The following is a 45,234-nucleotide window of genomic DNA, read 5'->3' on the forward strand; positions in this document are numbered from 1 at the left end:
GAGGTGCGGGCCGATGACCGACCGGTCGCCGGTGAGCTTGAGGTCGCGCTGCAGATCCTCGAAACGGTATCGCTGGTGCCGGAGCGCCCCGTGCAACCTGGCCGAGGCGTCGGCGACCGCCTCGGCCAGGGTGCGGTGTGGTGCGGCGGCGAGCCGCAGCGGAGCGATCGCCGACATCATGCCGGGGGTGACCCGGGCGGCCCGGCCCCGGCGTGCGGTCAGCGGCAACCCGAGGACCACGTCGCTGGTGCCGCTCAGCCCGTGGAAGAACGCCGCCGTCGCGGCCGCCACCACCGCGGGCACGCTGGCGCCCAGCTCCCGGGCGGTGGCCCGCAGCCGACCGACGGTCTCCGGGTGCAACCGGGCGCCGCGGCGGATCAGACGGTCCGGTGTGGACGGCTGCCGGTCGGTGAGACCGGCCGGGGCGGGCCGGTCGGCGAAGAGACGCAACCAGTAGTCGCGGTCGGCGGCGAATTTCTCGCCCGCGCGATACTGCGACTCGTCCGCGGCCAGCTCCCGCAGCGGGCCGAACTCGGTCGCGGGCACCGGCTCGCCGGCGCTCAGGGCGGTGTAGACGGCCGCGACCCGGCCCGCCACCAGGACGATGCCGTAGCCGTCCAGCGCCAGGTGGTGGTACTGCTGGTACCACCAGGTGCGGTCGTCGGCGACCCGCAGCAGCGCCCAGCGGAACAGCGGCCCGGTGCCGAGGTCGGCGGCCCGGCCCGCGTCGGCGCGCATCCAGTCCCGGCCGGCCTCGGCCGGGTCCGCCTCAGCCCGCAGGTCCAGCACGGTCAGCGCCGGATCCGCCTGGGGCAGCACCGTGACTGCCGGCTCGTCGGCCGTCTCGTCCACCCGGATCCGCAGCGCCTCGGTATCGGCGAGGGTGCGCCGCAGCGCCGCCTCGAACAGCCCGGCGTCGATCGGCCCGCCGATCTCGATGTACTCGGCGAGGTTGTAGATGGGGTTGGCCGGGTCGAGCCGCTGGGCCAGCCAGACACCGTGCTGGGCCGGGGTGAGTGGATGGATTGCCACGACGCGTCCTCCAGGTAGTTGTTTCCGGATGCGATTACTTGGCGCGGTACGCGCGGGTGGCCAGCACGGCGGCGATGGCCAGCAGGGCCAGGGTCAGGCCCACCGCGGCCGGTACGGGGTGCTGCATCGGCCACGAGTCGCCGGCCGAACCGGGGTTGCCGAACAGTTGCCGGCACGCCGCCACGACCACCGACAGCGGGTTCCACTCACAGACGGTGCGCAGCCAGGCGGGCAGCCCGGTCAGCGGGATGAAGGCGTTGGACAGGAAGGTGGCCGGCATGACCACGAGGAAGGACACGGCACTCACCGACTCGGCATTGCGCAGCTTCAGCCCGACCAGCACCCCCACCCAGGCCGATGCGAAGCCCAGCAGCAGCAGCAGGCCGAAGCCGGCGAGCGCCGAGGTCAGCCCGTTGTGGACCCGCCAGCCCATCGCGTAACCCACCACGGCCATCGCCACGCAGGCGCAGACCACCCGGGTCAGGTCGGCCACGGTCCGGGCCAGCGGAACGGCGAAGCCGGCCACCGGCAGCGACCGGAACCGGTCGTCGATGCCGTTGCGTAGATCGTCCACCACGCCGAGCGCGGTGTGCTGCAGGTTGGTCAGCATCATCTGGGCGAAGATGCCGGCCATCAGGAACTCCCGGTAACCACCGCCCTCGACCTCGATCACGCTGCCGAAGAGGTAGCCGAAGATCACGACGTAGGCGATCGGCATGACGGTCACGCCGAGCAGCCGCATCGGCATCCGGGTCAGATGCCGCAGGTGCCGGTTGGTCAGGGCGGTGGTCTGCACTGCCAGGGCGATCATGCCGGCACCTCTTCCGGGATGGGGCCGGGGGTCCGGCCGACCAGCGACAGGAACACGTCGTCGAGGGTGGGTGCGCTGCTGGTGAAGACGTCGATCTCGATGCCGGCGTCGCGCAGCGCGGTGGCCGCGGCGGCGATGCCGGTGACCCCGCCGGCCACGGCCAGCCGGATACTCACCCCGTCGGCGTCGAGCATCGGCTCGGCGCCGGTCGAGGAACGGGCCAGAACCTGGACCGCGGTGACGGCCTGCGTAGCCGAGCGCACCCGCAGGTGCAGCTGCTCGCCGCCGACCTTGCGCTTGAGTTCCTCCGCGGTCCCGTCGGCGAGGACCCGGCCGTCGTCGAGCACCGCGACCCGGTCGGCGAGCTGGTCCGCCTCCTCGAGGTACTGGGTGGTGAGCAGCACCGTTGTACCCAGGCCGACCTGCTCCCGCACGGTCGCCCACAGGGTGCGGCGGTTGGTGATGTCCAGGCCGGTGGTGGGTTCGTCGAGGAACAGCACCGGCGGGTCGGCGACCAGGCTCGCGGCCAGATCCAGCCGCCGGCGCATCCCACCGGAATAGGTCTTAGCCAACCGGCCGCCGGCCTCGGTGAGACCGAACCGCTCCAACAGCTCGTCGGCGCGCCGGCGGGTGGCCCGACGGCCCAGCCGGTAGAGGGTGCCGATCAGCACCAGGTTCTCCCGGCCGGTGAGCATCTCGTCGACCGCGGCGTACTGCCCGGTCAGGCCGATCCGGCGGCGTACCTCGCCCGGGTCGGCGGCCACGTCGTGCCCGCAGACCCGGGCGGTGCCGCCGTCCGCGGCCAGCAGGGTGGACAGGATCCGGACCACGGTGGTCTTGCCGGCCCCGTTCGGGCCAAGCAGGCCGAGTACCGTGCCGGCCGGCACGCTCAGGTCCACCCCGTCCAGCGCGACCTGCGAGCCGTACGTCTTGCGCAGGCCGGTGATCTCGATGGCGAGGGTCATGACGTCACTCCTGAGGACGGGAAGAAGCCCGGGATCGACCGGCCGCCACCGGCCGCGACGACCTGTTCGAAGGCCCAGGCGCCGACCGCGAGGTCGAGTACGCCCAGCCCGAACGGCGCGAAGATGGCGGCCCGCTCGGGGTCGCGCCGCAGCCGCCCGGTGAGCAGGTCGGCCAGGGTGCCGTCGACGAAGTCCCGGTTCCCGGTCTGCTGCACGGTCAGGTGCAGCGAGGTCCGCTCGCGTACCGCGTGGTCGATGTCGTCGGTCACGTTCTGGGCGGCGAGGACCAGCTCCGGGCCCAGGTCCCGCAGCGAGAGGTGCAGCACGACCGGGCGGTGGGCCAGCAGGGCGGGGTCGTGCAGGTGTGGTTCGCCCGCCACGGTGGCCAGGACGACCAGGTCGGCCGCCATCGCGTCGGCGATGTCGGTGCACACGGTGATGTCCTCCGCGCCGTCGTCCTTCAGCGCCGTGCCGAAGGTCGCCGCGGCGGCCGGGTCGAGGTCGTAGAGCCGGTAGGCGTCGACGTCCCACTTGAGGTCGCGCAGGAACCGGCGCACGTGGTCGGCGATCAGGCCGGTGCCGATGAAGGCCACGGTGGGCGCGCGCCGGCCGCCGATCAGCTGCTCGGCGCCGAGCACGGCCGAGGCCGCCGTCCGGCTGGCCGAGATCACCGAGGCCTCCAGCAGGGCGTACGGATACCCGGTGCCGACGTCGTTGAGCACCAGCACGGCGGAGGCGCGCGGAATGCCCTGCGCGGTGTTGCCGGGGAAGCTGGCGATCCACTTGATGCCGGCCACGTCGGCCCCGCCACCCAGATAGCCGGGCAGGGCGATGGCACGGTCGCGGTGGCGGTGCGGGAAACGCAGGAAGCTGCTGTGCGGCAGGGCGCTGTCGCCCTCGTCGTGCCACAGGTAGCTGAGCCGGACGGCTTCGACGCAGGCCTCGCGGTCGGCTTCGATCACCCCGGAGATGTCGGCGGCGGTCAGGACGGTCAGGTCGGGGACGGTCAAGGTCATGTCGGTCCTCTCAGACCAGGGCCACGGCGCAGGTGTGATCCGCCCGCAGGCGCTCCACCCAGGCCGGGTCGTAGACGGTGTCGGCGTAGCCGGTGCCGCGGTCAGCGCAGAGGAACGCCACCGTCGGACGGGGGCCGCGGTAGCCGGCGAAGTAGGTCTCGATCGCGTGGTAGACGCTGCCGGTGGAGCCACCGGCGTAGAGCCCGTGGCGCTCGAAGAGGTCGTGGCAGCCCTGGATCGCATCCAGTTCGGGCACCAGCATCGCCTCGTCGATCTGCGCCCGCTTCACCAGCTGCGGCACCATGCTGGAGCCGAGGCCGGGCAGCCGCCGCGGGCCGGGCCGCCCGCCGAAGATGACCGAGCCGACGGCGTCGACGGCGATTACTTTGGCGCAGGGCCGGACCCGCTTGAGGTGGCGGGACAGGCCGCTGATGGTGCCGCCAGTGCTGACCCCGACGAAGAGATAGTCGATGTCGGGCAGGTCGTCCAGCAGCTCCCCGCCGGTGAACCGGTCGTGCGCGTCGAGGGCATCGGTGTTGGCGTACTGGTCCGGCCAGTACACGGATCCGGACGCGGTGCGCAGCTCCTGCACCCGGCGCAACCGGGTCGTGAGGTAGCCGCCGGTGCCGTCCGGCTCGGTGACCTTCTCCACCCGGTCGCACAGGCGGCGCAGGAAGGTCTCGGTGCTGGAGTTGATGTTGGGGTCGATCACTGGCACGAAGTCGAGGCCCAGCCAGCGGCAGAACGACGCCAGGGAGATGGCGAAGTTGCCGGACGAGGACTCGACGATGGTGGTCTTCTCGGTGACGTCACCGCGTTCGACCGCGCATCGCAGGATCCAGTACGCGGACCGGTCCTTCGCGCTGCCGTTCGGGTTGACGTACTCCAGCTTCGCGAACAGGTCGAGGTGGTCGTGGCGAAGTTTCACCAGTGGTGTGTGCGGCATCGCCCGTCCCACCATGTCCAGGCTGGCCAGCAGGGCCTTCAGGCTCATGGGCGGTCACAACTGGGCTCGATCATGTCGGACTCCCGAGGGTTGGGGCGTGGTAGTTCACCCTCGGCGACCCCGCTCGCGATGCCCTCGGGCCCGGCTCGAACCCCGCCGGGCTCGAGCCGGCGTCGACCGGATGTCGAGGCGTGCCGGGCACAGTGATGGATGTACGGCACCGGTGAACGCCACAAGCGGGGAACCGGCGACCGGCTCCATCAGGGCCAGGGGCAGCCGGACACAGCAATACGGACGCGGCGCCTCTCCTGTCCAGGAGGGGCGCCGCCGCTGTTCCGGCCCCGGCAACGCAGACCACGCCAACACAAAGGAGCCGCCTCGAAGGGACGGCTCCTTTGGCCGGACGGCGCTCACGGGCAGCGGATCACCTGACCCGCGTACGTCAGCCCGCCGCCGAACCCGAACAGCAGGACCGGTTGACCCTGCTCGACCTCACCCCGCTCGACCAGCTTGGCCAGCGCGATGGGGGTGCTGGCGGCGGAGGTGTTGCCGGAGGTGACGATGTCCCGGGCGATCACCGCGCCGGTCGCGCCCAGGGCCCGGGCCAGCCCTTCGATGATGCGCAGGTTGGCCTGGTGCGGGACGAAGGCCGCCAGCTCGGACGGACGTACCCCGGCCTGCTCGCAGGCCCGTAGGGCGAGCGGGGCGAGGGCGGTCTGGGTCCAGTGGAAGACGCTCTGCCCGTCCTGCTGGATGCGGGGATCCCGGCCCTCGATGCGCACGGCGTCGCCGAGTTCGGGCACCCCGCCCCAGACCACCGGGCCGATCCCGTCCGGCGTGCCGTCGGGTGCCCGGGTCAGGACTGCCGCGCCGGCTCCGTCGCCGAACAGGATGCAGGTGCTGCGGTCCTGCCAGTCGATGAAGTCGGACAGCTTCTCGGCCCCGATCACCAGGGCGTTGCGGGCCGCGCCGGCCCGGATCGCGTGGTCGGCGGTGGCGAGCCCGTAGGAGAAGCCCGAGCAGGCGGTGCTGAGGTCGAAGACGGCCGGCCCGTTCATCCCGAGCCCGCGGGCGACCCGGCTGGCCACGTTGGGCACCCGGTCGACCGAGGTGCAGGTGGCCACGACGACCAGGTCGATCTCGTCCGCGGTCAGGGCGGAGGCGCTGACCGCCTTGGCCGCCGCCGCCGTGGCCATGTCGGCCACCGTCTCGTCGCCGGCGAGGTGACGCTGCTGGATGCCGACCCGGCTGCGGATCCACCGGTCGTCGGTGTCGACGATGGTGGACAATTCGTCGTTGGTGAGGATGCGGGGTGGCTGGTAGTAACCGAGTGCGGTGATCCGTGTCGTCATCGAGCTGTCCTCTCTCGGCGGCTCGCTAGCCGCATCCACCAGGGCTGTCGGCGTCCATCGACCCGATCGTGGCCAGCACGGCGACTGGTGTCGTCGTCTCCGCGGTGTCCGGGGACGAGCCGGTCCGCCGGTCCTCGACCGCGTCGATCACCTCTTCGATCCGGTCGACCCCCCAGAACCGCCGGCGGCCCACCTGGAACAGCGGAATGCCGAACACGGCGTCGCGGTGGGCGCTGACCAGCGCCTGCACCCCGAGTTCGCGGATGTGCGGGTCGTCGACCGCGGCCATCAGAGCCGCGCCCTCAAGGCCGGCGGCGTCCAGAGCGGGGCGCAGCACGACCGGGTCGCTGATGTCGGCGCCGCGGTTCCAGCGCACCTCGGTGACCACGTCGTAGAAGGCCCGTTCGCAGCCCGACTCGCGGGCCTTCAGCCAGCCCAGCGCGGAGGGCTCCCACCAGGGGTTCACGTCGACCGGCCAGGTCAGGTCGTGCCCGAAGCCGGAGGCGAGCCGTTTGGTGTCGTGCAGGATGTAGAGGTGCTTGGCCTTGCTCATCCGGGTGTAGTGAATTTTCGCCCCGTACTGCTCCACACCGGCCCGGGTGCGGTCGTCGGGGTCCCAAAACGGGATGTATTCGAATTCGGTGGCGAACCCGGGGACCCGGGCCTCCAGCTCGCGCAACGCCATCCAGCTGAACGGCGACTGGAACGAGAAGTACAACCGGTGGGTCATCGCCCGGCCCACAGCAGCGCGGAGCGCGTCTCCGGGTCGATGACGGCCACCTGACCGGCGTCCGGCCCCTGGCTGACCCCGTACCCGTGGGTAATCGCGGCGGTGGCGGTGTGTACCAGCGTGCCGGAGCGTTCGACGTAGGCATCCATCCGGCCGGCGAACATCACGTCCTTGATCACGTCGTCGACGGTGAACACGGTGAGCAGTTCCTCCTCCATGTGGGCGTCGGCGAGGATCCGGACCTGCGAGCGGGTGACGGCCGGGATCCAGTTGCGTTCGGTCAGCATCCGGCGGATCGAGATGCCCTGGTCGGCCAGGTAGCGGTGGACCACCTCCTCCAGATTCCGGACGTAGCCGGAGTGCTGGATCCGGTCGGAGAAGTGGCAGTGCGGGTAGGGGATCGACTGGCTCCAGGTGAACCCTTCCCGCGGGCCGGCGGGAGCACTGGCCGGCGGCCGCAGATCGGCGAGCCCGGCCACCACCCGGCCGGTCAGCCACTCCGGAGTGGGGCCGGCCCCACCGGCGTGCTCGGTGACGAAGGCGACCCGCAGCCGCCCTTTGAGGACCGGCACCCGTTCGCCGTCGCGGTAGACGGCCAGTATCACCGTGAAGGTGTCCTCGAACGTGCCGCTGGAGGTCAGGGTGGCCTGGGCGTGCACCAGGTCGTCGACGTAGATCGGCCCGGGCAGGCGTACCGAGTGCTCCACGAAGGACAGTCCGATGCCGTGGGAGTGGAAGAGCGACGCGGGCGACTGCCCGCGGTCGCGGTAGTACTGCAGGACGGCGTCCTCGGCCAGATAGACGAACTGCTTGAAACCGACCCAGGTGCCGATGTTGGCGCCCTCGTACCGGGGGCGGCCGGTGTAATAGGTGGTCGGAGCGGATTCGAGTACTGATGTCATGCGGCGACTCCCCTGGTGAGACGGTTTCGGAAGGCCACCCAGTCGGCCGCAACATCGGCGGCCTGGGTGAGATGGCAGAAGTGGTCGTATCGGTCGCGGATCCGGACCTGGGCGTGCGGCAGCACCGCCAGCGATCCCGGCCGGGCGCCGGCCATTCGCTGATCGGACCGCCCGGACAGCACCAGGGCCGGCACGGTCACGCCGGCCAGGGCCGGTCGTGGGGTGTCGAGGATCCGGTCGAGCACCGCCTCGACGGCGTCGCCGGGCATGCCGTCGAGCACCGCGGCGGTCATGCCGGCGAAGACGTCGGCGTCCATCGCCTCGCCTCGGGCGCCGAGCCGGGCCCGCAGCCCGTCGGCGACGACGGTCCGCAACGCCGCCCGGGTCCGGGCGATCAGCACCGGCCGCGGCGGGTTGCCGGGCGGGCGGATCAGCGGGGCTATCAGCAGTGCGGCCCGCACGTCCGGCGCGGCCCCGGTGGCCAGGTGGTCCAGCACCGCGTTCGCGCCGAACGAGTGCCCGGCCAGGATCTCAATCGGCTCCGGTGCCTGGCGCAGCGCCTTGCCGACGCAGTCACCCGGTGACGTGGGCACGGCTCCGCTGCCGCGCCACGGTGCCGCGAACGCGTACCAGCGGTGGTCACGGCCCAGTTCGCCGGCCAGGGTGCGCCATGTGGTCCAGTGGTCGGCCATGCCGTGCACCGCCCCCACCACGGTCGCCGCCGGGTCGCTCGAACCGCCCACGGCGTGCCAGGTCACGGCCGGGCTCCGGCGACTTCGAGGTGCACGCCGGCATAGCCGTCGGCGGCCGAGCCGCAGGTCACCAGTGCGTGCCGGGCATCGGGCCGGTCGAGCAGCCGACGGGCGGCCCGAGCGGTCCGCAGCACGCCGGTCGCGCCGGAGTCGTCCGATTCGTCGCCGCCGAACCGGAGCCACCCCGGCTCGGCGGTCTCGCGCCGGTCGTCGCGGCGAACCGGATGCATTTCGACGTACGGCCCGGGTCCCGGCCCGGCGGCCTCGAGCACCACACACGCGGCGGCGGGCGTGCCACCGGATAGGGCGGCGGCGACCGCGTCGTCGGGTTCGGTACCGACCACCACCGCCCGGGTGGCCCGGCCGCCGCGGATCAGCAGGGCGGCGGCCCGCAGCGCGTCCAGCCCGCCGGTGGCCCCGGAGCAGATCATGAGGTTGGGGCCGGTGAAGCCGTACCGGATGGCGATACTGCTGGCCACGATGTTGCTCGACGCGTTCGGGGCCTGCATCGGGCTGACTCCGCGCAGGTCGTCCGCGCGGACCTGGTCGACGATGTTGCAAACCGTCTGGACGTTGCCGAAGTTGGAGCTGGCCACCACCGCGGTGCCGGCCGCGCCGTCAATCGGCGCCACGGTCCGGCCCGGCGGCAGGCCCAGTGCCCGGTGCACCGCGCAGAGGGCGAGGCGCACCGCGGGTTCCTGGAAGAGCAGGCCCTTGCGGCCGAGCAGCAGATGGGCCTGGTCGGCCGGGGGATCACCCGCGGTGCCGGGGGCGTAGACGGCGCTCGCCGTGATCCTTACGCCGGTCATGACGTCACCTCCAGCAAGCAGACGGCGTTCACGCCGCCGAAGCCGAACGCGTTCACCTGGGCCAGCGTCGCGCCGGTGGGCGCGGGCCGGTCGATCACCAGGTCGAGGGGTTCCGCCTCCGGGATGGGTTTGCGCAGCCCGACGATCGGCGGCACCCGGCCGTGCCGCAGCGCCTCGCCCGCCACCAACAGGCTCATCAGGCCCGCGCTGCCCGAGGTGTGGCCGATGGCGCCTTTGATGCCGGTGACCCGCGGGCCGGCCGGCCGGTCGCCGAACAGGCCGGTCAGCACGGCTGCCTCGGTGGGGTCGTTCAGGGCGGTGCCGGTGCCGTGCGCGACGACCAGGCCGGCGTCGGCCGGGATCAGGCCGGCCCGCTGGTAGGCGTCGCGCATGGCGGCCAGCAGACCGGGCGGGTGCGGCGCGGTGACGTGGTGGGCGTCGCAGGACAGGCCCACCCCGCGAACCCGCAGTTCGGACCGGGTGCTGCTCCCGGCCCGTTGCACCACCACGGCGACGGCGCCGTCACCGAGGAGCACGCCCTGACGGTCGGCGTCGAAGGGCCGGACCGCCTCGCTGTAGCCGTCGCCGACCCGGCCGATCATCGCCAGCATGCTCTCCGCCATCGCGTCGGCGCCGCAGGCGACCACCGCGTCGGCGTCACCGAGGTCGATGAGGTCACAGGCCAGAGCGAGAGCGTGCGAGGATGCCGAGCAGGCGTTGCTGACGGTGATGACCTCGTCGATGCCCGGCAGGGCCGCCCGGACGGCCGCACCGAAGTGCAGGGTGGCCGGCACGGTGGTGCGTTTCTCGGCGTGCCAGCGTTCGACGCCGCGCATCTCGCGCAGGCCGGTGCCGACGATGGCGACCACGCGTTGCCGGGAGCAGTCGAGACCCGCCTGAACGGCGGCCTCGGCCACGCAGGCGGTGAGCCAGTCACTGGCTCGCCGCTCGCCCTCCTCGTCCACCGGGCCGATGTGATAGCCGTACCGGACGTTGACCTGCCCCTGGTCGACGAAGGCCAGCGGGCGGATGCCCGAGCGCCCGGCCAGGAGAGCGGCGTAGGTGTCGGCGGTGCCGCCCAAGGCGGTCCGCATGGCGCTTCCGGTGATCGCGATGTCCATGACTCAGACCGTCACGACCGCGGCGCCGACGGCGCCGTCCGGAGTGCAGGCGGTGATCAGCGCGGTCCGGCTGTGGCCGGAAGCGCCGGCCAGCAACACGGCGAGTTGGAGGGCGCCGGCGGCGGCGGGCGCGTCACCCGCCACCGGGGTGACGGCGATCCGCTCGGCGGCCCGGCCGACGGCCCGGTCGAGCGCCGGTGCCTCACCGGCCGCGTCGCAGGTGATCACGGTGTCCACGGTCAGCTCGGGGCCAGCCGTGTCCAGCACCCGGCGGATGACCGCGGCCAGCGCGTCGGCGGTGTCCGTACCCTCGGTGGTGTGGGCCAGTTCGACGGCCCGGATCTCGGCCCGGGGCCGGCGCCCGGCCGCCCGCATCGCTGCGGCGTTCTCGATCATGAACATGGCGCAGCCCTCGCCGGCCGGCACGCCGTCCGCGGTGCCGAGCGCCGCACTGGTCCACGCCTGGTGCGGGGTCAGCTCCTCCACCGCGCCGACCAGCAGCGCCTCGGCCCGGCCACGGCGCATCATCACGTACGCCCAGCGCAGCGCGGACAGCATGGCGGTCGCGCCACCGGCCACGGTGGTGTTCGGCCCCCGCAGCCCGTACCGGATGGCGACCTGCCCGGCCGCGCAGTTGAGCACGGTGTTGGGGAAGAGGATCGGGTTGACCAGGTAGGGCTTGTCCGCCTCGAAGGTCTCCCGGGTGTAGTCGGACGTCGACTGCAGACTGCCGGCGGAGGTGCCGAGCACCACACCGACCCGTTCCCGGTTGTCGTCGTCGACGACCAGCTCGCTGTCGTCCAGTGCCTGCGCGCCGGCGATCAGCGCCAGGGCGGTGCGGCGGTCCAGGAAACTGGTGCCCTTGCGCCCGAGATGGTCGCGGGCGGTGAAGCCGGGCAGCCCGAACACCCGCTCCTGCGGCATCGGCGCCGCGGTCACCTCGCCCGCGTCGACGGCCGGTTCCCGGCCGGAGCGCAGACCCGCGCCGAAGTCGTCGGCACCGGTGCCCATCGGGGCGAGGACACCCCACCCGGACACCCCCAGCGTGAACGTGCTCATCGGGCGGCTCCCAGGATCGAGATGGCGTTGTTGCCACCGAAGGCGAATCCGTTGACCTGGACTACCCGCGGCTGCGCCGGGCGGGCCCGATTGGGGACCACGTCCAGACCCGGCATGCCGGGGTCGGTGACGTGGTGGTTGATGGTCGGCGAGAGGAATCCGGAGTGGATCGCCAGGGCGCCCGCGACCGCGCTGAACCCGCTGGCCGCGCCCATGGTGTGGCCGAGCATCGACTTGATCGAACTCATCGGCGGTGGGGCCGTCCCGAAGACGTCGCGGACTGCGGTGTACTCGGCGGCGTCGTTGGCCGGCGTGGCCGTGCCGTGCGCACAGATGAAGTCGACCTCCTCGGCCTTGATTCCGGCGTCGTCGTGGGCCAGGCGCATGCAGCGCGCCACGCTTGCCGCATCCGGGGCGGTGGGATGCTGCGCGTCGCATGTCAAGCCGTAACCGAGCACCTCGCAGTAGATCCGCGCGTCCCGGGCACGGGCGGAGTCGAGGCTCTCCAGGTAGAGGCCCACGCCGCCCTCGGCGGTCAGGACCCCGGTCCGGTCCCGGTCGAACGGCGCACAGTGGTCCTCGGCCAGCGCGCCGAGCCGGTAGAAGCCCGCGTGGGCGAACCGGCACACCGAGTCGGCCCCACCGACGACCATGAAGTCGACGTCACCGGCGCCGATCGCGTCGAACGCGTAGCCCAGCGCGTAGTTGCTGGCCGAGCAGGCCGTGGACACCGTGACGGCCGGCCCGGCCGCGCCCAGCTCCAGCGCGGCGGCCTCGGCCACCCGCCCGGCCGGCACTTGGCGCGCCAGGCCGGTCGGGGTGGCCGGGTAGCCGCCGGCCAGCCAGCGTGCGGTCAGCTCCTCCATCACCTGCGACTCGCCGCTGGTGGTGCCCATGCAGACGCCGAGCCGGGCCGGGTCGGTCACCGCCCGGTCCGCGCCGGCGTCGGTGAAGGCGAGGCGGGCGGCGGCGGCGGCGAACTGGCTGCTGCGCCCCCACCCGGCGGGGTCCAGCCGGTGCAGGTGGTCCGAGGCGTCGAAGTCGTGCACCTCGCCGGCCCGGTGCGTACGGAAGCCGGTCGTGTCGAAGCTGCGTACCTGCGAGATGCCACTCGTACCGGCACGTAGCGCACCGGCGAACGCCTCGACACCGATGCCGGTGCTCGCCACCGGACCGAGTCCGGTTATCACCACTCGTCGGGTCATCACCAGTGAGTCCTCCTTGCCCGGTGCCGCTGGGTGCGGCTGTTCCTCGGTCACTGTCGGGATCGTGGCTCGTGCCCCCCTTGACGGCGGCTCGAGGGAGGGCTTCGAGGCGGCCACGAGGACCATCGGTCAAGATCCGTGATCGGCCGCATACGATGGGTGCCGGGCGGCGTAGTCCAAGGAGGAATCGGGTGACCCAAGTTTGCGAGGTTCGAACCGAGCCTGACCGGGGCATGTGGACCGGATACGCGGCCGCGGTCTGGGCGCTGGCCTTCACCGCGCTCAGCGTCTACTGGGCCTGCGGTGGCACGGTGGGCGAGGGCACGATCGGTGCGGCGATCGAGGGTTCCGCGGTGGCGCGCGAGCCCGACTTCGTCCTGTTGCTGTGGGTCACCGCGGTGCTGAAGTTCATGGCGGTCCTGCTGGCCCTCACGCTGATCGGGCGGCTCTTCCGCTGGGTGCCCCGGTGGATGCGGCTGACGGCCGGCTGGGTCGCGGCGGTGCTGCTGCTCGGATACGGACTGGCCAATCTGGTGCAGCATCTGCTCATGTGGACCGGCGCGGTCGCCGTTCCGGACGGCCTCGGATCGGCCGCCTTGCCTTGGCATCTGCTGCTCTGGGACCCGATCTGGATTGTCGGCGGAATCCTGTTCACCGCGACGGCGATTTACGCTTCAAGTAAACCGCGCCGTCCGTTCGGCAGTGACGGGTAGCTCCGTCACGGTGGTCCACGGCGCGTCGGACATCGCCCGCGCAACCCGTCAGGCAAACCGCTTCAATTACTTGATAACGCAATGGCCTCTGCGCTGTTCCTGCGAGCTTACTGAGTCGGCGCATTGCCCTTGCTGCCGTGGCCGATTCCATAGATAGTGGCATTTGGCTTTGTCAGGAGCATGAACTCTGCGGGGGAGTTTCTGCGCGTGCATGAGAAAGACCCACGGGTCGCCTCGGAGATAGCGGACAGACTGGATTCGAAGCGCTCCTCGATTGTGGAGGAGTACGGCAGGCGACTGCTCGACATCGGCAGCGTGATCGCTCCGACAAGCGTTTTCTTGCGTCCGCCATGATCAACCTCGGGCAGGTCGTCGACGATGTGATCGCCAGCGTGCGGGCCGGAGAGGTCCGGCTCAACAAGACCGCCGCCAAACTGGCCGACCAGATCGGCGGCAGCCGCGCCCGCAGCCGGGTCCACCCGATCGAGTCGCTGCGGGCGTCGTCGGTGCTGTTCGACATCGTGCTCGACACCCTGGCCGACGACGCCGGGATCGACGGGCACCGCACGGTCATGGTCGCCACCCGCAGCCTGCACAGCAGCATCATGCGGCGGATCCAGTGGGCCGCCGGCTCCTACGTCAGCTTCCTGCTGGAGCAGGTCCACGAGGCGCAGCTCGAGGAGCGCCGACGGCTGGCCCGCGACCTGCACGACCGCGTCGGCAGCCCGGCCAGCGTGGTGAGCCGCAACCTGGAGCTCGCCCAGGCCTATCAGGCCGGCGACCCGATGCGGTCCCAAGCCAAGGTCGCAGCCGCCTACGAGGCCAGCGTCCAGACCCTGCAGGAGATCCGCGATGTCGCCGCCGACATGCGGCTGGAAGACGAGATCACCAACCTGGAAAAGTCCTTGCGGGTGTTCCTCGAGCAGATGGCCGACAGCGACGTGGTGGTCCACCTGACCGTCAGCGGCGGCGAGGACTGGGTGCCGGCCAACGTCCTCGACGAGGTGTTCTCCGTCGTGCGCGAGGCGCTGCGCAATGCGTTCGAGCACGCCGCCCCGACGACCGTCGTCTCCGAGATCGACATCGCGCCGCACGAGATCCGGGCCCGGATCAGCGACGACGGCCGTGGGTTCGACACCGGCGACGGGCGCAAACCGAGAGAGGGGCTTTCCTCGATGCGGGAGCGGGCCGGCCTTCTCGGCGGGTGGCTCTCCGTCTCGAGCGTGCCCGGCGAGGGCACCCATGTGGAGGTTATGGTGTCCCTGCAGAGAACACTGCGATGACGGACGGTTCACCAACCAGGATCCTGCTGGTCGACGATCACGACCTGTTCCGCGAGGGGCTGCGGGAACTGCTGTCGATCGAGGACGACCTGGACGTGTTCGCCGGGGCCAACAACGGTGCCGCCGCAGTGACCCTGGCCTCCGCCCAGCGGCCCGACATGGTGATCCTCGACGTCAACATCCCCGGTGACAACGCCGCCACCACGGTCCGGCACATTCTCGAGGTGTCCCCGGACACCCGGGTCGTGATCCTGAGCTTGTTCGACGACCCGGCGGTGGTCCGCGAGTTGCTGGCCGCCGGCGCGCACGCCTACCTGCTCAAGAGCGTCACCCGCGAGGACCTGGTCTCGACCTTGCGCAGCGTCGCCGGGGACAGCGGCCGGATGATGTTGTCGATCTCCCGGCGCAGTTTCGAGCAGATCAGCCGGAGCAACCTGCGGGTGCTGTCGGACCGCGAGGTGGAGATCGTCGCGCTGGTGGCCAAAGCGCTGAGCAATTCGCAGATCGCCCGGCGCCTCACCATCACCGAGGGAACGGTCAAGCGGCACCTGCGCAACATCTTCGCCAAGCTCGGCGCGGTGTCGCGGATCGACGCCGTCAACAAGGCGATCGCGGCTAACGAACTGTCATCCCGGTCCGACTGAGGCCGGCGCGGTGCACGGCGCTCGCCACCGCCTGCCGCTCGGCCAGGTGCGGCTCGGCGCCGATCCCGGCACCCCAGCGGGCCCGGCCGCCGACCGCACATTCCACATACGCGACGTACTCGGCGCGGCCGTCGTGCGACCGGCTCTGCTTGTGGGTCTGCAACACCTGCACCCGCCGTCCGTCCGGCTCGCCGGCGGTCGCCGTCGCCGGCAGGTCGAGGCAGGTGGACTCGAAGGCGGTCCACAGGTCGCTGGGCTGCACTTCCCCGACGGCCGCGTCGGTGAGCGCCTGGATCACCCGGGAGAACTCGATCTGCAGGCCGCGCGGCAGATCCAACCCGAAGTTCGACTTCATCAGGTACGCCACCGCGCCCTTGCCCGACTGGCTGTTCAACCGGATCACGGCGTCGTAGGTGCGGCCCAGATCCCGGGGGTCCACCGGCAGGTACGGCATGGTTCACGCGTACTCGGCGGCCGGTATGCCGGCCGCGGCCGCGTCCCGCTCCAGCACCGCGAAGCCCTTGTTGATGGCGTCCTGATGCGAGCCCGAGAAGGCGGAGTGCACGAGTTCCCCGCCGTAGGGGTGCCGCGGGTGCACCGGCAGCGCGGTGCAGTACTCCACCGTGGATCGGATGCGGTCGATGTCGGAGAAGTCGATGCCCGGGTCGACGCCCTGGGAGAGCAGATTCAGCCCCAGGGTCACCAGGCAGACGTTCCCGGCCCGTTCGCCGCTGCCGAACAGGCAACCCTCGATACGCTGCGCACCGGCCAGCACCGCTAGTTCAGCCGAGGCCACCCCGGTGCCGCGGTCGTTGTGCGGGTGCACCGACAAGCAGGTGTACTCCCGGAAGGGCAGATGCCGGCTCATCCACTCGATCTGGTCGGCGAAGACGTTCGGGGTCGACCGTTCCACCGTCGACGGCAGGTTGATGATGATCTCCCGGCCGGGACCGGGCTCCCATTCCTCGGCGACCGCGGCGCAGACGTCCAGCGCGAAGTCGAGTTCGGTGTCGACGAACACCTCGGGCGAGTATTCGAAGCCAAGCCGGTCGTCGAGGCCGTACTTGTCGGCGTACTTGCGCACCAGCTGGGTGCCGCGCTCGGCGATGGCCTGACAGGCGTCGCGGTCCACCCCGAACACCACCTCGCGGAAGATCGGCGCAGTCGCGTTGTAGAGGTGCAGCGTCGCCGCGCGGGCACCGGCCAGGCTCGCCACGGTCCGCTCGATCAGCTCGTCGCGGGCCGGGGTGAGTACCGAGATGGTCACCCCGTCAGGTACCAGATCACGTTCGACGAGAAGCCGGACGAAGTCGAAGTCGGCCTGGCTGGCGGCCGGGAAGCCCACCTCGATCTCGCGGTAGCCCAAATCGGTGAGCAAGGTGAACATGGCCAGCTTGCGATCCAGGCACATCGGGTCGATGAGAGCCTGGTTGCCGTCGCGCAGATCGGTCGAGAGCCAGCGCGGCGCGGCCGTGAGGACCCGGTCGGGCCAGGTCCGGTCGGGCAGGGCGAAAGGGGGAAACGGGCGGTATCGCGAGGCGGCCCGTGCTGATCGCGTCCCACCGGTCTGCGCTGTCATCGCGACTCCCTTCTTGGTATTCGACACCCCGAGCCTTTCCGGGCCGGCTCGAGGCTCGCTCGAGACCCGACGACATCCGGGTGATGCCACTTAATTAAGAGGCACGTCCGCTGCGCTCATTCGGGGAATCGAGATTCATCACTGGCGTGCCTACGGTTTGATGATGGCCGCTAATGCGCACGCCCCGGTCGCCCAGCCCATCCTCCGAAACGCCACACGCGTTCTCGTCGACTGCGCCAAGGAGACGCGGCCAGGGCCTCTGCAAGGTAGAGGTTTGACGGTTTCACGCGATTCCGAGGAGTTGTAGCGGTCGGTGCGGGTTACGGCTGTTACGGCGTAGGGCTCTGGCGATGTTGGCGACGCCAGTCAGCCGCAGCAGGCTGATGACGAGGTTGCGGATCGCGGCGAGGGCGTGGGGTGCGTTACCGGTGCGGACCTGGCTGGCGTCTTCTCCGAAGGTCACGTCGCGGATGTAGTGCAGGGATTCGATCAGCCAGTGTCCGCGAAGCCATCCGGCCAGGTCGGCGGGCCGGGCTTGGCCGGCGGTGAGGTTGGTGATCGCGCAGACGGTGACGGTCGATGCCCGCCCGGTGTTCGGGTGGTAGCGGCGCCGTCGGATCCGGATCGCCTGGATGGCGTGCGGGAAGTCCAGGCCGAGCGGACCGAGGCAGGTGACCGCTTGCAGCCGGCGGATCTCACGGCGGCCGTGACCGGTGTCGCGGGTGGCGTCCAGGACCGGAACCTTCGTCCAGGGCAGGGCTTTGAGCTGCCGGAACAGTCGCGGCTGGTTGCGCTTGACGGTGAACAGGTAGCCCGCGTTCTTCTCCTCGACCAGCCAGCGGCGTGTTCCCGCTGGGTGTGCATCGCGTCCGCGGTGACGAGCACATCGGTCAGGTCCAGACCGGACAGCAGCGGCTGGAACCGGGTAATCTCGTTCGTCTTCCCCGCGACATCGGTTTGGGCGAGCACGATGCCGGTGTCCTGGTCCAACGCCGCCAGCAGATGAGTCTGGGTGCCGGGGCGGCCGCTGCCGCGCAGCATTTTGCCATCGATCGTGACAGCCCGCCGGCCTGGCACTTCATGAATGCCGGTCCTGGTCAGCAGCCAGCCCGCGAGAGCGATCTCCACAGCATCCGCATCGACGCGGGCCAGGATCCGGCCGATCGTGGACGCGTCAGGCACCAGGAAGCCTCCGGTGAAAGGGTCCCGGCTCACCTCGAGCTCGGCCAGGACACCGATCGGCAGGTCAGCGGCCCATTCACCGATCGCCGACACCGATCTCTGCCCGGCCGCGACCGCACTGATGGTGACCGCGAGCAGGCTGGACAGCGTATGCACCCGCCCGCGCGGATCGCGCGGGTCCGGGATCTGAGCCAGGGCCTGCAGCAGCCCGGCAGGACACGGGCCGTCCGACACGCCCGGCAGGCGTGCGGACAGACTCCTGATCAACGATGATTGCACGTGCGCGGTCCTTCGAACTCGATCATTTGGCCTAGACACCTGAATGATCAATCGAAGGCCGCGCTCTTCTACGTACCGTCTGATACCGGCGTGACTACACCAAACCCGATCATCCGGTCATACCTCTACCTTGCAGAGGCCCTGGAGACGCGGCCGACTGTGCAAGCCATTTTCCAGTTGCGCTTCCTCGCCGGCGACGCCCTCTCCGGCGGGATGACCGCCGCGGTGGTCCCGGGTTCTCTGACCTGGTTGAGCGCCACGGCGTCGGTCTATCTGTTCAACGGTGTCGCCGATGTCCGGGAAGATCGGTTCAACGGGTCCTCCCGGCCGATCGCCAGCGGGCAGCTCAGCCCGCGGACCGGGCGGAACCTGGCGGTCGGCCTCGGGGTGAGCGCGCTGACCGGCGCGGCCGTGCAGTCGCCCGCGCTGTTGATCCTCACGGCCGTCCTGCTGGGTCTTGGCTACGCCTACTCCGCGACGCGGTGGGCGCTCAAACGGTGGACCTGGGGCGTGGCGCTCGTCGGCATCCTCAGCAGTGCCGCCACCTACGGGGCCGGTGCGGTGATCAGCGGACGGCTCGAGCCGGCCGTGGTCGTGTTCGGTGCCCTGCTCGGCGGGTGGATGGCCGTGGTGGGCGCGCTCACCAAGGACCTGCCCGACGCGGCCGGTGACCGCGCGGCCACGGTGGCCCTGACCGTCGGCGGGACCGCCGTCGCCGGCCTGGCCCTGCACCGCGGTTCCTACGGCAGTCGCGACCGGTGCCGGCGCCCGTACCGCGGCTTCATGATCACCCAGTACTCCGCGCATGCCCTGGTGCTGCTGGCACTGTGAGAACCGGATCGCCGACCGCCGCCCAGCACGTCTGCCAGGCACTCGAGCCGATCGGCTCGAGTGCTTCGTCGTCGATCTGGTTCCGTGCGGTGACCGGTCCGCTTCCGGTCGTACCGTCGATGGGGTGGACCGTTCCAGCCGGCCTGGACCGCTGGCGGCTGTTCGAGGTCCGGCCAGCCGGTGGAAACGACGAAGCTGCCGCCGCGGGCAGCGGCGACAGCAGTCCAGGGGGTCAGCGACCGCTGGGCCGCAGGATCAGCAGAACCACCCGCAGCACCAGGACCGAACTCAGGACGAGCAGGTTGTAACCGATCAGCTCGAACAGGCTGACACTCCCGGTGGCCTGCGGCCCGCCGGGTATCGCCAGGAGGCCGACCGCCATCAGCCCGGTGGTGGCACCGAGGAAGGCCAGCAGCACCTGGTGCAACCACCCGCCGATGACCTTCTGGTCGCGGGTGTCCGAGAAGAGCCGCACCCCGATGCTGAGCCTGCCCTCCTCGACCGACCGGGTGATCCGGTCGATGCGCCGCGGCATGCTCCGCACCATCGGCAGCAGACCGGCCAGCTCCACCAGCGCCCGGTCCCGCACCACCTTGGGTGACAGGTGTGGTCCCCAGCGCAGATTCTCGTCGAGTTGGGACGCCGCAAAAGCCCGCGCCTCGACGATGATGTCGAATCCGGGGCTTAGCCGGGTGAGCGTGCCCTCCAGGGTGGCCAGCGCACGGAACACCGCGGCGGCCTCCGGGGCCAGGCCGAGGTCGTGCTCGGCCACCAGCCGGAAGAGCTCGTTGAACATGGCCACGTCCGGGCTCATCCCCGGGCCCAGGTGCCGGGCCATGAAGGTGCCCAGCGACCGTTCCAGGTGCTGTTCGTCGACCGCTTCGGAACGCACCATCACATCGAGCAGGGCGTCGCAGAGCGCGGTCCGGTCGCCGCGCAACATGGCCAGCAGCAACTGCTGGATGGCGCCCCGCAGGTGGCTGTCGAGCCGGCCGACGATGCCGAAGTCGAGCAGGGTCAGCGACCCGTCGGAGTGCAGCATGACGTTGCCCGGATGCAGATCGGCGTGGAACACGCCCTGCACCATGATCTGGCGCAGCATGCAGGACAGCAGAGTGCGGGCCAGCGCGGCCCGGTCCAGGCCGGTCGCGTCGATGGTGGCGTCGGCGACGGCCAGCGGGATGCCGTCCACCCACTCCATCACCAGCACGCTCGGGGTGCACAGAGCCGCCCGGATGGCCGGGACCCGGACCGCGGGCACGCCCGGCCGGGCCGCACAGGCCGGGGCGATGGCGGCCATGTTGCGGCACTCCACCCGGAAGTCGAGCTCCTCGCGGACCGCCTCACCGAAGGCGTCGGCCAGGTCGCTCGCGCCGATCGACCGCCCCCAGGCCGTCCGCGACTGCGCCGCCGACGCCATCCGGACGATGATGTCGATGTCCTGCTCGACGACGACGCCGATGCCCGGCCGCTGCACCTTGACGGCGACCTGTTCACCGCTGGTGAGCCGGGCCCGGTGCACCTGGGCGATGCTGCCGGCGGCGATCGGTTCCGGGTCGAACTTGGTGAACACCGTCTCGGGCGGCGCGCCGAGCTGGGCGGTCAGCAGTAGGTGGACCTGCGGCCATTCGGCCGGGGCGACCTGGTGCTGCAGCGTGGCCAGCGCTTCGACGACGTGCTGCGGCAACAGGTCCCGGCGGGTGGCGACGATCTGGCCGAGCTTGACGAAGGTGGCACCACCCTCCTCGAGGGCGAGCCGCACCGACTCCGGCAAGGTGGGGTCCGTGCGCCGCTTGCGCAGCTGGCCGGGGGTGAGCCGGTGTCGCACGATCATGCGGACGATGGTGTGGTAGCGCCGGACCCGGGACACCCGCTGCCGGATCCGCAGCAGCCATCGGTGCGGCTGCGGGAGGGATCCGCTCGGCACCGCGCCCTCGGCGACTATCAGGAACACCATCGAGGCCAGCAGGGCGACCCCGATCTGGATGGTGGCGAACGCCGGTCCCCGCTCGGACCCGGCGGTAGCGGTGCCGAACACCACCCAGCCACCCAGGCCAGCCGTCCCGGACATGATCATCCTTATCTTGCCAACCCGCAGACCGAGCAGTCTGCGGGCCGCGACGGCGAGTCCGGCGGTCAGCACCACCGTGGTGAACACCACGACGAGAACCAGTCCGATGCTGTTCATGATCCCTCTTCCCGTACGCCGGAGGCCGAGCGGCTCTCAGGCGGCGGCGAGCAGCCGGACGTCGTTGCCGGTGAGCACCTGGCGCTGCAGGTTCTGCACCTCCGGCGTCGGGTCCAGGCCCAGCTCGGCGGAGAGCACCTGGCGCAGGTTGTGGTAGGCCTGCAGCGCCTCGGCCCGCCGCCCGCAGTGGTTCAGGGCGGAGATCAGCCGGGCGTGGAACCACTCGTTCATCGGGTGGGCGACGACCAGACCGCGCAGCTCGGCGATCAGCTCCCGCTGGTTGCCCAATCGGAAATCGGCCTCGATACGCAGCTCCAGCGCCCTCAGGTGCAGTTCTTCCAGGTGCGCTATGTCCGGGCTGGCTTCCAGGTCGAGGCAGATGTCGGCGAGAGGGCGGCCCCGCCACAGCGACAGCGCACCGGCCAGTTTCAGCGACGCTTCCCCGGGCTTGTTCCGCTCCAGCAACGCGCGTCCCTCGGCGCACATCCGGGCGAAGACGATCGTGTCCAGCTGCCCGTCCTCGATCGTCAGGGTGTAACCGGTCGGCCGGGTGATCAGGAGCTGTTCCGAACCCGCGCTCTCCCGCTCGAACAGTGCCCGCAGCTGGTAGATGTAGGTTTGGGTGGTGGTGGCGGCGCTGCGCGGCGCCTGCCCGCGCCACAACCAGTCGAAGATCGATTCCTGGCTGACGGTGTGGTTGCTGCGCAGCAGCAGCAACGCCAGGACCGAGCGCACCTTGGGTGCGGTCGGGGTGCACTCGACGCCATCGATTCGTACTTCGAGCCCGCCAAGAATGTTGAAGCTTAGCATCGCTTGAACCGTCCCCGTTCGGTTTGTGATTTCACCAACGTCGATGACGTTGAACCGACGCTAAGCAGCAGGCAATGCGCGCGCGTCTACGTGCCGGTCACCGAAAGTCGTCGTGATCATGGTGCTCGGTTAGAGCTTCTCGAAATGATGAAACCCACTAGAGCTCCAGCAAATCCTCCCAGTGTGAGCGCCGCTCCAACCATCATGAGGGCATAACATAAAAGCTGAAGAAAGCCGGCGCCGATGTTCGGGCCACCCCAATGGTCCGGGAACCACCCGCGGGCCCCGATATTTACGAGGGCACCCATCAAGCCTAAAGCCGTGATACCCAGGCCAAGCTTTATGAGGAAACGCACTGGAAACGCACCTTTCTCGCTCTAATGAGCTCGGACGTTTCCATGCAGCATACAACACGAGTCCACTTGGATATAGCCACAACCGTCAGCCGGCGTGCATTATGTCCATGCCATATTGCAATAGTGGCGCGTTCCCCGCAGCGAACTTGCAAGCCGGGGAACGCGCACACTCCACGAATTACTCTCCTTATCTGACCTTATTTAAAACCGAGCATGTCCGCGACGCAGCCATAGCCGTTCCTCCGACCGCTGCCAGGAAGTCTTTGAAAGAGCGGTTAGCTCGGGTCGTTTCCAAATCTCTGCACTGCTTCGTAATAGGTTTTAGCCATGCGGTAGCAGAGTCTATTGAGGGTTGTCGCCACCCCAGGGATATAGGTCATATCACAGGAAACTTCCAAATCGTTCTTAAATGTGTTGTCGCATGCTGCCTTGCGCTGCCCCGGCCTCTCGTAACACATGTCGTGCCGGGCGCATGAACCTCTGAAATCGACATTTCGCCACCGGTCGGGCGACCACGTGCAATAGTCATGCAATGATCCTCGAGAGGGATCGTAGACATAATTCGACGGGATTGAGATCCCTGCAAGAATTGACGGTTGGCCCGCAGGGGCTTTGGGATTAACGCGACCGATAGGTTCGAACCAAGCTATATTTACTGTGACGGGATAGGCGGTATCTGCGGGAAGCTCGATGGTCTGCACAAGGTCTTTTCCTACGATGCGGTAATCCGCCGGCAGGAGCCGTCCCTTTGCGTCCGCCGCATATGGCGCTTCATAAGCGCCTACCGCGTTGCCCCTGGAATCTTCCACCAAGACGTCGCTGGTGAAGGAGTCACCAGCCGCCGATTTCTTTAAGGGAACCAATCTGCCGCCCTCTGGCACGAGCGCCGCAAATTGGTACGATTTGGGGCCGCTGGCGTTCTCCAAGACAACCGATTCCGGACGACTTGGATCAGCCGCGGAAATTACAACGGTTTGGTCTTCAGGCGGCGAGGCGAAGGCCATGGAAGAGGCCAGACTCAGGGACATAAGACCCCCTGCCGCGAGAACAGTCGCAATGGAGCGTAGGGGTGTGGACCAGCTTTTCACTCGGATCCTTTCCATGATGGATTGGCCTCGACAAACCCGCCTTCGATACATCCCCTTCTGCGGTGAGGTGGGGTGCAGGCGGATTTCGGTACTGCTGCACCGCAGTGGCTGAGATGCTTACGCCAATCAATGTGAGGATCACGATACGACGTTGGCATTGAGAGATCTACCCCGAAGTTGATGGTGCCATCCGCTCTTGACATTCCTATTGTGATCATCTAATAGGCGCTCTACGCTTGCTCGGGCAAAGACCAGTACTGATGTACAAAACGAGCGCGCCTGAAAGCCGGCGCCATATCGAGAATTACTCGGAAACGTGGCCATCATTACGCCAGCACGCCCGCCGCCTCCCAGCGGGTAGTCGACGCGCAGTGATTCCTGGCCTCAGTCAGCTGAGATCTACCATCTCGTTGGAATCTGGCCCAGATTCCGGGGAGCGACAACGCAGGGTGAGGTCGGGCATCAGTTCGGTAGGAGGATCCGGTGGCGAAGCAGGTCCAGATTCGCCCGGCCGAACATCGATCTCTTCAACGCCTTCACCCTGTTGACTGCGCCTTCGCATGCCCCGGAGCTCCATGTAAGAACGGGGTCAGAGCCTGTTCGCGAGGTGCAAAGCGGCTCCAGTCCCAGGCAGTATTTCCAGTCGATACGGCTGCGGACCGCGTCGGCGGCTTGCCGATCGGTGAGGTTCTCCGCGAACTCCCAGCACCATGATCGTCACGAGCTGCCCCGGCCATGATCGTCACGAGCTGCCCCGGCGAGATACCGGGCCTGCCACGAGCGCCGAACGCGTCGCGGAACGCCTGATCAGCGAAGACCTCACCCAACGCGCCGCGAACCCGCAGGGCCAGCGTCGGTTTCCGGAACGCCGCCCTGGCCACCGCTACGGTCTGCTCCGGGATCTCCGCAAACACCCGCGGACGCATCGACACCGCCACTCACCTCACCCGAGGCGCTGCACCAACCAGGCCCCCGCGAGACCAATCCTCACTGGACACCACTGCAACGTCCCGGACTGCAACCGGCGCGCCGCGAATTAGTGCGTCGTTCCTTAAATCCGGTACGTCATCTTCAGCCGGTAGACGCGTTTCGGTGGCGGTGGCCGTCCCCAGATCCAGGGTTTGTCCTTCGCGTTGAGCTGTGCGGTGGCCACCGCTGTCACGGTGTGGATGTCGGCGCTGCTGGCGAGTTCCTGGCCGGCGAGTCCTTGCCGGCGAAACATCCGCCACCATGGCTCTTGGAGGTTGAGCCAGCAGGCGTTCTTGGGAATGAACACCTGCCGGATCCGCGGGTGCTCGGTGAGCCATTCGCGGGTGGACACCGAGGTGTGTGAGGACAGATTGTCGGTGACCACGACGATGTCGCCGGCCGGGTTGCTCTGTTCCAGCAGGGTGAGAAAGTCCTGATACCGAGTTTGAATGGTCAGGGTGAGTGATCAAGGCGGCTGCGGGTCCAACGCCAGGCCGGTCCCGGTGAGGAACGCGTCGAGCAGGGCGGGCCGGTATTCCAGGCTCTTGAGCCGGCTGCGCACGATCGCGGCGAGCTGAGCGATGGTGCAGGGCGCCAGATTTCCGATGCCGCGCTTGAGGTGCGACCACACGTTCTCGGTCGGGTTCAGCCCGGGGGCGTAGCCGGGCAGCTGGACCACCATCAACCAGTCATGGGTGTCGACGAACGCGCGCATCGCGGCGCTGACGTGGTGGTTGAGGTTGTCCCACACGACGATGATCGGAGCACGCAGCTGGGTGTGGACCGCGCACAGCAGGAGCATGTAGTCGGCTTCGCCGAACCCTTTCGGCTCCTTCTTGCGGCCACGGTAGATGTGGATGCGGTAGAACAGCCGCGCGCGTAGGCCCGGCCGCACGGCCAGGACCGTGGCCATCGACACCCGGCCGGAGCCCTTGCCGGTCACCGACACCACCCGGGCGTTCGGCCACGCTGTGACCAGGTCAGGGCCTTCGGCGGCCGCAGCCACTGGCCGGCCTCGTCCTCGAAACAGATCCACGCCCGCTGCTCGCGGGCCATCATCTGACCCGCGACCACGTCTCCTGCCGCCACTCAACGATCTTCTTCGCGTCACGTTCGGCGGCGCGGTGCACCGGCACCTGCGGGGACCAGCCGATCCGATGCAGCAGATAGGACGCCCCACGCTCGGTGTACCGCTGGTGGAACAGCCGAGCGATCAACACGCTCACCCGGGCAAGGGTCCAGCGTTGATCCTTAATCCAGCCGTACGCGGCCGGTCCGGCATCGAGGGCGTCCTGCAATCGCTGCAACCGAACCGGATCCAGCCGGCACTCGCTGCCGGCGGCGCTTTCGACGTCAGCCCGGCCCGGCCCCGAGCACGCCACTGCTTCTTCCACGCGTACGCCGACTTGGCCGAGACCCGCAGCCGCGCCGCGACCTGAGCAGCGGGCACGTTCTGCTCGAACAACTCCGCAGCCTGCATCCGAATCTCTTCCCGGCGTGCCCGTCCTCGCGCGTCCAGGCCGCCGCCATCGGCGTACCGCACCAATCCGGCATACGACCGGCCACACCACCAAGCCGCAGCGACACGCCGAAACGTCACCCGAACAGGTAGGACCCCCCTGACCTTTCAACCTCAGTAGCAGAGGCCGTTGCGCCGATCGGCGCACATCGTGACCGCGTGGCCGTCGCGGATACGCAGCCCGCCGTAGACCCACGTCTTCTCCGGCTCCCGCCAGTAGGCGACTTCTTCCTTGACCCGGTTGCCGTCGGCGGTCCAGCCCGGCGCAGCCGGGTAGGCGCGCGGGATCAGCGGGCCGAGCTCGTCGACACAGACGACCGTGGTGTGCTCGGGCGCACTCGTGTAACGCTCGATGACGGCTGTTCTTTGGGACGAAGTCCTTGTCCTTGGACACCGCCCACGAGCGGACCTGCCGCCACCGGGCTCCGTCGGCCAACAGGATCCGCCGCACCTGTGAACGACCAACCTGGATGCCTTGAGCGTTGGCGGTGGCGGTCAGCGCGTCCGGCGACCACACCGCCTCCGCCGACGTCTGATCGGCTTGCACCAGTGCTTCGGCGGCCGGGTCGTAGCGCAGCCAGCCCGGCGGCATGGTCTTCACCAGTGCCACGATCCTCGACCGTTCGGCCTCGCTCAGTCGGCGCGGCCGGCCGGGTCGTTGCCGGTCGCCGAGCCCGGTCAGGCCTTCGGCGTTGAACCGGTGGATCCATGAGCGCACCGTCCGCGCGTGGCATCCGACCTGCGTGGCCATCTGCGGTGGTGCGAGCCCGTCCCACGACGACGTGACAATCCGCGCCCGCATCACCCAATCCGCCGGCGCATGCCGCGCCCCGGCCAGCCTCTGCACTCGTGCCCGCTCGTCGTCGTCCACCGCGGGACGGGCAACGACCGGAGCAGACACGACACACCCGCCTTTCAACGACGACCTGCACTACGTCAATCGTCATGTGAAGGCGGTTTTGATCGGTAGTCACCCATTTGAGGAACGTCGCATTAGGCGACAGGGTCCCACAGGGTTCGCCCAGGGGCCCACGATCCTCCGGACCCGATCGACCAGATCAGCGAGTTGTCCCCGGTTCAGTCCCGTCATACGCTCGCACGGCGGCGGCTGACCCTCGATCATCTCCCACACAAAGCTGATCTGTCGGATCCCGGCCGCTGCGTTCAATAAGGACGCTCTCGGCCACCATCCGGCAATTTCAGATGTCACTCGCTGTGACATCGATCGGCACGACCATAGTTTTGAATAGCCCTGCTGGTCTCTGCCAGTATTGAACTCCGTTGTCCCGTCGACGGGACAGGCCGAGCTATCCGAATCGCGTCCTGAGCCACGAACTCCAGCGCCGGGCTACATCGGCGGTACGGCAACCTTACGGACGTCGACGGTGCTCTCCGGCCAGCCCGCGCACTGTGAGCCCAGAATCCAATCTGGAAGTTTTAAGGCATCATCGGTAGTTCGCGGGGCCCTCGTCCTCGGAACCCGGGTCGGTATCGGATGGAGGGGCCGGTGGGGTGAAGCTGGGCGGTGGTTCGGACGACTGCGGTGATGGCTTGCTGTAGATGTAGCCGAGCCAGGGTGGCGCCGGGGCAGCCATGGATGCCGTGGCCGAAGCTCAGGTGCGGGTTCGGGGTTCGCGTCAGGTCAAGGTCTGCGGGGTCGGTGAATGCCTCCGGGTCGCGGTTGGCGGCGGCCAGGGAGGCGACGATGGTGTCCCCTGCGGGAATGGTGACATCGCCGATGGGCAGGTCGGTGGTGGCGAAGCGGCGGAATGCCATGGGTTGGGCGGTATCGAATCGCATCAGCTCATCCACGGCGGCCCGTGCGACGTCTCCGCTGGCGCGTAACTCGGCGAGGCCGGCAGGGTCGTGCCACAGGGCGATGACGGCGTTGCCGATTGCGTCGATGGAGGCTTCGTGCCATACGAAGAGTAGGTAGAACACCATCGAGACGAGCTCGTCGTGGCTCAACGTGCTCGTGGTGTCGTGGGCGTGGACCAGCGTGGACACCAGGTCGTCGGCGGGGTCGACGCGTTTGGCGTCGATGAGTGCATGAGTGAGGCGGCGCATGGTCGCCAGGCTGTCGCGCGCGCGGGGTGCTGTGGTCGGCGTGGGGTCGATCAGAGCGGCGGACCAGGTCGAGAATTGCTCGCCGATGGTTGTGGGCAGGTTCAGCCAGGTGCGCGTCAGTTCGACGGTCAGCGGACCCGCATAGCGGGTTACGAGGTCGAACGGTTCCCGTCGACGTAGGTATGGGGCCAGTAGTCGGGTGGCGGTGTCTCGTAGGTGAGGGCCCAGTGGCGCGATCCGGTCGGAGGTGAGCCCGGGGGCGATGCTTTGGCGGAGGCGGCCATGTGCGGGTGACTCGCTGTTGATGAGGTTGGTGCGCAGCTCGCGCGGTAGGGCGTAGCCGGTGAAGTCCCGTCCGTGAGAGTGCACCTCGCTGCCGGAAACGCGAGGGTCGGTCAGTGCGGCGCGGACGTCGCAGAAACGGGTCAGCAGCCACGCCGGTGTGCCGTCTGGCGTCTGTACTCGCTGGGCCGGGCTGGCTCGCATCCGCTGCCACAACAGGTAGGGGTCCGCGGTGAACTCGGCGTCCCACAGGCGCAACATGCTCTCGACAGTAGACGTCAGCCAACGGTGTTGCGCGAATCCGGTCTTGAATGGACCGCGCTTGCGCGCATGGCCTCGGATACCGCTACGAGCCAGGAGCTGTCGTCGTCGAGGTTTCTGTCGCTAGCGGGAGGGGGCGGGGCAGGGGGCTGGACGGTGCCTACGGCCGGCTCGTCGCGAGTGCGGGCTTGCAGCGCTGCGATCAGCATGGCCGCTTCCACAGCTGCCTCGAGGCCCTCGCCGCTGGCACCTTTGCCCGCGGCGTCACGGCGAGCGGTGGCAGCGACATCGTCGCGGAACCACGGCCGCAGGGCGTGATGGCCGTCGCGGATCTCGATGAGCCGCCGATACAAGCGATACTCAATGTCGCGGACGTCCCATCGGTCACGCCAGGTAGGCCGGGGCGGGTGCAGCGCGATGGAGGGCTCGGCGCGATACAAGGCCAGCCACAACGGCTCCAGGCGGCGATAGGCGCGCTTCCACCGCCACTGCTGCTCGGCCCGGGGCCCCCAGGCCGGAAGGGTCGAGCTGATCGCGATGAGCAGCGCACCGGTGCTCGCACTAACAGGTGCCCCAATGACGTTCACCGCGTCAAGTTGTGAGGAGCCTGCCCACCGGGCCACGATTGATACCGTTTTCGCCAGGTCGTAGCCGAGTCCGAACAGAGCGCCGATAGCGTTGAGTTGCAGGCCACGCCGAAGCCAGGGCCGGTCGACGGCTCGGGAGAACCGCCAGGTCATCCAGGCCGACGTGCCCAGGCCGATGGCGAAGAAAGCCAAATATATAATCAAAAACGCTGCTATCAGCGGAGTGCGGGCATAGTACACATCGAAGTCGACGGGACGTTCGCTCGTCACGTCCGCCGCGACGAACAACACTGTCATCGTCACTAAAACCGCAGCACAGGCGGCCAGTCGCGGCAACGCCTTGCGCCTAGCGACTTCCGGCGGGTGCGACCACAGCAGCAGGAGGACCTGTGCGGTGACGCTGTTGAGGACGATCAAGCTGTAGACCAGCAGAGTGGCCGTGTTGGGTATACCGATCCACTGGTCGAACTGCCGGTACACCCAAGGCGTGGCGACAGTGAACGACAACGCTGGCCATAAGCGGGCAACTACTAGCGCGACAAGTGCCGCGCTACGGGGGCCGCGAAGCAGATCGCGTACCTTATAGCCGCAGGTAATGAATCCGACGACAGCGCACACGGGATATATGACGTTGAACAACAGTTCGGCGGTCTGCAGCATCAAGACTCCTTGCGAGAGGCGAACGGGGCCTCTTGGCTCTATTCGAACAGGGCTTTCCCCGCCCTATCGCCGTAGGAATGACGTAGTGCCGAGGGGCGGTGCGGCATCCCAACATGGCTGCGAAGAAGACCGGGGCCACCATCACTTACCGACAGTACTGCTGTGGCGAAGGACGGTAGCCGAGCTATTGGTACACCACGGGTTCAGGTTTTCCTAGTGCCGGAGCTCGACAACGCCGGCCGATACCGCATCCTTGCGGCTTCGCGCTGATTGCTGGTGGGTGTCGGGCTGGCTGTATCGAGGACTTCGGTGCAGTGACGGCGAAGGATGTTGGGTTTTGGTGTGCTCCAGGGCTGACGCTGTCATGTCGGCCCGACGGTGGTGATGTCGTAGCCGTTGGGGTAGGTCTTGGCTTGGAAGCCGTCGGGTTGGTGCTGCGTTTTGCGGGGTGGGGCGAGGTGGCGTAGCAGTGCGGCGCGGCCGGTGAGGGCTCCGGTCAGCAGGGCGCGGGCCCAGAGCGGCGGCGTGGCGAGGCCGACAGCGTTTCGCATGGGGGTGTCGATGAGGGCGTCGGCGAGGCGTTCACTCAGTGGTCCGAGTGGTCCGGGCAGGTTGGCGAGTAGTCCCTTGGTGGCGGTCATAAGCTGGGCTGCGGCGGGGGTGAACGCGAATCGTTCGGACTCGAAGCGGTCGTACCAGTCGGCGTAGTGCTGGAGTGTAGGCGGGATGTGGTGGATGTTCATCCGGCGGCCGAGTTCGGCGTAGAAGTGGTACATCGCGGTGCGTTCGTGGCAGCACAGGGGTCGCCAGCCGTGTTGGTCGATCCAGCGGGCGCCGACGAAGATGAACGTGCCGAGGATGTACAGATGGTCGTCGTTAGAGATCGTGTAACGGCGGTGGAGTTGATTGATGCGGCGGGTGGCTGCCCGGCCGAGGGGGTGGTCGAGGCCGTGGTGGATGAGGGTGTACATGAGGATGCCGGTGTCATCGGCCCGGCGTTTGGTGCGGTGGGTGGTTTCTCCGGTGGACAGCAGCAGTTCCGCGACGGAGGGCACCGCGAAGGTGCGCCAGAAGGCCAGTAGCAGGCCCATGCGGATGTCGAACGGGAACTCGTACAACGCGGTGGTGCGGTAGATGTCGTGGCAGTCACGGACCGGATCGAGGGTGCGGATGCGGGTGAGGCGGTCGAAGCGGCGCGGGTGGTGAATCACGATCACTGTCCTACGGTGCTGGGGTCGGGGTTGGCGCTGCGGGCAACCGTTTCAAGGCTGTGGCGACCTGGACGAGCCGAGCGAGGTCATCGGGAGTGTCGATCCGCGGTGCCGATGCCGCGGGGAACGGTTGCTCGTCAGATGTCTCGGACTTGCGGTACTGGCGCGCAGCCTCTCGGAGGATCAACGCGTGGCGGACCGCGTCCGCCGGAAGTCGATGTGTCGCCGTGATTTCGTCGATGACGGCCGGCGGCGGGGTGCTGGCGAAGCGGGTGAGCGCCAGTTGGCCGTCGGCGATCTCGATGAGCCGGCGGGTGAGGCGGAAGTCGAGGTCGCGTAGTCCGAGCATGTCTGCCCATCGTGATGGGGGTGGGTCCATGGCGATGTCGGGTACGGTGCGGTACAGCAGTAGCCAGAGCGGGTAGAGCCGCAGGTACGTGGTGGCTCGTCCGGTCCATGCCGTGCCGGCCGAGAGCCGAGGGCCCCAGGAGGGCATGGTGAACCCGATGGTGATGAGGACCGCCCCGAGGCATGCGCACAGTAGTCCCATATCGCTGAGCAGCGGCAGGCGCATGCCGGACCAGGCGGTGATGACGAAGGCGGCTTTCCCGAAGCAGTAGCCCAGCGCGATGACGGCTCCGGCTGTCATCCATCGAAGCCCCCGGCGAAGCCACGGCCGTGTTCCGGTGATAGCGACTCGACGGGCGAATCGCCAGCCCTGACGCGCTTGAGTGCCCAGCCCGATCCCGTATGCGGTGAGGTAGACGAGCAGGAAGGTGCCTCCGACGGGTTGCGGGCCGTAGACGGTATCGAAGTCGGTGGGATGGTCGTCACGTGCGTTAGAGCCGAAGAAGAGCGCCACCATGGCGACAAGAACGCAGCCGTAGAGGACGGCGAGGCGTTTGGTCCGGGGGAGTGCTGCGGAGGTAGGCGTTTCCCACAGTGACAGCATCACTAGGACGCTCACGCTGTATCCGACGATGCAGCAATAGACCAGCAAGGTGGCGAGGTTCGGGACCCCGGTCCACCGGGTGATCGCCGCGTACACGGCGGTGATGGCCAGCGTGAAACCGGCCGAGGGGAGAGCGATGACGGCGACCAGAGCCCACAGGCGGACATTGCGCGGATCGTGTCGCAGGGCAGCTGCCTTGTAGACCACGGCGGCCCATGCCATGGCCGCGCAGCCGAGGAACGCCGCCGTCCTGACGTCCATCAGTTCCCGTCCTCGAGCGAGAGGCTGATGCGTTCGGTCAGTGAGTCGGCGCTGGCCGGCGTTGCCTGCGGACGCCACAGATGCGCGCGTTGTCCGAGCAGCGACGCCAGTGTCTCCGCCTCGCGTTCTTCCACCGTGGAGTAATTGGTGCGGGCGTGAGCGAGTCGGGCTTGGAGCACGTCGAGATCCAGATGCTTGAACAGGTGCCGTAGGCAGTCGACCACGCGTAATTCATGGCCGAGCAGCAGGTGGGACACCTCATGTAAGACGATGTGGGTGCGCTGGTTTCCGGTCGTCGCGGCGTCTACCACGATGTAGTCGGCGGCGTCACCGGCAACGCAGACCCCTCGCGGGGCACCGGGCGGGAGCCGGAACGGTACGACCTGGATTCGTCGCCCCCGGTCCGCGCCGATGTTGGCGAGGAAGGCCGGGAGGTCAAACGGCTCAGGGATGGTCATAGCCCGGGCGAGCGCCTCGCAGCGCCGGCGTACGTCCCATCGCGTCACCGCAGTGCTGCCTCCTGTCGGTTCTCGCATCGAGGCCGGCATCGGCTGCTGCCAGACCGCGACGAACATTCAGCCACCATCGCCAGCATCATCGCGCCGCTCCTCGAGCCCACGGATTACTTGTAGGAGCTCGGTAAGGGCTCCAATCGCCGACTCGGCCTCCGGGATGACGGAGTCGCGTAGCGCGACAGTGCGTGCTCGCATCTGCTGGAGCGCGGCCGCAAGGTCCAGCTCCTTGTCGACCTCGGCGGCGAGCTGGGCAGAGGTGAAGTATTCGACGGGAACGCCGAAGAAACGTGCCAAGCCGCGCAGATGACCGAGCGACGGGTCACTCTTCTGCCCCTTGCGCAGCTGCCCCACATACGCGTGTGAGATCGGTTCACCAGCTGCGGTGATTCCATCGGCGACCTCGCGCAGCGAATAGATCTTGCCGTCTGGCCTGCGGACCGCATCGAAAAGTCGATCGAGACGCTCCGCCAGTGGGTTCGCTGCAGGCGAGTCAGAGTCGCTCGACATACACACCTCTCCACGAAGACATGAACCTTGTTTACACCGGTCTGTCTGCTTGTGTACAGAGGTTGACGGAGTAACGCTCGGTGTGCCTATGATCGCACAGTCAGTATCGACCGATGTAACTCGGTGCGAGCGATTGCGTCACGGTTTAGGACCGGTGACTTCGCTTTGATCGTGGCGGACGGTGAACCACAAGGGCACAGCCGAAGGGTTGAAGCACGCTTGAGCGTGACGTCGGCATCCATCGACAGGAAGCGGACTCCCCCCACGGTCCGGCTCGCGATCTTCGCAACTCGCGATTGAAATGTCTGGCCGGGACAGCCATCGCCTTGGGCCAGCCGGCGCAGCGGGAGGGACGACACGAATGACAGGACCACGCCTGGTGCCAGGGCAGCATGTTTCTGGCTCGCGTGTGCTCACCACCAAGGTTGCCCTGCAGCTCCCCGCCGATGCGGCTTTTGAGGAATGGGAGAACGCCGGTCACATGCTTGCCGGCGTACTCAGTTCATCCTCGTGGTGGCTGGGCGACTGGTTGATCTATGGCAGGGAGCACTTCAGCGACAGGTACGAGCGTGCCGTCCACGCCGCAGGGCTGAGCTATCAGACCCTGCGGAACTACGCGTGGGTTGCGGGGCGCTACCCGGCAGGCCGGCGACGGCCCGCACTGAGTTTCCAGCACCACGCGGCGCTCGCCTCGCTCAACGTGGGCGAGCAGGAGCAGTGGCTGCAGCGGGCCCAGGAGAAGCAATGGACGCTTCGGCAGCTACGTAGCGCGCTATTGGCGCCGAGCAAGCAACAGGGCGCTCCGGGTGGAGAGCCGAACGACCTGCATCGCCTCGCCGTTCCGAGGGTCCGGCTCCACCGCTGGCGTGAGGCTGCCGAGCAGAGCGGAGTCGATGTGGAGCAGTGGATCACGCTGACGCTGGACCGCGCGGCCGAGCAGGTCCTCACAAGGTGAGAAGACGCAATGCCTTGGGCGTACCTGGTGGATCCCGAGCACGGCGCCCGTTCCGGCTCGGCTGGCAACACCGTGGTGCCGAAGTCATCCAGTAGCTCGCACGGCTTCGGAACGTCAAAACGATCAATGCCACAAACATCGGCCGTCGTCTCCTATCTGGGTCGGCGTAGCGAAAGGGAGTCGAACGTGACCTACGGGGGAAACGGGTTTCGTCATGGTTTCTGGTCACAGCTGATGCCAGCACCTGTCGATCATTCGAGTAGCGAGGCTTGCTCGACGAAGCGGTCAGGGTGAGCAGTCAGCGTCGCCGTATGGCCTGGCGGCTATGGTCGGTGGCGGCCCTGTCGAAGCTCTTCGCGTCGCTCTTGGCTTTGTTGTCTCTGCGTCGGAGTCGGCCTCTCGGCCTCCTGGCACCACGCCTTCGTCGGCAACGGGGCTCTGGTGGCGCCCAAGCACTGCGATGCGATGCTTGCGGTCAGCCGCTGGGCTGTGCGGGCGTTGACAAGCTGACCGGCCTGCTCGATCGATGGGGCTGGGACGAGCGGGCCTCGGCAGCCCTGACACAAGCCGCGGATACTGCCCAGCCAGCCGCCCTGCTTCTGATAGATCTAGACCGATTCAAGCAGGTCAACGACACCCTGGGTCATCCCGCGGGGGACGAGTTTCTCCGAGCGGCAGCGGCTGTGATCCGGGCGGAGCTCCGTGAAGGGGACCCGGCCGGCCGTTACGGCGGGCACGGTGGAGACGAGTTCCTGGCCTTCCTCCGTGGAGCGGACGCGGTCGCCGCCGCAACGGTCGCCGAACGGATCCGGGCCGGTATCAGCGCCCTGCAGCTGCGCGTTGCGACGACCCGTGTCTCCACCGCAGTCATCACAGATCGCAGCGCCTCCATCGGGGTAGCGGCACACTCGCCTGCCGTAGATGTTTCGTTGCATGACCTTGTGCTGCAGGCCGATCTCGCCTTACGGCATGCCAAAGCTGGTGGCCGCGATCGCATTTACGTCATGACCGACAGCGCTAGCCGCGTCCACGGCGTCACCATGGCTAACGGATGACTATCCGTGCCGAGGCGTCCGCTATCGGTGCCGCCGCGTGCGGCCGTCCGCAGCGCTGACGCTTCCTCATGGATGAACGCGGCTATCAAAGCCCCACCCGGCCATAGAAGATCTTGCGTGTGACGGCGGGGAGTTGAGGGCTTACTGTTCGTGTGTGGTCCCGATAGGGTGACGCCCGGTTGTGGCCGCACCGGTACGGGGAGGACTGCGGTGGGAACGATCGCGCAGTTTCTGAGGCGTGCGGTGGACTTGCATCGGCGTGCCGCCTCCCTACTGCTGGACGCCGAGGCGACAGTCGGCGCACTGGAGGACGATCAGTTCGCCGGTGCGACCTCCGATGGCGAGGTGCGGCGGCTGGTGGCGCAGGTGCAGGCGGTGGCGCAGGCCGGATTGCCGGGCTGGCTGGGGCAGCCGCTCGACGGTTCAATCCTGGGCCGTCCGCTGGGCCGGGATGCGCCGCCGGGCGGCCCGTTGTTCTTGCGGGTCGGTGAGGCGGAGCCGGTCCGCAACAGTGTGTTCTGAGCGGTCGCGCCGTTCGTCGACGCTGGCCATCTGGCGATCGACACCGATGCCCGGGATCGGAGCGTGGCGGCGTGGCTGCGCGGGGTCCTGGTGCGCACGATCGCGGCGTTGCCGGAAGGCAGTGTGCGGGTGCTGCCGGTGGACGGGGCGCTTCGGGGGGAAGATTCCTCTGCGGGATCCTGCTCGTCGCGGTAACAGCGTTGATCTGACGGTCCTGAGTCGCGATGTCGCCGAGGCTGGTGTGGCCGGGCGCTGGCAGCGGTCACGCGACGAACGGCCGATATGGCAAGGTTGCGCCGTGATTGGTATAGGTAAGGCCGGGCATCCACGGGGGGAGATGTCCGGCCTTACCGACATGATGCAATCACAGAACGTGTGGATCTCGCAACCCCCCGCAATTGGCCGTTGGTGATCCAGGCCTGGTGTCCTGGGTGGTCTTCCGCGTGGCTCCTCGGATGGTGGCGACGCGCTCGCGGACGCCGTAACGCCCCGGCCTGGTCTGGTCTGGGTAGCGTGCGGGGTCAGCGCAGTTCGGTCAGCATTGTCGTCATGGATTCGTTCTCTGTGCTCTGCTCGTTGATGATGTGTTTGGCGAGCGTCCGCGTGTAGGCGTTGCTGCCGTCTTTGAGGGCGGACTGGGCCATGGTGATCGCTCCTCGATGATGCTCGATCATCTGTTCGAGGAACATGCGCGTCGCGGTCGGCGGCGCAGCGGCCTCACCGGCCCGGACCTGTTCTTCGGTGAGCATGCCGTGGGTCGCGGCGTCGCGGCCGTGCAGCCGGCTGTTGGCGGGATCGTCCGGGTTCACCGGCGGATGTCCCCATGCCTGGAGCCAGGCGTTCATCTCGTGGATTTCCCGCTGCTGGTCCGCTGCGATGTAGTCGGCCACCGCCACCACCCGCTCGGGAACGCCGGTCTTGCCGGCCAGCGAGCGGCTCATCCGTACCGCCTGCCCGTGGTGGGGAATCATCATCTTGGCGAAGAGCAGGTCCACGCCGTTGGGCGCGACGACGGCCGGGGAGGCGCCTGGCGTGGGCACTGCGGTGGAGTGCGGTCCGCCGTACACGGGGGCCGGTGAGGCGGGCCCGGACGGGGCGTGTACCGGTGCGGCATTGGAATGGGGGGTGCAGCCGGCGGTGGCGGCGGTGAGCGACATGAGTATCGACAAGACGATACGGCGTGGGGTCACTGAAGAGTCCTTGTTCGTGCGGTTGTCGTGCCCGCCGGGCCGCACCGTGGTGGTGCGGCCCGGCGTTCGTCGCTGTCTGACCGGTTAGCCGTTGACGCCGTCGCGTTCCGGCGGGGTGAGACGGTTGTTCTCGGTGAAGTCGCGGGGGATCAGATCGAAGCCCTGCCAGTGCACGGGCATCGGGCTCTGGTCTTCGTCGCGGGGTACGTGGTGGAAGCCGACCCGGACCCACATCACCGGGTCGGTGAGGGTCTCCTTGTTGCGGGCGTAGTCCAGGATGGTCTTCCCGCCGGTGCACTGCGGGTCGAGGTTGTCGGTGGCGAACCGCTCACAGGCCTTGTTCTCGGTGAACGTCACGTCCGGGGTGGTCTCCGGGTGCGCCTCGTAGACGTCGTTGACGCCCAGATCGAGTTCGAGGGAGCGGTTGTGCCCGTCCTTGTTCTTGCTGGACTCACTCATCACGCGCCACCACCGGCGGTTCGCGGTGGTGAGGCTGGCTTCCTTGCTGATGGCCTTGCGGGTCGTCTTCAGCAGGGCGGATCCGCTGCCTTGCCCGTTGAGTTTGGTGTCGTACTGCTCCACCTTCTCGCCGCCCTGGCCACCGATGTTGGTGTCCACTCGCCAGAAGGCGCTGTGGTAGTGGTTGGAGTTGTACCCGGTGTTGCCGGAGCCGATGGGCCAGCCCTTGTCCGGGTCGGTGTTGTTGAACGGTGACAGATCGCCGGTGGCGCCGAGCCGGGCGGAGATCTGCCCGTCGTCGTGCAGGCGGTACTCGGATACGTACTCGTACCAGCCGACCTTGCTGACCGAGCTCAGCACGAGGTCATGTCCCTGCTTGGCGAGCGGCTGGCCGTTCGAGCCATCCGCCAGCCGGTAGGCCAGCCCGGACGCCTCCGCCTTGACGCAGAGCACCTCCCGGTGGGCCGCGTCCGGCGAGCCGTCGGAGCCTGCCCGCACCGAGCCGTCTTTGCAGTCCTCGCCGCCGAGGGTCTGCAGGTACCCGCCGCCGAAGCCGAACTGGGTGATGTCGTTGTACTCGGTGGCACCGTTGTCGTACGGCACGTTGAGCTGGGCGAGTGTGATCGAGTCGAGTACCTGTACCGGCTCGGGGTAGCGGGTGGAGGAAACGGCCAGTTGCTCCAGCACCAGGCCGCTCTCTCGGTCCATCCGCCAGCACATCTGCCAGGTCGTGCCGTTGGGCAGCGTCTCCTTGACGGTGGACTCGGGACTGCAGCCCGCCGGCGGGGCCGCGGCCCGGACCGGCTGAACGGGTCCGGCTGTCGTTGCGCCCAGTACCACTGCCGCGGCGGCTGCGGCCATCCCGGTCATCTTCTTGATCGTCATGTTCCGGTGTTCCCTGCTCACGACAGCCGGGCGACCGTGCGCCCGGAAAGGTCGACAATGATGTGGTTGAGATCGATGTACCGACCGCCGGCGACCTGCACGATCAGTTGCAAGCAGCGGTGCTGGCCGCACTGCTGGGCACCCGAGTCGGACGGGCGGGCCTTGTAGGTGTGTGCGGTCGTCACGATCTGATCCGGCCCGGTGAACGGGCGGCCGGCCGCTGCGGCGAATCTGTCCCGGAGATCTTTGCCGAGCTCGTCGGCCAGCAGTAGTTCCACGGCCTTGGCCACTTCCCGCTGTGATGCGGGCGGCTGCATCCCGGATGCGGAGTACGAACCAGCCAGCTTTCCGGTACTGAGGTCGACGACCTGCTTGACCAGCTTGTTGGCGGTGTAGTCGTAGAAGTAGAGCTCTGCTTGACGGCCCGCTCCAGCTGTGCCGCCGGAACGCTGCGCCGAACCGGCTCCGGTGAGGTCCGAGGACAGGAACTCCGGTCCCTGGGCGCCGGTCACGTCGGTCGCCGACGCGGACAGTGCAGGGTCCACCGCGATCGTGCGGGCGCGGTCGACCTCCGACGCGGACAGTGCGTCGCTGCCTACCCCGGTGGCCCGCGGCGCGGCGGCCCGCGGGTTGCTGACGCGCGGTTGGTCAGCCGCAGTCGTACTGGTGGATGGCGTCGCCGACGGCGAGTTGCCAGGTGCGGCGTTCGCCGACCAGGATGCCACCCCGAAAGCGACGACCGCTGTCGAAACAGCGATCGTCAGGCCCCAGCGCAGGCGTTGTCCCGGCGTGCCGAGCGGACCGGACCCCGGTTCCTCGGGTTGTGAAGCGCGCATGGTGATGCGTCGCAATGCCACAGCTCCCTCCATAGTAGCCAGACGGTACTGGCCGGGTGAGCGTGCCATAGCGGTGTGTAAGTGGAAGGCGAAACGTGAGAGTGCTCTCCATATTGGATTCGACCGGGAAGCTCTACGGGCCCTTGTGCGCCTGACAGGTACAGCGCGTCGCCATCGTTCACGAGCAGGCCGTTGTCAGCAGTGGCTCGGGCCGACCCTCCCCGGTGCGGCACGAAGAGAGTCGGCGGTGGGCTGCAAACGGCATCAGCCAGCTTCGATAGCAGTCGGGTACGCGATCAATCGTCTATACCCGACAGTTGCCGGGGTCCGTCGCGCATCGTGGACCAGCGGCCCTGGCAGTTAGCCGTCGGCGAGCCCGGCCTCGTACCCGGCGATGACCAGCTGCGCCCGGTCCCGCGCCCGCAGTTTGGTCAGCAGACTCCCGATGTGTGTCTTGAGGGTGCCGCGGCTGATGTGCAGGGCCGCCTCGATCTCGGCGTTGGAGAGTCCGCGGGTGACAAGGATGAGCACGTCGCGTTCTCGTCGCGTCACGTCGTCGAGGGTGCGGTGGGGAGCGGAGCGGCGTAGTGACGCGGCGATGAGCCTACGGGTGACGCTCGGGGCGAGCAGTGCTTCACCGGCGGCGACCGTGTGGATCGCGTCGAGCAGGCGGGGCGGGGTGATGTCCTTGAGAATGAAGCCGCTCGCGCCCGCCCGCATTGCCTGGTAGACGTGGTCGTCCAGGTCGAAGGTCGTCAGCACGAGCACTTGCGGTGCGGGGACGGCTGCCGTGATCCGCTCGGTGGCGGCGATGCCGTCCAAGTCGGGCATCCGGACGTCCATCAACACGACGTCGGGGCGGTGAGCGGCGGCGAGGGTGACGGCCTCACGGCCTGTGGTGGCTTCGGCGATCACCGTCATGCCGGGTGTCGCGTTGATGAGGTCGCGGATCGTATGGCGAAACAGTGCCTCGTCGTCCGCCAGCAAGACCTGCAGGGGCCGGTTGGTGGTCATGCCGGGATCGGTAGCTTCGCTCGGACGGCGAACCCGCCGCATGGTTCGGGGCCGGCGCTGAGGCTGCCGCCGTGCAGTGCGGCCCGTTCTCGCATGCCGAGTAGGCCGTGCCCGGGCGAACCGGCCCGGGCTACGCCGTCGTCCAGGACTGTCAGGTCGACGGTGTCGCGCGTCATCTCGACGGTGACCTGGCACCGGGTGGCGCACGCGTGACGGCGTACGTTCGTGAGGGCTTCCTGCACGATCCAGTGCACCGACACTCGCAGGTCGGCCGGCAGTGACGACATGTCGCCCTGGTGGATGGTGACGGCGACACCGGAGGCCCGGGTCTGCTCGACGAGCCGTTCAAGGCCGGTGTCCGCCAGGTGGGTCGGATCGCGCAGTCCGCCGAGCACCGCTCGGACTTCGTCGAGGGCGGCCCGGCTGACCTGCTCGATCGTATGCAATGCTGCCTGCCGATCGGTCTCCAGATGGCTCGCCACCGCCGCTTTCATCGCGATCAAGCTCAGGTTGTGCCCGACGACATCGTGGACGTCACGGGCGATACGCAGCCGTTCCTCAGTTACTGCGTGGGCGGTCTGCAGTTTCGCGAGCCGGACGGCGTGTCCGCGATGACCGCGGACGGCCCAGGCCAGCGCCCATGATCCGGCGATGACCGCGGTGCTGTAAGCGGCAACAGGCATCGGAGCGGTCGTGAACGACTCCACATCGTCGCGGGCCGGAACCAGGGGCAGCCCGGCCATGACAGTGTCGACGAGACCCGGAACAAGGACACCGCTGAGAGCCGCGCCGAGAGCCCAGTACGCTGCTCGCGCCGACGACAGCGCGACCGGGTACACCGCGAACGCCACCGCGTACACCGAGACCTCGGCGCCGACCCCCACGATCACGGTTGTGCCACCGGCCGCCAACACCACTGCGAGTACCGGAACCGGCCAGCAACGGCGGACCGTCAACGGCAGACCGAGCAGCGCGGCGAGGCACCACACCGACCAGCCCGACACCGGCCTCATCAGCACCACGGCAGCCATCACCGAAGCCCCGACCGCTACGTCGGCTCCGACCAGCGCCCATCGCCACAACACCACGGCCCCCACCGTAGCGACGCGGCCACGGCAGCGCCTCGGACCACGGTCCGATGCTGAACGGACGCCTCGCAGCCGAAACTCGGGGAGTGCTGATCCGTTCGTTCGCTGCCCTGCTGCTCACCGTTCCCGCGGTTCCGGCCGTTCCCGCCCACGCTGCCGTAGTGAATGCCGCCACGATCGACGCCGTCGTTCGGGGGTACCTCGACGCCTCCCGGATACCGGGGGCGGCAGTGGCCATCGTCCATGGCCGCGACGTCGTGCACACGGCCGGCTACGGGCACACCGCGGACGGCGAAGCCGTCACCGACCGCACCGTCCTGCCCGTCGCCTCGCTCAGCAAATCCGTCACCGCGCTCGCAGTCATGCAGCTCGTGGAAGCCGGTCAGGTCCGGCTGGACGGACCCATACGTGATCATCTGCCGGAATTCACCATGGCCGACGACCGTGCTGCCGCGATCACCGTGCGCCAGCTGCTCGACCAGACCTCCGGCATGTCCGACGCGACGTACCGGTCTTTCAGCGGGCCCGCGCTGCACACCCTGCAGGAGGCGGTCGCGTCGATGCGTGGCGCCCGACTGGCCACGGACCCCGGGTCCCGCTTCGAGTACCACAACCCGAACTATCAAGTCGCCGCCCGCCTCGTCGAGGTGGTGAGCGGGCAAAGCTTCGACGAATACCTCCGGCAACGCATCTTCACGCCACTCGACATGACCGACAGCCGCACCATCAGCACCGCCGACGAACTTCCGGCCGGCAGCCGCGGCCACCGAATGATCGCCGGGGTTGCCCTCGCCCTTCCTGAACCGCCGGCGTTCGGCAACGGATCAGGCGGGGTGCTGAGCACTGCACACGACATGGCCGCCTGGTTGACCATGCAAAACAACCAGGGCCGTGGCCCGGACGGCACGGCGATCGTCTCGCCGGCCGCCATCACCGCCATGCACCATCCGCCAGCGCACAGCTCCTACGCCCTTGGCTGGAACATCGAAACAACCGAATCCGGCGCACCCCTCATCGACCACGCCGGTGGGCTGAGCACCATCACCGCGTACCAGGCTCTACTGCCAGCACAGGGCTACGGCATCGCCGTCATAGCAAACGCCGGCAGCCAGTACGGCGACGCGCCGACCCTCGGCGCCCGACTGATCGACCTGATCGAGGACCGGCCAGCGTCCGCACCCGCAGGGCCTGCACCACTCATCTGGTTCGACGTCGCCCTGCTCCTGCTCGCCCTCGGTGTCCTGGTCCTGTCCGTTCGCGGAGTCCGACACGCGCGTCGCTGGGCGCGTGACCACAGACTCCGCCACGCCTCCACAGTCGCCCGACTGCTGCCATACCTGCTTCCACCGTTGCTGCTCCTGACGCTGCACCAGGTGGTGAGCACGCTCTATCGCGGCCGCGACATCTCATGGATCCAGGCCGCCTACCTGTATCCCACCTTCACGCTCCTGCTCATCGTCGCCACATCGGGCTGCGCCGCGGTTCTCGGCACACGCCTGCTCCGATCGGCTCAGGCAGTGACGGCCGCCATCCGCATGCGGAACGCTAGTCTCCGGCCGCCGACCGACGACAGCGTTGGCTGAGCATCCGCTTCTGCCGCGGATATTGCGCGGTGGTGCCGAGGTTTCCGCTTCGAACGGTGGGCGATGCGATCATGGCCGCGGTCGCTTTGGTGAATGGTGCAACGCCGCACAGCACCGGATCGGCAGGGTCGCCATAGCGCAAAGCCGGCGTTAGCGAACTTTCACTCTGGGTCAAGGCGCCCGGCGAATTCGAAGGAAATTGCGGCGCCGCTTCCAACTCGCCGGCCCGGCATCTCGACCCTCAGCTGGCTTACGACCTGATCTACCGGTACTGAGCAACGTTGCGGGCCGCGCGCTTGCCCGGGATGGTCGTGGGGCGAGGCGTCCACGATCCTCCCGCTCTCGGCGCGTGCTTCATCACTGGAGCACAGTGTCGGCGAACGGCCTTTCCGGCTCGTCGACGGGATGGCACTGATCACCGGTTCCGGGCCGCTCCCTCCGACCGGATGGGCCGCCTGCTCTGATCGCGCTCGCCCGGAGATCGTCATGTCCCTAGGATGCAGTGGCATCTATATCGGGGGACTGTTCGATGTCACGCAAAGTTTGGTCGGCCCTGCTGCTCTCGGCCGCCACCGCCATTGCCACCACGGCCGTCGCCGAACCCGCTATGGCGTCGAGCTATGGATGGGTGACCGCGGGTGCCACCACAGTGACGTTCTCGGCCGACACCAAGGTCAAGAACCGGGTTGTGATCACCCGCTCCGGGCGGACCGTCACGATCGACGATCGGGTGGCCGTCAAGCCCGGCAAGAACTGCAAGCAGGTCAAGGGCGACAAGACCCGCGTCCGCTGCAAGACGAAGAAGGCACCCACCAAGGTGATCGTCAACGTCTACGACGGAAACGATGCCGTGGTCAACAAGAGCGACCTCAAGACGCAGGCGTACGGCGGCCCGGGCAACGACACGATCGTCGGCGGCCCGAAGGCAGATGTCCTGCACGGCGAGGACGCCTGCGACCGGTCGGCCGGGAACGACAAGATTTACGGCGGGGGCGGCAACGACCGCATCTACCCTGGTGACGGGTCCGACTTCGTCTCGGCGGGTGACGGCGACGACCAAGTCCTCGGCGACAGCGACTGCGTCACCGCGCCCGACCGTGCCGGCCACGACGTGATCCACGGCGGCAACGGCGACGACTTCCTCTTTGCGGACAACGGCAACGACAAGCTGTACGGCGGAAACGGCGACGACCTACTCAACGCTGGGTACGGCGCGGACCGCATCGAGGGTGGCGCCGGCGATGACCAGCTGCTCGGCGACCCTGACGACCGCAAGGTCTACGCCGATGTGCTGCTCGGTGGCGCGGGCCGGGACACGGTCTCCTACCAGCTGTACAGGAGGCCCCTCACCGTCTCGCTGGATGGCGTGCCCGGCGACGACGGTGTGGCCGGCGAGCACGACACCGTCGGTGCCGACATCGAAGTCCTCGAGGGCGGCTCGGGCAACGACCGCCTTGCCGGCAACGCCGCTGCCAACGCGATCTGGGGCTTTGACGGCAACGACGCCATCCTCGGTGGCGGCGGCAGCGACGAGTTGCACGGCGGCTACGGCGACAATGAGCTCTACGGCGAGGCGGGCGACGACGTCCTATTCGTCTACTACGGTGTCGGCTTCCTCGACGGCGGCGCGGACAACGACGTGTGCAACGGCCGATACGAGACCGTCACTTTGATCTCCTGCGAGACGTTCCAGCGCTGGTGACACGTCAGGTGAGATCAGCGTCGATCTCTGTACTGCCGTGCAGCCGTGGCCGCTGGATTCGGACGACGTCCCTTCGTGGCGTTCACGCGCAGTTCCTCGCCGCGCTCACCGGCCCGGTCTGGGGCCTACCCCTGCAACCGTGGTCGTCCGACTGCCGATGCGACCAGCCGGCGGGACAGTGGGAGACCCAGTGCGACATCGACTTCCGCAGCCCGCACGGCGGCGGATTGCAGCCGCGGATCCGGCGCCGACCCGACACCCCCGCCAAGTGGCGTACCCGCTACGAGCGAGTCGGCGCGGCCAGCGACTGGCTTGACAGAGTCCTACCGCATGAGTTCCCCCCGCTTCAACGGAGCTTCTCAAACATGATCGACTGATCATGGGAAGGAAGCATCTGTGGCAGCACCGAAGAAGTACCCCGACGAACTGCGGGCGCGTGCCGTGCGCCTGTATCGCGAGTCGGACCCCAAACCGACGATCCGGCGGCTGGCCGAGCAGTTG

At 68.4% G+C, this 45,234-nt stretch carries 41 protein-coding genes and 4 pseudogenes (1 of these 45 running past the window's edge); 9 read left to right on the top strand and 36 right to left on the bottom strand.

Annotated elements, in window-relative coordinates; translation table 11 throughout:
• The 13 genes from QLQ12_RS11675 to QLQ12_RS11735 form a co-directional block, all read right to left on the bottom strand.
• Positions 1–1,032, bottom strand: partial view of a non-ribosomal peptide synthetase gene (locus QLQ12_RS11675; protein ID WP_282759319.1) — the beginning only. Its footprint begins 7,911 nt before the window's first position; the window shows 1,032 of its 8,943 coding nt (coding positions 1–1,032); its start codon is at positions 1,030–1,032; the stop codon falls past the left edge of the window.
• Between the two features lie 34 nt (positions 1,033–1,066).
• On the bottom strand, positions 1,067–1,843 hold the full coding sequence (locus QLQ12_RS11680; protein WP_282759321.1) for an ABC transporter permease: 777 nt from the start codon (positions 1,841–1,843) through the stop codon (positions 1,067–1,069).
• A complete protein-coding gene (locus tag QLQ12_RS11685) occupies positions 1,840–2,808 on the bottom strand; it encodes an ATP-binding cassette domain-containing protein (RefSeq protein WP_282759323.1) in 969 nt (322 codons plus the stop codon). Before QLQ12_RS11685 ends, QLQ12_RS11680 begins: the two co-directional genes overlap by 4 nt.
• Positions 2,805–3,824, bottom strand: coding sequence for a 2,3-diaminopropionate biosynthesis protein SbnB (gene sbnB, locus QLQ12_RS11690; RefSeq protein ID WP_282759324.1), 1,020 nt, complete (start codon positions 3,822–3,824; stop codon positions 2,805–2,807). Before sbnB ends, QLQ12_RS11685 begins: the two co-directional genes overlap by 4 nt.
• A 10-nt stretch (positions 3,825–3,834) precedes the next feature.
• A complete protein-coding gene (sbnA, locus tag QLQ12_RS11695; RefSeq protein WP_282759325.1) occupies positions 3,835–4,818 on the bottom strand; it encodes a 2,3-diaminopropionate biosynthesis protein SbnA in 984 nt (327 codons plus the stop codon).
• Between the two features lie 362 nt (positions 4,819–5,180).
• On the bottom strand, positions 5,181–6,122 hold the full coding sequence (locus tag QLQ12_RS11700; RefSeq protein ID WP_282759327.1) for a beta-ketoacyl-ACP synthase III: 942 nt from the start codon (positions 6,120–6,122) through the stop codon (positions 5,181–5,183).
• 25 nt (positions 6,123–6,147) lie between these two features.
• Positions 6,148–6,852 (bottom strand): 2-hydroxychromene-2-carboxylate isomerase, encoded by a 705-nt coding sequence (locus QLQ12_RS11705; RefSeq protein ID WP_282759329.1) that lies wholly within the window; start codon positions 6,850–6,852, stop codon positions 6,148–6,150.
• Positions 6,849–7,754 carry an acyl-CoA thioesterase family protein gene (locus tag QLQ12_RS11710; protein ID WP_282759331.1) on the bottom strand — a complete coding sequence of 302 codons (906 nt, stop codon included), beginning with the start codon at positions 7,752–7,754 and terminating at the stop codon, positions 6,849–6,851. The genes QLQ12_RS11705 and QLQ12_RS11710 overlap by 4 nt, the downstream gene beginning before the upstream one ends.
• Positions 7,751–8,512: an alpha/beta fold hydrolase gene (locus QLQ12_RS11715; RefSeq protein WP_282759332.1), complete on the bottom strand. Its 762-nt coding sequence runs from the start codon at positions 8,510–8,512 to the stop codon at positions 7,751–7,753. Before QLQ12_RS11715 ends, QLQ12_RS11710 begins: the two co-directional genes overlap by 4 nt.
• Positions 8,509–9,315 (bottom strand): beta-ketoacyl synthase N-terminal-like domain-containing protein, encoded by an 807-nt coding sequence (locus QLQ12_RS11720; protein WP_282759334.1) that lies wholly within the window; start codon positions 9,313–9,315, stop codon positions 8,509–8,511. Before QLQ12_RS11720 ends, QLQ12_RS11715 begins: the two co-directional genes overlap by 4 nt.
• The gene (locus tag QLQ12_RS11725; protein WP_282759336.1) at positions 9,312–10,436 is read right to left on the bottom strand and encodes a beta-ketoacyl synthase N-terminal-like domain-containing protein; all 1,125 of its coding nucleotides are present in this window, start codon (positions 10,434–10,436) and stop codon (positions 9,312–9,314) included. The genes QLQ12_RS11720 and QLQ12_RS11725 overlap by 4 nt, the downstream gene beginning before the upstream one ends.
• A gap of 3 nt (positions 10,437–10,439) precedes the next feature.
• A complete protein-coding gene (locus QLQ12_RS11730; protein WP_282759338.1) occupies positions 10,440–11,495 on the bottom strand; it encodes a beta-ketoacyl synthase N-terminal-like domain-containing protein in 1,056 nt (351 codons plus the stop codon).
• Entirely contained in the window at positions 11,492–12,700 is a 1,209-nt protein-coding gene (locus tag QLQ12_RS11735) for a beta-ketoacyl-[acyl-carrier-protein] synthase family protein (protein ID WP_282759407.1), read from the bottom strand. The genes QLQ12_RS11730 and QLQ12_RS11735 overlap by 4 nt, the downstream gene beginning before the upstream one ends.
• A 191-nt stretch (positions 12,701–12,891) precedes the next feature.
• Between QLQ12_RS11735 and QLQ12_RS11740 the strand changes: the two genes are divergently transcribed.
• The 3 genes from QLQ12_RS11740 (at position 12,892) to QLQ12_RS11750 (ending at position 15,340) form a co-directional block, all read left to right on the top strand.
• Positions 12,892–13,413, top strand: a complete 522-nt coding sequence (locus QLQ12_RS11740; RefSeq protein WP_282759340.1) for a DUF3995 domain-containing protein — start codon at positions 12,892–12,894, stop codon at positions 13,411–13,413.
• A 350-nt stretch (positions 13,414–13,763) separates the two neighbouring features.
• On the top strand, positions 13,764–14,696 hold the full coding sequence (locus tag QLQ12_RS11745; protein WP_282759341.1) for a sensor histidine kinase: 933 nt from the start codon (positions 13,764–13,766) through the stop codon (positions 14,694–14,696).
• Complete coding sequence (locus QLQ12_RS11750) at positions 14,693–15,340, top strand: response regulator (RefSeq protein WP_282759343.1); 648 nt, start codon at positions 14,693–14,695, stop codon at positions 15,338–15,340. The genes QLQ12_RS11745 and QLQ12_RS11750 overlap by 4 nt, the downstream gene beginning before the upstream one ends.
• On the opposite strand, the pseudogene QLQ12_RS11755 reads toward QLQ12_RS11750, so the two are convergent.
• The 3 genes and pseudogenes from QLQ12_RS11755 to QLQ12_RS11765 form a co-directional block, all read right to left on the bottom strand.
• Positions 15,312–16,919: pseudogene (locus QLQ12_RS11755) on the bottom strand (2-isopropylmalate synthase). The gene QLQ12_RS11750 and the pseudogene QLQ12_RS11755 sit on opposite strands and share 29 nt — an antisense overlap.
• Positions 16,920–17,202: 283 nt before the next feature.
• Positions 17,203–17,754, bottom strand: coding sequence for an ISAs1 family transposase (locus QLQ12_RS11760; protein ID WP_328518275.1), 552 nt, complete (start codon positions 17,752–17,754; stop codon positions 17,203–17,205).
• 62 nt (positions 17,755–17,816) lie between these two features.
• Positions 17,817–18,419 (bottom strand): annotated as a pseudogene (locus tag QLQ12_RS11765) (transposase family protein); the annotation flags it as partial.
• Positions 18,420–18,470: 51 nt separating this feature from the next.
• Between QLQ12_RS11765 and QLQ12_RS11770 the strand changes: the two are divergent.
• Positions 18,471–19,211, top strand: a complete 741-nt coding sequence (locus QLQ12_RS11770; RefSeq protein ID WP_282759345.1) for a UbiA prenyltransferase family protein — start codon at positions 18,471–18,473, stop codon at positions 19,209–19,211.
• Between the two features lie 232 nt (positions 19,212–19,443).
• On the opposite strand, the gene QLQ12_RS11775 is transcribed toward QLQ12_RS11770, so the two are convergent.
• The 15 genes and pseudogenes from QLQ12_RS11775 to QLQ12_RS11840 form a co-directional block, all read right to left on the bottom strand.
• Positions 19,444–21,399: an ABC1 kinase family protein gene (locus tag QLQ12_RS11775; protein WP_282759347.1), complete on the bottom strand. Its 1,956-nt coding sequence runs from the start codon at positions 21,397–21,399 to the stop codon at positions 19,444–19,446.
• A gap of 36 nt (positions 21,400–21,435) precedes the next feature.
• Positions 21,436–22,209, bottom strand: coding sequence for an AfsR/SARP family transcriptional regulator (locus QLQ12_RS11780; RefSeq protein ID WP_282759349.1), 774 nt, complete (start codon positions 22,207–22,209; stop codon positions 21,436–21,438).
• Positions 22,210–22,840: 631 nt separating this feature from the next.
• Positions 22,841–23,593 (bottom strand): phospholipase A2, encoded by a 753-nt coding sequence (locus QLQ12_RS11785; RefSeq protein ID WP_282759351.1) that lies wholly within the window; start codon positions 23,591–23,593, stop codon positions 22,841–22,843.
• 678 nt (positions 23,594–24,271) lie between these two features.
• A pseudogene (locus tag QLQ12_RS47365) lies at positions 24,272–24,585 on the bottom strand (IS1182 family transposase); the annotation flags it as partial.
• A gap of 119 nt (positions 24,586–24,704) precedes the next feature.
• Positions 24,705–25,079, bottom strand: coding sequence for a transposase (locus tag QLQ12_RS11790; RefSeq protein WP_328518276.1), 375 nt, complete (start codon positions 25,077–25,079; stop codon positions 24,705–24,707).
• A 9-nt stretch (positions 25,080–25,088) separates the two neighbouring features.
• Positions 25,089–25,628 carry a transposase gene (locus tag QLQ12_RS11795; protein ID WP_282759353.1) on the bottom strand — a complete coding sequence of 180 codons (540 nt, stop codon included), beginning with the start codon at positions 25,626–25,628 and terminating at the stop codon, positions 25,089–25,091.
• 49 nt (positions 25,629–25,677) lie between these two features.
• Positions 25,678–25,848 (bottom strand): helix-turn-helix domain-containing protein, encoded by a 171-nt coding sequence (locus tag QLQ12_RS11800; RefSeq protein WP_282759410.1) that lies wholly within the window; start codon positions 25,846–25,848, stop codon positions 25,678–25,680.
• Positions 25,845–26,102, bottom strand: coding sequence for a helix-turn-helix domain-containing protein (locus QLQ12_RS47065; protein WP_407651468.1), 258 nt, complete (start codon positions 26,100–26,102; stop codon positions 25,845–25,847). The genes QLQ12_RS11800 and QLQ12_RS47065 overlap by 4 nt, the downstream gene beginning before the upstream one ends.
• Positions 26,103–26,589: 487 nt before the next feature.
• Positions 26,590–26,943, bottom strand: a pseudogene (locus tag QLQ12_RS11810) (helix-turn-helix domain-containing protein); the annotation flags it as partial.
• 635 nt (positions 26,944–27,578) lie between these two features.
• Positions 27,579–28,694 (bottom strand): cytochrome P450, encoded by a 1,116-nt coding sequence (locus tag QLQ12_RS11815; RefSeq protein ID WP_282759355.1) that lies wholly within the window; start codon positions 28,692–28,694, stop codon positions 27,579–27,581.
• Positions 28,695–28,768: 74 nt separating this feature from the next.
• Positions 28,769–29,998: an MAB_1171c family putative transporter gene (locus QLQ12_RS11820; RefSeq protein WP_282759356.1), complete on the bottom strand. Its 1,230-nt coding sequence runs from the start codon at positions 29,996–29,998 to the stop codon at positions 28,769–28,771.
• A 362-nt stretch (positions 29,999–30,360) separates the two neighbouring features.
• Positions 30,361–31,215: an oxygenase MpaB family protein gene (locus QLQ12_RS11825; protein WP_282759358.1), complete on the bottom strand. Its 855-nt coding sequence runs from the start codon at positions 31,213–31,215 to the stop codon at positions 30,361–30,363.
• 4 nt (positions 31,216–31,219) lie between these two features.
• The gene (locus QLQ12_RS11830) at positions 31,220–32,422 is read right to left on the bottom strand and encodes an MAB_1171c family putative transporter (protein WP_282759359.1); all 1,203 of its coding nucleotides are present in this window, start codon (positions 32,420–32,422) and stop codon (positions 31,220–31,222) included.
• A complete protein-coding gene (locus QLQ12_RS11835) occupies positions 32,422–32,997 on the bottom strand; it encodes a hypothetical protein (RefSeq protein WP_282759361.1) in 576 nt (191 codons plus the stop codon). Before QLQ12_RS11835 ends, QLQ12_RS11830 begins: the two co-directional genes overlap by 1 nt.
• A complete protein-coding gene (locus tag QLQ12_RS11840) occupies positions 32,998–33,444 on the bottom strand; it encodes a helix-turn-helix domain-containing protein (RefSeq protein ID WP_282759363.1) in 447 nt (148 codons plus the stop codon).
• Positions 33,445–33,853: 409 nt separating this feature from the next.
• On the opposite strand from QLQ12_RS11840, the gene QLQ12_RS11845 reads away from it, so the two are divergent.
• The 3 genes from QLQ12_RS11845 (at position 33,854) to QLQ12_RS11855 (ending at position 35,976) form a co-directional block, all read left to right on the top strand.
• A complete protein-coding gene (locus QLQ12_RS11845) occupies positions 33,854–34,399 on the top strand; it encodes an LmbU family transcriptional regulator (protein WP_282759365.1) in 546 nt (181 codons plus the stop codon).
• Between the two features lie 269 nt (positions 34,400–34,668).
• Positions 34,669–35,454 (top strand): GGDEF domain-containing protein, encoded by a 786-nt coding sequence (locus QLQ12_RS11850; protein WP_282759366.1) that lies wholly within the window; start codon positions 34,669–34,671, stop codon positions 35,452–35,454.
• A gap of 210 nt (positions 35,455–35,664) precedes the next feature.
• The gene (locus QLQ12_RS11855; protein ID WP_282759368.1) at positions 35,665–35,976 is read left to right on the top strand and encodes a hypothetical protein; all 312 of its coding nucleotides are present in this window, start codon (positions 35,665–35,667) and stop codon (positions 35,974–35,976) included.
• Between the two features lie 521 nt (positions 35,977–36,497).
• Here the strand turns inward: QLQ12_RS11855 and QLQ12_RS11860 are convergent.
• From QLQ12_RS11860 to QLQ12_RS11880, 5 genes are all read right to left on the bottom strand, one after another.
• The gene (locus tag QLQ12_RS11860) at positions 36,498–37,133 is read right to left on the bottom strand and encodes a DUF305 domain-containing protein (protein WP_282759370.1); all 636 of its coding nucleotides are present in this window, start codon (positions 37,131–37,133) and stop codon (positions 36,498–36,500) included.
• 117 nt (positions 37,134–37,250) lie between these two features.
• On the bottom strand, positions 37,251–38,510 hold the full coding sequence (locus QLQ12_RS11865; RefSeq protein ID WP_282759372.1) for a copper amine oxidase: 1,260 nt from the start codon (positions 38,508–38,510) through the stop codon (positions 37,251–37,253).
• A 17-nt stretch (positions 38,511–38,527) separates the two neighbouring features.
• Positions 38,528–39,367, bottom strand: coding sequence for a hypothetical protein (locus QLQ12_RS11870; protein ID WP_282759374.1), 840 nt, complete (start codon positions 39,365–39,367; stop codon positions 38,528–38,530).
• A gap of 339 nt (positions 39,368–39,706) precedes the next feature.
• On the bottom strand, positions 39,707–40,360 hold the full coding sequence (locus QLQ12_RS11875; RefSeq protein ID WP_282759376.1) for a response regulator: 654 nt from the start codon (positions 40,358–40,360) through the stop codon (positions 39,707–39,709).
• The gene (locus tag QLQ12_RS11880) at positions 40,357–41,448 is read right to left on the bottom strand and encodes a sensor histidine kinase (protein WP_282759377.1); all 1,092 of its coding nucleotides are present in this window, start codon (positions 41,446–41,448) and stop codon (positions 40,357–40,359) included. The genes QLQ12_RS11875 and QLQ12_RS11880 overlap by 4 nt, the downstream gene beginning before the upstream one ends.
• 86 nt (positions 41,449–41,534) lie before the next feature.
• On the opposite strand from QLQ12_RS11880, the gene QLQ12_RS11885 reads away from it, so the two are divergent.
• Both QLQ12_RS11885 and QLQ12_RS11890 read left to right on the top strand, forming a co-directional pair.
• On the top strand, positions 41,535–43,031 hold the full coding sequence (locus QLQ12_RS11885) for a serine hydrolase domain-containing protein (RefSeq protein WP_282759378.1): 1,497 nt from the start codon (positions 41,535–41,537) through the stop codon (positions 43,029–43,031).
• A 529-nt stretch (positions 43,032–43,560) separates the two neighbouring features.
• Positions 43,561–44,733 carry a calcium-binding protein gene (locus QLQ12_RS11890; protein WP_282759380.1) on the top strand — a complete coding sequence of 391 codons (1,173 nt, stop codon included), beginning with the start codon at positions 43,561–43,563 and terminating at the stop codon, positions 44,731–44,733.
• Positions 44,734–45,234: the final 501 nt, after the last annotated feature.

Source organism: Actinoplanes sandaracinus (assembly GCF_030009775.1).
Classification (GTDB): Bacteria; Actinomycetota; Actinomycetes; order Mycobacteriales; family Micromonosporaceae; genus Actinoplanes; species Actinoplanes sandaracinus.

Excerpts from the sequence above, each read along its gene's own strand:
- QLQ12_RS11680 (WP_282759321.1), bottom strand. The coding sequence starts at position 1,843 with ATGATCGCCCTGGCAGTGCAGACCACCGCCCTGACCAACCGGCACCTG.
- QLQ12_RS11685 (WP_282759323.1), bottom strand. The coding sequence starts at position 2,808 with ATGACCCTCGCCATCGAGATCACCGGCCTGCGCAAGACGTACGGCTCG.
- sbnB (WP_282759324.1), bottom strand. The coding sequence starts at position 3,824 with ATGACCTTGACCGTCCCCGACCTGACCGTCCTGACCGCCGCCGACATC.
- sbnA (WP_282759325.1), bottom strand. The coding sequence starts at position 4,818 with ATGAGCCTGAAGGCCCTGCTGGCCAGCCTGGACATGGTGGGACGGGCG.
- QLQ12_RS11700 (WP_282759327.1), bottom strand. The coding sequence starts at position 6,122 with ATGACGACACGGATCACCGCACTCGGTTACTACCAGCCACCCCGCATC.
- QLQ12_RS11705 (WP_282759329.1), bottom strand. The coding sequence starts at position 6,852 with ATGACCCACCGGTTGTACTTCTCGTTCCAGTCGCCGTTCAGCTGGATG.
- QLQ12_RS11710 (WP_282759331.1), bottom strand. The coding sequence starts at position 7,754 with ATGACATCAGTACTCGAATCCGCTCCGACCACCTATTACACCGGCCGC.
- QLQ12_RS11720 (WP_282759334.1), bottom strand. The coding sequence starts at position 9,315 with ATGACCGGCGTAAGGATCACGGCGAGCGCCGTCTACGCCCCCGGCACC.
- QLQ12_RS11725 (WP_282759336.1), bottom strand. The coding sequence starts at position 10,436 with ATGGACATCGCGATCACCGGAAGCGCCATGCGGACCGCCTTGGGCGGC.
- QLQ12_RS11730 (WP_282759338.1), bottom strand. The coding sequence starts at position 11,495 with ATGAGCACGTTCACGCTGGGGGTGTCCGGGTGGGGTGTCCTCGCCCCG.
- QLQ12_RS11735 (WP_282759407.1), bottom strand. The coding sequence starts at position 12,700 with ATGACCCGACGAGTGGTGATAACCGGACTCGGTCCGGTGGCGAGCACC.
- QLQ12_RS11745 (WP_282759341.1), top strand. The coding sequence starts at position 13,764 with ATGATCAACCTCGGGCAGGTCGTCGACGATGTGATCGCCAGCGTGCGG.
- QLQ12_RS11750 (WP_282759343.1), top strand. The coding sequence starts at position 14,693 with ATGACGGACGGTTCACCAACCAGGATCCTGCTGGTCGACGATCACGAC.
- QLQ12_RS11775 (WP_282759347.1), bottom strand. The coding sequence starts at position 21,399 with ATGAACAGCATCGGACTGGTTCTCGTCGTGGTGTTCACCACGGTGGTG.
- QLQ12_RS11780 (WP_282759349.1), bottom strand. The coding sequence starts at position 22,209 with ATGCTAAGCTTCAACATTCTTGGCGGGCTCGAAGTACGAATCGATGGC.
- QLQ12_RS11785 (WP_282759351.1), bottom strand. The coding sequence starts at position 23,593 with ATGTCCCTGAGTCTGGCCTCTTCCATGGCCTTCGCCTCGCCGCCTGAA.
- QLQ12_RS47065 (WP_407651468.1), bottom strand. The coding sequence starts at position 26,102 with ATGCAGGCTGCGGAGTTGTTCGAGCAGAACGTGCCCGCTGCTCAGGTC.
- QLQ12_RS11815 (WP_282759355.1), bottom strand. The coding sequence starts at position 28,694 with ATGCGAGCCAGCCCGGCCCAGCGAGTACAGACGCCAGACGGCACACCG.
- QLQ12_RS11820 (WP_282759356.1), bottom strand. The coding sequence starts at position 29,998 with ATGCTGCAGACCGCCGAACTGTTGTTCAACGTCATATATCCCGTGTGC.
- QLQ12_RS11830 (WP_282759359.1), bottom strand. The coding sequence starts at position 32,422 with ATGGACGTCAGGACGGCGGCGTTCCTCGGCTGCGCGGCCATGGCATGG.
- QLQ12_RS11835 (WP_282759361.1), bottom strand. The coding sequence starts at position 32,997 with ATGTTCGTCGCGGTCTGGCAGCAGCCGATGCCGGCCTCGATGCGAGAA.
- QLQ12_RS11840 (WP_282759363.1), bottom strand. The coding sequence starts at position 33,444 with ATGTCGAGCGACTCTGACTCGCCTGCAGCGAACCCACTGGCGGAGCGT.
- QLQ12_RS11860 (WP_282759370.1), bottom strand. The coding sequence starts at position 37,133 with ATGTCGCTCACCGCCGCCACCGCCGGCTGCACCCCCCATTCCAATGCC.
- QLQ12_RS11865 (WP_282759372.1), bottom strand. The coding sequence starts at position 38,510 with ATGACGATCAAGAAGATGACCGGGATGGCCGCAGCCGCCGCGGCAGTG.
- QLQ12_RS11875 (WP_282759376.1), bottom strand. The coding sequence starts at position 40,360 with ATGACCACCAACCGGCCCCTGCAGGTCTTGCTGGCGGACGACGAGGCA.
- QLQ12_RS11890 (WP_282759380.1), top strand. The coding sequence starts at position 43,561 with ATGTCACGCAAAGTTTGGTCGGCCCTGCTGCTCTCGGCCGCCACCGCC.